53 protein-coding genes, 7 pseudogenes and 1 riboswitch (2 of these 61 cut by a window edge) are annotated in these 57671 nt (G+C 44.4%); of the genes and pseudogenes, 49 read left to right on the top strand and 11 right to left on the bottom strand.

All coding sequences use genetic code 11. The annotated features are described in order from the left end of the window. The 10 genes and pseudogenes from dacB to AB447_RS16240 all read left to right on the top strand — a co-directional run. Positions 1–288: the end of a D-alanyl-D-alanine carboxypeptidase/D-alanyl-D-alanine endopeptidase gene (dacB, locus tag AB447_RS16195; RefSeq protein WP_048355169.1), read on the top strand. 1197 nt of this gene lie to the left of the window's left edge; the window shows 288 of its 1485 coding nt (coding positions 1198–1485); its start codon lies beyond the left edge, outside the window; the stop codon is at positions 286–288. A 276-nt stretch (positions 289–564) separates the two neighbouring features. Continuing rightward, positions 565–1176, top strand: coding sequence for a C1q-like domain-containing protein (locus tag AB447_RS16200; protein ID WP_057957661.1), 612 nt, complete (start codon positions 565–567; stop codon positions 1174–1176). 457 nt (positions 1177–1633) lie between these two features. Beyond that, entirely contained in the window at positions 1634–1996 is a 363-nt protein-coding gene (locus tag AB447_RS16210; protein WP_053071272.1) for a hypothetical protein, read from the top strand. 274 nt (positions 1997–2270) lie between these two features. Then, positions 2271–4495: pseudogene (gene pflB, locus AB447_RS16215) on the top strand (formate C-acetyltransferase). Between the two features lie 58 nt (positions 4496–4553). Further along, positions 4554–5321, top strand: coding sequence for a pyruvate formate-lyase-activating protein (gene pflA / locus AB447_RS16220; RefSeq protein WP_048355165.1), 768 nt, complete (start codon positions 4554–4556; stop codon positions 5319–5321). A gap of 87 nt (positions 5322–5408) precedes the next feature. Beyond that, positions 5409–6608: a DHH family phosphoesterase gene (locus tag AB447_RS16225; protein WP_048355164.1), complete on the top strand. Its 1200-nt coding sequence runs from the start codon at positions 5409–5411 to the stop codon at positions 6606–6608. A 131-nt stretch (positions 6609–6739) separates the two neighbouring features. Then, positions 6740–7882 (top strand): annotated as a pseudogene (locus AB447_RS16230) (glycoside hydrolase family 10-like protein); the annotation flags it as partial. Between the two features lie 201 nt (positions 7883–8083). After that, positions 8084–8557: a hypothetical protein gene (locus tag AB447_RS26940; RefSeq protein WP_231592805.1), complete on the top strand. Its 474-nt coding sequence runs from the start codon at positions 8084–8086 to the stop codon at positions 8555–8557. A gap of 16 nt (positions 8558–8573) precedes the next feature. Continuing rightward, positions 8574–8975, top strand: a complete 402-nt coding sequence (locus AB447_RS26945; RefSeq protein WP_231592806.1) for an erythromycin esterase family protein — start codon at positions 8574–8576, stop codon at positions 8973–8975. A gap of 122 nt (positions 8976–9097) precedes the next feature. Then, positions 9098–9961: a RhaT/GlcU family sugar-proton symporter gene (locus tag AB447_RS16240; RefSeq protein ID WP_048355162.1), complete on the top strand. Its 864-nt coding sequence runs from the start codon at positions 9098–9100 to the stop codon at positions 9959–9961. Between the two features lie 26 nt (positions 9962–9987). Here the strand turns inward: AB447_RS16240 and AB447_RS16245 are convergent, their stop codons facing one another. Further along, entirely contained in the window at positions 9988–10713 is a 726-nt protein-coding gene (locus AB447_RS16245; RefSeq protein WP_048355161.1) for an endonuclease/exonuclease/phosphatase family protein, read from the bottom strand. Between the two features lie 252 nt (positions 10714–10965). On the opposite strand from AB447_RS16245, the gene AB447_RS27290 reads away from it, so the two are divergent. After that, on the top strand, positions 10966–11100 hold the full coding sequence (locus tag AB447_RS27290) for a hypothetical protein (RefSeq protein ID WP_269769337.1): 135 nt from the start codon (positions 10966–10968) through the stop codon (positions 11098–11100). Between the two features lie 87 nt (positions 11101–11187). On the opposite strand, the gene AB447_RS16250 is transcribed toward AB447_RS27290, so the two are convergent. Continuing rightward, positions 11188–11811, bottom strand: coding sequence for a TetR/AcrR family transcriptional regulator (locus AB447_RS16250; protein ID WP_048406969.1), 624 nt, complete (start codon positions 11809–11811; stop codon positions 11188–11190). 205 nt (positions 11812–12016) lie between these two features. Between AB447_RS16250 and AB447_RS16255 the strand changes: the two genes are divergently transcribed. From AB447_RS16255 to AB447_RS16275, 5 genes are all read left to right on the top strand, one after another. Further along, positions 12017–12994 (top strand): amidohydrolase family protein, encoded by a 978-nt coding sequence (locus tag AB447_RS16255; protein WP_048355159.1) that lies wholly within the window; start codon positions 12017–12019, stop codon positions 12992–12994. 171 nt (positions 12995–13165) lie between these two features. After that, a complete protein-coding gene (locus tag AB447_RS16260; protein ID WP_048355158.1) occupies positions 13166–13585 on the top strand; it encodes a VOC family protein in 420 nt (139 codons plus the stop codon). A gap of 123 nt (positions 13586–13708) precedes the next feature. Continuing rightward, entirely contained in the window at positions 13709–14083 is a 375-nt protein-coding gene (locus tag AB447_RS16265) for a GntR family transcriptional regulator (RefSeq protein ID WP_048355157.1), read from the top strand. Between the two features lie 2 nt (positions 14084–14085). Further along, the gene (locus AB447_RS16270) at positions 14086–14964 is read left to right on the top strand and encodes an ABC transporter ATP-binding protein (RefSeq protein ID WP_048355156.1); all 879 of its coding nucleotides are present in this window, start codon (positions 14086–14088) and stop codon (positions 14962–14964) included. After that, positions 14948–15601, top strand: coding sequence for an ABC-2 transporter permease (locus AB447_RS16275; RefSeq protein ID WP_048355155.1), 654 nt, complete (start codon positions 14948–14950; stop codon positions 15599–15601). The genes AB447_RS16270 and AB447_RS16275 overlap by 17 nt, the downstream gene beginning before the upstream one ends. Before the next feature lie 33 nt (positions 15602–15634). Here AB447_RS16275 and AB447_RS16280 read toward each other — a convergent pair whose 3' ends face one another. After that, a complete protein-coding gene (locus tag AB447_RS16280) occupies positions 15635–16282 on the bottom strand; it encodes a helix-turn-helix transcriptional regulator (protein ID WP_048355154.1) in 648 nt (215 codons plus the stop codon). A 209-nt stretch (positions 16283–16491) separates the two neighbouring features. Between AB447_RS16280 and AB447_RS16285 the strand changes: the two genes are divergently transcribed. The 3 genes from AB447_RS16285 to AB447_RS16295 are packed head-to-tail and all read left to right on the top strand — an operon-like array spanning position 16492 to position 18102. Further along, entirely contained in the window at positions 16492–17106 is a 615-nt protein-coding gene (locus AB447_RS16285) for a superoxide dismutase (RefSeq protein WP_048405984.1), read from the top strand. Between the two features lie 49 nt (positions 17107–17155). After that, positions 17156–17782, top strand: coding sequence for an FMN-dependent NADH-azoreductase (locus AB447_RS16290; protein ID WP_057957662.1), 627 nt, complete (start codon positions 17156–17158; stop codon positions 17780–17782). Positions 17783–17814: 32 nt separating this feature from the next. Further along, positions 17815–18102 carry a DUF3817 domain-containing protein gene (locus tag AB447_RS16295; protein ID WP_048355153.1) on the top strand — a complete coding sequence of 96 codons (288 nt, stop codon included), beginning with the start codon at positions 17815–17817 and terminating at the stop codon, positions 18100–18102. Positions 18103–18145: 43 nt separating this feature from the next. On the opposite strand, the gene AB447_RS16300 is transcribed toward AB447_RS16295, so the two are convergent. Next, positions 18146–18853 carry a cytochrome c biogenesis CcdA family protein gene (locus AB447_RS16300; protein WP_048355152.1) on the bottom strand — a complete coding sequence of 236 codons (708 nt, stop codon included), beginning with the start codon at positions 18851–18853 and terminating at the stop codon, positions 18146–18148. Positions 18854–19459: 606 nt separating this feature from the next. On the opposite strand from AB447_RS16300, the gene manR reads away from it, so the two are divergent. The 3 genes from manR (at position 19460) to manA (ending at position 24447) form a co-directional block, all read left to right on the top strand. After that, a complete protein-coding gene (gene manR, locus AB447_RS16305) occupies positions 19460–21409 on the top strand; it encodes a mannose transport/utilization transcriptional regulator ManR (protein WP_156183574.1) in 1950 nt (649 codons plus the stop codon). 134 nt (positions 21410–21543) lie between these two features. Further along, complete coding sequence (locus tag AB447_RS16310) at positions 21544–23484, top strand: fructose-specific PTS transporter subunit EIIC (RefSeq protein WP_048355150.1); 1941 nt, start codon at positions 21544–21546, stop codon at positions 23482–23484. A gap of 15 nt (positions 23485–23499) precedes the next feature. After that, positions 23500–24447: a mannose-6-phosphate isomerase, class I gene (gene manA, locus AB447_RS16315; RefSeq protein ID WP_048355149.1), complete on the top strand. Its 948-nt coding sequence runs from the start codon at positions 23500–23502 to the stop codon at positions 24445–24447. A 47-nt stretch (positions 24448–24494) separates the two neighbouring features. Here manA and sigZ read toward each other — a convergent pair. Further along, a pseudogene (gene sigZ, locus AB447_RS16320) lies at positions 24495–25014 on the bottom strand (RNA polymerase sigma factor SigZ). 191 nt (positions 25015–25205) lie between these two features. Between sigZ and AB447_RS16325 the strand changes: the two are divergent. The 7 genes and pseudogenes from AB447_RS16325 (at position 25206) to AB447_RS16350 (ending at position 33298) form a co-directional block, all read left to right on the top strand. Beyond that, positions 25206–26127: pseudogene (locus AB447_RS16325) on the top strand (aldo/keto reductase). Positions 26128–26570: 443 nt separating this feature from the next. Next, a riboswitch (cyclic di-AMP (ydaO/yuaA leader) is annotated at positions 26571–26716 on the top strand. A 236-nt stretch (positions 26717–26952) separates the two neighbouring features. Beyond that, positions 26953–27030 (top strand): K(+)-transporting ATPase subunit F, encoded by a 78-nt coding sequence (gene kdpF, locus AB447_RS27555; RefSeq protein WP_411801428.1) that lies wholly within the window; start codon positions 26953–26955, stop codon positions 27028–27030. A gap of 24 nt (positions 27031–27054) precedes the next feature. Beyond that, positions 27055–28724: pseudogene (gene kdpA, locus AB447_RS16330) on the top strand (potassium-transporting ATPase subunit KdpA). A gap of 11 nt (positions 28725–28735) precedes the next feature. Then, positions 28736–30802 carry a potassium-transporting ATPase subunit KdpB gene (gene kdpB / locus AB447_RS16335; protein ID WP_048355148.1) on the top strand — a complete coding sequence of 689 codons (2067 nt, stop codon included), beginning with the start codon at positions 28736–28738 and terminating at the stop codon, positions 30800–30802. A gap of 14 nt (positions 30803–30816) precedes the next feature. Beyond that, positions 30817–31380 (top strand): potassium-transporting ATPase subunit KdpC, encoded by a 564-nt coding sequence (gene kdpC / locus AB447_RS16340; RefSeq protein ID WP_048355147.1) that lies wholly within the window; start codon positions 30817–30819, stop codon positions 31378–31380. Between the two features lie 64 nt (positions 31381–31444). Continuing rightward, positions 31445–32605 carry a KdpD-like non-kinase potassium sensor gene (gene kdpDN, locus AB447_RS16345; RefSeq protein WP_082142407.1) on the top strand — a complete coding sequence of 387 codons (1161 nt, stop codon included), beginning with the start codon at positions 31445–31447 and terminating at the stop codon, positions 32603–32605. A gap of 135 nt (positions 32606–32740) precedes the next feature. Further along, a complete protein-coding gene (locus AB447_RS16350; protein WP_048355145.1) occupies positions 32741–33298 on the top strand; it encodes a DUF1541 domain-containing protein in 558 nt (185 codons plus the stop codon). Between the two features lie 288 nt (positions 33299–33586). Here AB447_RS16350 and AB447_RS16355 read toward each other — a convergent pair. Next, a pseudogene (locus AB447_RS16355) lies at positions 33587–34757 on the bottom strand (MFS transporter). 80 nt (positions 34758–34837) lie between these two features. Here AB447_RS16355 and yeiL point away from each other — a divergent pair. From yeiL to AB447_RS16375, 3 genes are all read left to right on the top strand, one after another. Next, positions 34838–35509, top strand: coding sequence for a transcriptional regulator YeiL (yeiL, locus tag AB447_RS16360; protein ID WP_048355204.1), 672 nt, complete (start codon positions 34838–34840; stop codon positions 35507–35509). Between the two features lie 241 nt (positions 35510–35750). Next, entirely contained in the window at positions 35751–36806 is a 1056-nt protein-coding gene (locus tag AB447_RS16365) for an NAD(P)-dependent alcohol dehydrogenase (RefSeq protein WP_057957663.1), read from the top strand. 380 nt (positions 36807–37186) lie between these two features. Then, positions 37187–37456, top strand: coding sequence for an HPr family phosphocarrier protein (locus tag AB447_RS16375; RefSeq protein ID WP_411801427.1), 270 nt, complete (start codon positions 37187–37189; stop codon positions 37454–37456). 10 nt (positions 37457–37466) lie between these two features. Here the strand turns inward: AB447_RS16375 and AB447_RS16380 are convergent, their stop codons facing one another. After that, a complete protein-coding gene (locus AB447_RS16380; protein WP_048355203.1) occupies positions 37467–37856 on the bottom strand; it encodes a MerR family transcriptional regulator in 390 nt (129 codons plus the stop codon). A gap of 1038 nt (positions 37857–38894) precedes the next feature. On the opposite strand from AB447_RS16380, the gene AB447_RS16390 reads away from it, so the two are divergent. The 6 genes from AB447_RS16390 to AB447_RS16415 all read left to right on the top strand — a co-directional run bounded on the left by AB447_RS16390 (position 38895) and on the right by AB447_RS16415 (position 45454). Continuing rightward, positions 38895–40610 (top strand): acyl-CoA dehydrogenase family protein, encoded by a 1716-nt coding sequence (locus AB447_RS16390; RefSeq protein ID WP_048355141.1) that lies wholly within the window; start codon positions 38895–38897, stop codon positions 40608–40610. Between the two features lie 17 nt (positions 40611–40627). Then, positions 40628–41515: an NAD(P)-dependent oxidoreductase gene (locus AB447_RS16395; protein ID WP_048355140.1), complete on the top strand. Its 888-nt coding sequence runs from the start codon at positions 40628–40630 to the stop codon at positions 41513–41515. A gap of 17 nt (positions 41516–41532) precedes the next feature. Beyond that, positions 41533–42987 (top strand): CoA-acylating methylmalonate-semialdehyde dehydrogenase, encoded by a 1455-nt coding sequence (locus tag AB447_RS16400; RefSeq protein ID WP_048355139.1) that lies wholly within the window; start codon positions 41533–41535, stop codon positions 42985–42987. Between the two features lie 69 nt (positions 42988–43056). Further along, the gene (locus AB447_RS16405; protein WP_048355138.1) at positions 43057–43842 is read left to right on the top strand and encodes an enoyl-CoA hydratase-related protein; all 786 of its coding nucleotides are present in this window, start codon (positions 43057–43059) and stop codon (positions 43840–43842) included. Positions 43843–43857: 15 nt separating this feature from the next. Beyond that, positions 43858–44928 carry an enoyl-CoA hydratase/isomerase family protein gene (locus tag AB447_RS16410; protein WP_048405980.1) on the top strand — a complete coding sequence of 357 codons (1071 nt, stop codon included), beginning with the start codon at positions 43858–43860 and terminating at the stop codon, positions 44926–44928. Between the two features lie 118 nt (positions 44929–45046). Beyond that, a complete protein-coding gene (locus AB447_RS16415) occupies positions 45047–45454 on the top strand; it encodes a hypothetical protein (RefSeq protein WP_048355137.1) in 408 nt (135 codons plus the stop codon). Positions 45455–45608: 154 nt separating this feature from the next. On the opposite strand, the gene AB447_RS16420 is transcribed toward AB447_RS16415, so the two are convergent. Together AB447_RS16420 and AB447_RS16425 are read right to left on the bottom strand one after the other, a co-directional pair. Continuing rightward, entirely contained in the window at positions 45609–46421 is an 813-nt protein-coding gene (locus AB447_RS16420; RefSeq protein ID WP_048355136.1) for a DUF2262 domain-containing protein, read from the bottom strand. 259 nt (positions 46422–46680) lie between these two features. Continuing rightward, complete coding sequence (locus AB447_RS16425) at positions 46681–48069, bottom strand: aminotransferase-like domain-containing protein (RefSeq protein WP_048355135.1); 1389 nt, start codon at positions 48067–48069, stop codon at positions 46681–46683. A 191-nt stretch (positions 48070–48260) separates the two neighbouring features. On the opposite strand from AB447_RS16425, the gene azlC reads away from it, so the two are divergent. The 4 genes from azlC to AB447_RS16445 all read left to right on the top strand — a co-directional run bounded on the left by azlC (position 48261) and on the right by AB447_RS16445 (position 50726). Then, positions 48261–48971 (top strand): azaleucine resistance protein AzlC, encoded by a 711-nt coding sequence (gene azlC, locus AB447_RS16430; RefSeq protein WP_048355134.1) that lies wholly within the window; start codon positions 48261–48263, stop codon positions 48969–48971. After that, positions 48968–49300, top strand: a complete 333-nt coding sequence (locus AB447_RS16435) for a branched-chain amino acid transporter permease (protein WP_048355133.1) — start codon at positions 48968–48970, stop codon at positions 49298–49300. Before azlC ends, AB447_RS16435 begins: the two co-directional genes overlap by 4 nt. Before the next feature lie 30 nt (positions 49301–49330). Next, a complete protein-coding gene (locus AB447_RS16440) occupies positions 49331–49786 on the top strand; it encodes a PaaI family thioesterase (protein ID WP_048355132.1) in 456 nt (151 codons plus the stop codon). 328 nt (positions 49787–50114) lie between these two features. After that, a complete protein-coding gene (locus tag AB447_RS16445) occupies positions 50115–50726 on the top strand; it encodes a hypothetical protein (RefSeq protein WP_048355131.1) in 612 nt (203 codons plus the stop codon). Here AB447_RS16445 and AB447_RS16450 read toward each other — a convergent pair. Then, positions 50712–50981, bottom strand: coding sequence for a YolC/YozM family protein (locus tag AB447_RS16450; RefSeq protein WP_479370971.1), 270 nt, complete (start codon positions 50979–50981; stop codon positions 50712–50714). The two genes, AB447_RS16445 and AB447_RS16450, sit on opposite strands and share 15 nt — an antisense overlap. 116 nt (positions 50982–51097) lie before the next feature. Between AB447_RS16450 and AB447_RS16455 the strand changes: the two genes are divergently transcribed. The 6 genes from AB447_RS16455 to arsC all read left to right on the top strand — a co-directional run bounded on the left by AB447_RS16455 (position 51098) and on the right by arsC (position 55188). Next, a complete protein-coding gene (locus tag AB447_RS16455) occupies positions 51098–51349 on the top strand; it encodes a hypothetical protein (RefSeq protein WP_048355129.1) in 252 nt (83 codons plus the stop codon). Continuing rightward, positions 51342–52304 (top strand): helix-turn-helix transcriptional regulator, encoded by a 963-nt coding sequence (locus AB447_RS16460; protein ID WP_048355128.1) that lies wholly within the window; start codon positions 51342–51344, stop codon positions 52302–52304. Before AB447_RS16455 ends, AB447_RS16460 begins: the two co-directional genes overlap by 8 nt. Positions 52305–52379: 75 nt before the next feature. Further along, entirely contained in the window at positions 52380–53012 is a 633-nt protein-coding gene (locus AB447_RS16465) for a type 1 glutamine amidotransferase family protein (RefSeq protein WP_048355127.1), read from the top strand. A gap of 292 nt (positions 53013–53304) precedes the next feature. Further along, the gene (locus AB447_RS16470; protein WP_048355126.1) at positions 53305–53652 is read left to right on the top strand and encodes an ArsR/SmtB family transcription factor; all 348 of its coding nucleotides are present in this window, start codon (positions 53305–53307) and stop codon (positions 53650–53652) included. Between the two features lie 27 nt (positions 53653–53679). Continuing rightward, on the top strand, positions 53680–54741 hold the full coding sequence (gene arsB, locus AB447_RS16475) for an ACR3 family arsenite efflux transporter (RefSeq protein WP_048355125.1): 1062 nt from the start codon (positions 53680–53682) through the stop codon (positions 54739–54741). A gap of 21 nt (positions 54742–54762) precedes the next feature. Further along, positions 54763–55188: an arsenate reductase (thioredoxin) gene (arsC, locus tag AB447_RS16480; protein ID WP_048355202.1), complete on the top strand. Its 426-nt coding sequence runs from the start codon at positions 54763–54765 to the stop codon at positions 55186–55188. A gap of 44 nt (positions 55189–55232) precedes the next feature. Here the strand turns inward: arsC and AB447_RS16485 are convergent. After that, a pseudogene (locus tag AB447_RS16485) lies at positions 55233–55619 on the bottom strand (N-acetyltransferase family protein); the annotation flags it as partial. A gap of 192 nt (positions 55620–55811) precedes the next feature. Here AB447_RS16485 and ppsA point away from each other — a divergent pair. Continuing rightward, positions 55812–57671, top strand: partial view of a phosphoenolpyruvate synthase gene (gene ppsA / locus AB447_RS16490; protein WP_048355124.1) — the 5' portion only. The gene runs 756 nt beyond the window's last position; 1860 of the gene's 2616 nt are visible here — the first part of the coding sequence; it begins with the start codon at positions 55812–55814; its stop codon lies beyond the right edge, outside the window.

Consider the following 57671-nt stretch of genomic DNA (forward strand, 5'->3'; position numbering starts at 1 on the left):
GTACAGGATAAACCATGGTTTTCCTCTTATCTTCGTTCACTGCCCGTTTCCGGTGAAAGCGACAGAATGGTTGGGGGAACATTGCGCAACCGGATGAAAAAACCAGAGCTCAAAGGCAAAGTCAAGGCAAAAACGGGCTCTCTTTCGACAGTCAGTTCATTATCCGGCTATGTCGAAACGAAAAGCGGGAAAACGTTGATTTTCTCAATTATCTTAAACCAGCTGCTGGATGAAGAAAAAGGAAAAGAGATCGAAGACAAGATCGCTGAACGATTGGCCGGCCAATAACAGCAGCTTCCCTTGCTCCTGGGCTGTTCCGGGACAGCCCCGATTTTTTTCAAAAGTTATAAAGAAGGCCCTTCTAAGGGCTTTTTTCCATTTCTACAGCATTATAAGATTCGTGTCTCCTTTTGAATCCGCAAAGCGAAAAGTGAAAGATCATTAATTTTCCTCGTCCCCGGCAAATACCGTTTCTATTAATAGTAAATATTCATATGATTTAAATATTAATGTGCAAGTCGAAATCTATAGTCATCATCAATAGATGTAAAAGGAGGGCGACGTATGCCGCTGCATAAAAAAATCAAAAAACAAAAGGAGGAAAATCTCAGGAAGCCTCTGTTGGCGTCAACGGCAACACCGGGGACAAATCTATTGAAAGGAAGGGCAGCTAGATCAATTCAGCAAAGCCAACAAAATCAACTTAATGAAGTGTTACCGACAGGAGGTGCAGCAGACCCGCCATCAGCATTCAGGGCTAGTAGAGGTGGACCTCAACCTTTAACTATATCTGCAACAACGGAAGTCATATATAATATAGAAGAATTGGATCTGCTTGAGGAGTATAATACTGCTACAGGGGACTTTATCGCACAGCAGGCAGGTTTATATTCGTTCAATGCAAGTATTTTCTTTGTCCCAGAAACAGACGGAATACCGTTTTTCGTGAGTCTATATATACGAAGAAATGGTGGCATCGAAGCCGCAACAGAGGCTGCTAATACAGGCAATGGAAGGATTTCAGTGGTACCAAGTGTCTCTGCTGTCCTTCAGTTACAAGCAGGAGATTTAGTAGACGTAGCCGCTACAACCAGTATAGACGGAGAAATTAGCCCTTTACCGGTTTATGCACCTTATACACGTTTTGAAGGAGTCTTTATACCTGAAGCGGAATAAAACGTTTAAATGAAGATCGCGAATGAAATAGGCCCTTCTCAAATTGGGAAGAGCTATTTCATTTCTTCGGCCTGCAACATCCAAAAATGTAACGAGGTTTGTGTTTCACTTTACATCCACGACATGAAAAAGCTGAAATTTGTGCAATGGATTTTCCCTTTTGTACTTCGGTTTCTTGATCTTTTAAAAAGGGCAGCCGCTTAATAAACCACACAGAGCTCGCGGGTAAAACGGGACGTTTCCTATAAAATTCTATAATATTGAATCCGGGAAATTAGCGTTAAAAGCGGGAAATACCAGCCATCATCCTCTTATATTTTTGAGAAACAAGCCAATTTTTAAGGGAGTAATGCCTTATTCATCGGGCTGGTAATGAATGATATAATGGCCAATATTCACTAAAAAAGGAGGCGTAATCATGAATCGCAGCAAAATCGGGGCCGTATTGTTCACTGCAATGTGCACGCTTTTATTGCCGTTTTCTACTGCGTTTGCAAGCGGCGCACAAACCGCAGGAGCCGGCGAATGGGACAAGCTCGGCACGTATACCTATATTTACTCCAGCAAGCCGGTCTATTCCAGCGGAGGAGATTTTAGAGTCTGCCTGTCTTCAAGCGCCGGCTTTTCCTTGACAATTCATCTTTATGAAGATGATCCAGGGAGCAATCAAGACGAATACGTCGGGGCAAACTATTTTTCTCCCGGTGAATGTCATACTTTTAAGAATATTGGTAAATTTGTAGATGGAGATAATCGTAAGGCAGAATTCTATGCTTACGATTACTCCGGCAAATATGTGACCGTTACGTTTTATGATTGATTTTAGATGACCCCGCTGCTCTTTGAGTCGGCGGTTTTTTTGTCTCTTTTGTTTTATATAACAGTTAAATAAAAACTTTTTATTATTATACTACAGATTTGATTGTTGAGTTTTCCTCCATAGCTCGTCATCTTCAATTTGTGTATGTTCTGAGAACTTTGTTCATAACTTCACATATTGTGTGACTTTTTTCACATTCAAAACTGTTCTACCCAACATAAGATAAAAATGTAGTATCTGTTATACAAATCGAATGATAAAAGAGGTGGATGACATGGAACAATGGAAAGGCTTCACTACGAATGTATGGCAAAAAGAAGTGAACGTGCGAGATTTCATTTTGAACAACTTTCAGCCCTATGAAGGTGACGAATCGTTTCTGCAGCCTCCAACCAAAGCAACAACCGCATTGTGGGATCAAGTGATGGAATTGTCGAAAAAAGAGCGCGAAAACGGCGGGGTTCTCGATATGGATACGGAAATCGTATCAACGATTACCTCACACGGCCCGGGGTATCTGAATCAAGACCTGGAGAAAGTTGTCGGCGTTCAGACAGATGCGCCGTTTAAGCGTTCTCTTCAGCCTTTCGGCGGAATCCGCATGGCAAAGCAGGCCTGTGAGTCTTACGGTTTTGAATTAGATCAGGAAGTAGAACGAATTTTTACCGATTACCGGAAAACTCACAACCAGGGTGTATTTGACGCGTACACAGATGAAATGAAGCTTGCCCGTAAAGTCGGCATCATTACCGGGCTACCGGATGCATACGGACGCGGCCGGATCATCGGGACTACCGGCGGGTCGCTCTTTACGGCGTCGATTTCTTAATCAATGAAAAGAAAAAAGATGCGGCCGCCACTTCAAAGCTCATGACTGAAGAAAACATCAGGCTGCGTGAAGAGCTGACCGAGCAGATTCGGGCCCTGCACGAATTGAAAGAAATGGCAGCCCGATACGGCTTCGATATTTCAGAGCCGGCTTCAAACGCAAAGGAAGCGTTTCAATGGCTGTACTTTGCATATTTAGCTGCCATCAAAGAACAAAACGGAGCGGCGATGAGCCTAGGCCGCGTCTCGACTTTCCTGGATATTTACATTGACAGGGATTTGCAGAACGGGGTACTGACGGAGCAGGAAGCTCAAGAACTTGTCGACCATTTCGTCATGAAGCTGCGCTTAGTCAAATTCGCCCGCACCCCGGATTACAACGAATTGTTCAGCGGCGACCCGACGTGGGTAACCGAATCAATCGGCGGAATAGCTCATGACGGACGTCCTCTTGTCACGAAGAACTCTTTCCGTTTTCTTCACACGCTCGATAATCTGGGGCCTGCACCCGAACCGAACTTAACCGTGCTTTGGTCTGTCAGACTGCCTGAACGCTTTAAACAATATTGTGCAAGCATGTCCATTAAAACGAGCTCGATCCAGTATGAAAACGATGACATAATGCGTCCCGAATACGGCGATGATTACGGGATCGCATGCTGTGTATCGGCGATGGCAATCGGCAAACAAATGCAGTTTTTCGGGGCACGCGCCAACTTGGCGAAAGCGCTTCTATACGCGATTAACGGCGGAAAAGACGAAAAGCATAAGGTTCAAGTCGGACCGGAAATGCCGCCTGTCACATCAGACGTTCTGGAGTACGACGAAGTGATGCATAAGTTTGATCAAACGATGGAATGGCTTGCAGGGCTGTATATTAACACGCTGAATGTGATCCATTACATGCACGACAAATACTCCTATGAACGAATCGAAATGGCGCTTCATGACACCGATATTCTCCGTACAATGGCAACAGGCATCGCAGGATTGAGCGTTGTGGCCGATTCGTTAAGCGCTATCAAACATGCAAAAGTAAAAGTGATCCGGGATGAAAACGGCATCGCCGTTGATTTTGAAACAGAAGGCGATTTCCCTAAATACGGAAACAACGATGACCGCGTGGACAAGATTGCTGTCGAGATTGTTGAAACATTTATGAAGAAGCTGCGCAAACATCAAACATACCGCCAGTCGCTTCCGACGATGTCCATCTTAACGATTACATCAAACGTCGTCTACGGGAAGAAAACGGGAAATACGCCTGACGGCCGCCGGGCAGGAGAACCGTTTGCCCCTGGAGCAAATCCGATGCACGGACGCGACACAAAAGGTACGCTTGCTTCCCTTTCATCGGTCGCAAAACTGCCTTACAGCTATGCGATGGACGGAATTTCGAATACGTTCTCGATCATTCCGAAAGCTCTCGGCAAAGACGATGCAAGCCGGGCCGTCCATTTAGCGAGCATACTTGACGGATATGCCAAAAAAGCGGGGCATCACTTAAATGTCAACGTATTCAACAGGGAAACCTTGCTTGATGCGATGGAGCACCCGGAAGAGTATCCGCAGTTAACCATTCGCGTATCTGGCTATGCCGTCAACTTCATTAAGCTGACAAAAGAACAGCAATTGGACGTGATCAGCCGTACGTTCCACGAAACAATGTAACTTAAAATAAGGCGGGGCGCCCTTTTACGCTCCGCTCCCATCACAAGGGGGGATCTTCATGATGAACGGACGCATCCATTCGATTGAAACATTCGGTACCGTCGATGGTCCAGGGATTCGATATGTCGTTTTTATGCAAGGGTGTTTATTGCGCTGCCAATTTTGTCATAATGCAGATACATGGGAAATCGGAGCGGGACGGGAAATATCCGTTTCCGAAATCGTCGATGACGTTCTCTCATACCTCCCGTATATGGCGTCTTCCGGCGGCGGGATCACGGTCAGCGGAGGAGAACCGCTTTTGCAGCTTCCCTTTTTGACAGAACTGTTCAAGGCGTGCAAACAACGCGGCATTCATACGGCGCTCGATTCTTCAGGGGGATGTTATTCAAAAGCACCGGCGTTTCAGGAACAGATCAGCGAATTGATGCAATATACGGATCTTGTTTTGCTCGATCTTAAACAAATCAATCGCAAAAAGCATCTGGAACTAACCGGAATGCCGAATGACCACATCCTCGATTTCGCGAAATTTCTCAGCGAACGTCGTATCCCTGTCTGGATTCGCCACGTTCTCGTTCCGGGGGTTACGGATATTGACGAAGATTTAAACGAACTCGGAACGTTTATCGGCGGACTTTCGAATGTCGAAAAGGTGGAGGTTCTCCCATATCATAAACTCGGCGTCTATAAGTGGGAAGCGCTCGGCCTTGAGTACCCTTTAAAAGGAATCGAACCCCCTGCTGAAGAACGGGTTGAACATGCATACAAATGCTTAACCGCTCATATCAACCGCAGGCAGCCGTTTACCGAAACGCTTGCATAAAAGCGTTCGTTTTTTATAATAGTAAAACAGATGTGAGACACATACGTCGAACGGCAATACAATTTAAAAAGCAGGGTGGACAGCATAATGTATCATTTGTATTCTCATAACGACTTAGACGGAGTCGGATGCGGAATCGTCGCAAAGACGGCCTTCGGCGAACAGGTGGAGGTTCGCTACAATTCGGTCACAGGACTGGATATCCAAGTCGAAAGATTTTTAGATCGGGCGAAAGACAAGCGAAAACAGGGCGGCTTGTTCATCACGGATTTATCCGTCCATCAGGAAAATGAAAACAAGCTGAATGAATACGCCGAAGCTGGCGGAAAGGTCAAACTCATCGACCATCATAAAACAGCGCTTCATTTGAACGAACACCCGTGGGGCCTTGTGAAAGTCGAATATGAAGACGGAAGGCTCGCATCGGCCACTTCTCTTTTTTATGAATATTTAGCAGAGAACGGCCTGATCGAGAAAACGAAAGCGATGGACCAATTTGTCGAGCTCGTCCGGCTTTATGATACATGGGAATGGGAGGAAGCGGGCGTTCTTGAGGCGAAGCGGCTGAACGACTTGTTTTTCATGGTGTCCATTGACGAATTTGAAGAAAAAATGATCCGGCGCCTGAAAGAAAATGACGAATTTTCCTTTGACGAATTCGAGGAAAAGATCCTCGATATGGAAGAAGAGAAGATTGAACGGTACATTCGCAGGAAAAGGCGGGAAATCGTGCAGACCTTCATTCAAGGGCATTGCGTCGGAATCGTCCATGCCGAAAGCTACCATTCAGAGGTCGGCAACGAACTCGGAAAAGAATTTCCCCATCTTGACTACATCGCCATTTTAAATATGGGCGGCAAAAAGGTGAGCCTCCGGACCATTCATGATGAAACCGACGTCTCTGAAATCGCCGGCGCTTTCGGCGGTGGGGGCCATGCTAAAGCAGCCGGCTGCCCGTTGACAGACGAAGCGTTCAGGCTGTTCGTGCAAGAGCCATTTCCGGTGGAACCGATCAAAGCAGATGCTTTCAAAAACATATATAACTTGAAAGAATCTGAATCCGGCTCCCTTTATGAAAACAGGGAAGAAGACCAATTTTACCTCTTTTCGGCTGAAAACGGCTGGAGCATTCAATTAAACGGGGTCACACAGAACGAAACATTCGCTTCGTTTGAAGAGGCGGAGCGGTTTATCAAAAGAAATTATGCGGCATGGCTGGTTCGGGATGAGACGTTTGTCCGATTTCTGATGCAGCGTGTCAAAGAGCATCTCAATACGACAGGCTAAGGCACAAAAATGTCTTAGCCTGTCATCGTTATCATGTACAAAACCGCCTTTTTGACATATAATAACAGAAAGTTCTGATTTTTCAAAAAGGGAGGATGCTCATGAACATGAGTTCTGAAAACTGCCAAGCAAGGGAATTCAGGGCGGTATGGATCGCCACAGTCACAAACATCGACTGGCCTTCGCGAAAGGGCCTTACCGTGGAACAGCAAAAAGAGGAGTACTTGAAGCTCTTGAATGATGTGACAGAGATGGGCATGAACGCAGTCGTCGTTCAAATCAAACCGACGGCCGACGCTTTTTATCCTTCTGCATACGGACCATGGTCAGAGTATTTAACAGGCATTCAGGGAAAAGACCCCGGATACGACCCGCTCGCCTTTTTGCTTGAAGAAACGCACCGAAAGAACCTCGAATTCCATGCATGGTTTAACCCTTATCGGATCACGATGAATCATACCGATTTGAACAGGCTCGCGGCAGATCATCCGGCGAGAAAGCACCCGGAATGGGTCGTCCGTTACGGCAAACAGTTGTTTTACAATCCCGGCATTCCCGAAGCACAGGACTTTATCGTCGAAGGGATCGAAGAAGTCGTCAAAAACTATGATATTGACGCCGTTCACATGGACGACTATTTTTATCCGTATAAAATAGCCGGAGAGGAATTCCCTGATTCTGATACGTATGAGAAATACGGCAAAGACCGTTTCGCGGACATTGAAGATTGGCGGCGGGACAATGTCAACCAGCTCGTCAAACAGATCAACGACGCCATCAAAAAAGAAAAACCGGCCGTCAAATTCGGCATCAGTCCGTTCGGCGTCTGGCGGAACAAAGCGGAGGATCCTACAGGCTCAAATACAACCGCCGGAATGACCAACTATGACGACCTTTATGCGGATACGAGAGAATGGATTCAAAAAGGGTATATCGATTATATCGCTCCGCAAATCTATTGGAGCATCGGCTTTGCCCCCGCGTCCTACGACATTCTGGTTGCCTGGTGGAAGAATGAAGTGGCCAATCGCCCCGTGCATTTATACATTGGACAAGCGGCCTATAAAATCAACAACAATTCTGATCCGGCCTGGTCAGACCCTGAAGAATACCCGGGACAGATCGCCTTAAACCGCGCCTCGAATGTTTTAGGAAGCATCCATTTCAGCCTGAAGGATCTAAACCGCAACCCGCTCGGCATCAAAGACAGGCTGACGGGTGATCTGTACCACACTCCCGCGCTGATTCCCGGCATGCCGTGGCTAGAGACTTCCAAAAACTGAACGGAAACGGAGAGGAATCAAGACCCCGTCCGGCGAATTAGAGATAAGGAACAAAAAAGCCGGAGCTGATAGAAATATGGATCACATCACTTCTGAAATCAGGGATCACAGCATCGATATAGGGGGGTGAAGATGAATATCATTTTGACTCCTTACAACCGATTTTGAAAAACAAAAGATTTGTATTTCTCAGTGAAAGCGGACATTGCGTCAAAGAATACATCATGGCTAAAATCAGCCTCATCCGCTTCCTTCATCGGGAGTTGGGATTCGATCGGGAAGGTCTGGCACAACCGGTTTGTCCTCGAATTGTTCCGCGAGCTGAAGGAATCAGAAGGGCTTCACTTAACAGGTATTGACGTCCAACAGAGCAGGAGAAAGCACTTTTCCTCCTTTTTGGAGAGGTATTTGACAGGACGGATCAGGCAGCAGTACATCGACTCTGACCGCCTTGCAAATGAACTGCTTGACAAGAATGGGATATTCAAATGGCGCTTTCGAAAAACGGTCGAAGAAACCGCCAAAATGGGAAAAGAATTAATCGAAGGACTTGAAAAACAAACGTTTCCTTCGGTAATGCTGCATAAGGTCGTGATGCAGACGATTGAGAACAGGCTGAATTACGTCAAGGCCAACTTTCAAAAAAAGCTTCTCCAAATTGTTTGAATACCGGGACGAATTAATGGCAAAAAACCTGGAATTTTTATCGACGCACATCTATCCCGGCGACAAGTTCGTCATTTGGGCGCACAACCTTCATATCAAAAAACAGAGCAGTGCCAACCGTTTGTCCCGGTACCGCTCATTTGCCGAGAATCTCCCGCCATTGATGAAAGAAAAGAGTTTTGTGATCGGGTTGTATGCAAAAGAAGGAAGGATGGGAGACTACAGCGGCCGCGATTATCCGATAAAAAAAATGAGTCACAAGCATATGGAATGGCTGCTCAGCCATTCGCCTTATCAAAATTCGTTTGTGCGCTGCAGCCATGAATGGGGACAGAAAAAGGAGACGGCCTGCGCACATCGTTTGTCCCGGCACGGCAATATGACGGGATTTTATTCTTCAAAAACGTGCATCCGGTAACAAAGAACGAACAAGTGAAATAAGCATTCCCGAATTCTAAAATCCGGGATTTTTTTGTATTAAAAATCGCGTTTGCAGTAAACCTTAATAGATAAAGACAAAAAAAGAAAGGTTTACATGACATGGATATTTTCTTAGCCATTTTACCCGCCATCTTTTGGGGCAGCATCGTATTGTTTAACGTCAAATTAGGCGGAGGACCATACAGCCAAGTGCTCGGAACGACAATCGGTGCATTGATTTTTTCGATCGGTGTCTATTTTTTCGTCCAACCTGACTTATCGCCGCGCATTTTTGCAGTCGGTATCATTTCAGGCGTATTTTGGGCGCTTGGCCAGGTGAACCAGCTGAAAAGCATTAAGCTGATCGGCGTTTCAAAAACGATGCCGATCTCAACCGGACTTCAACTCGTATCCACCTCCTTATTCGGCGTCCTCGTGTTTCGCGAATGGGCGACGACTGTCTCGATCGTTCTCGGCGTGCTGGCGCTGATTTTCATCATCGTCGGCGTCGTGTTGACGTCATTGGAAGACCGCCGGGGCAAGGACAACCATGAGGAAAAAAACGGAGACATGAAAAAAGGGATCGTGATCCTGCTCATTTCGACGTTAGGTTACCTTGTGTATGTGGTTGTGGCGCGGTTCTTTCATGTCAGCGGCTGGGCCGCTCTTTTTCCTCAAGCCATCGGGATGGTGGCAGGAGGATTGCTTTTCACATTCAGGCACCATCCCTTTAATTTCTACGTAATCAAAAACATTATTCCCGGTTTAGTCTGGGCGGCGGGAAATTTGTTTTTATTCATTTCTCAGCCGCGGGTCGGCGTGGCGACAAGCTTTTCATTATCGCAAATGGGGATCATCATTTCCACGCTCGGCGGAATTATCATCCTCGGCGAAAAAAAGACAAAGCGCCAGATGGTCGGGATCGTCATCGGGATCATCCTGATCGTCATTGCCGGCGTAATGTTAGGAATCGCAAAGGCATAAAAAGGACGGCGACCGGCCGTCCTTTTTTATATCGTAACTACAGCCGTAAGCGGCAGATGATCAGAGGCTTTAGGGCTTTTTGTGACAACTTCGGCAGCGGTCACATGAAGAGACGGACTTGCAAAAATGTAATCGAGCCGTTTTTTCGGACGGCGCGACGGGTAAGTGAAACCCGCGCCGTCCCCGGCAGCTTCCCACGCATCGCGAAGCACTCCCGTGACTCTTTTCCAGCCTCTTGAACGGGGCTTCATATTCCAGTCCCCCAATACAATCGCCGGCTTGTCAAGCTTCTGAAGCCTGCCTGCGATATAGCTGGTCTGCTTTCGATGGAGAGAGGGGTGCAAGCTCAAATGCGTCACAAACGCATAAAGGAGCCGCCCGTCGATGTCGATGGCTGTTTCGAGCAATGATCTTCCTTCAATCAGCCCCGGGACAAAATTGAACAAATGGTGCTGTTCTTCCACAATCGGAAATCGCGACAAAAGGGCATTTCCATATTGCCTTTTTGACTGGGAACCTTTTGAACGTAATGAAACGGACGGACTGTAGGCATGCTCCATCTCCAGCTCTTTTGCGAGCCGGCTGATTTGATCTTCATACCGGCTTCTTTTCGAAAAGTGCCGATCGACTTCATTAAGGCCGATAATATCAGCGCCGCTCTCAGCGATCAACTCGGCAATCCTTTGCAAATCAAGGCGCTGATCGGTTCCCTTGCCATGGTGAATATTAAACGTCATGATGCTGATATCCATTCATATCCCGCCTGTTCGATAGATTACAAATATTTTGCCTCCGAACCCGATAAATTATTTTCGGCCAGTTCGAAAGCATCGTATAATCTTAGGCGGAGGGATTATGTTGTACAAAATCATGATGACGATTTTTACCACACTTTTGATGACGGGGTGCTGTATTTTTGGTTGTTCGACTGGAAGGATCTGTATAAGTAGCTGGGGCTTCTCTGCTGGAACGGGTCAATCTTAGCGGGGGCGGTCATCTGCAGCGTGTACTTCACATTGATGAAAAAAGAATCATTTTCCTCTATCATCAAAAAGCTCGTTCTTTCCTCAACGGTCATGGTAATCGTTTTACACTTGGCATCATTCATTATCGACTATGCGGCAAGGGCCATGCCGTAACGTGCACTTACTTCTTGCCGTGATGGAGATGTGGTGAGAAAAAGCCGATCTTTGGGATCGGCTTTTTTATTGCCGGAATCCTGTGTTTTACTTTACAAAGGGGATTTTTATTTTATTCTCCAATCCGGCGACTTTAATCGGCCCGAGCATGGTTAAGCGGGTCAATTGTTCAGCCATATAAACAGGGCTGAATTTCATGCCGCTTTTGAGCCATGTAGAAATAACGCCGATATGCGCTGACGTGATGTAGCTGATGAGAATGTCTTTTGGAACCGTCAGCCGTTCTTCGGATTCGGCAATGGATGATAGGAGTTCTCCGTAAATCCGCTTTTGCACGATCTTCAAGAGGCTGCTTCTAAACTGGGGAAGCCCCCGGTCGCTTAACATCACTTCAAAATAATCGGCATGTTCCTGAATAAACTCAAACAGACTTAAAAAAGAGGGAGGCGGATACATCGTGTCCGATTCTGAAAGATCCGGTTTTACCCGCTCGATCAGCTCATTCAGCATGTCTTCCATGCTTTGCGAAATAAAATGCTGTTTATTTTTGTAATGCAAGTAAAATGTTGCGCGCGTCAAGTCGGCTCTGTCTGCAATTTCTTGTACGGTAATGGAGTTGACATCCTTTTCTTTTAAAAGCTCAATGAAAGCATCTCTCAAAAATCTGGACGTTCTTTTGATTCGCCGGTCAACATGTTGATGATTAGACATGTTCATCCTCCTTGTAAAACATTTCTCCGTTTTTTAACAAATCAAGAGCATATGTAAACTATTAGACATCTGGAAGTCGACTGTTGATTGACCAAATCGTTCCAGGTGATACAATTTAATATAGCAGCTGCGTATACGATTATTGCGAAAATGATGACGGTCCGTCAATCTCCTAGTTGTTTTTAATGTGAAAGGGGTTTTCATAATGAAAGGCAAAATTGTTTTAGAAGAACATTGGGAGTCGCCGGATTTTCCAGCCATGGGAAGCCATGATTTTACAGATCCGGACTATTTTGCAAAAGTCCAGGAGAGACTGCAGGAATATGAAAAACGAATCGAAGATATGGACAAAAACGGCATCCGGACATCCATTTTATCTTTAACCCAGCCTGGGATTGAAGGCATATGTGATAAGAAGCAGGCAATCGAGCTGGCGCGGCGGATGAATGATCATGTTTCGCAGTATTTTCTCGCGAAGCATCCGGATCGTTTTAAAGCTTTCGCAGCGCTTCCCATGCAGGATCCGGAGGCAGCGGCAAAAGAGCTGAAACGGGCGGTGGAAGAGCTCGGGTTCGTCGGCGCACTGATCAACGGCTACAGCAACATCGGCGATGAGAACACAGCCCAATATCTTGATGAACCCCGCGTTTGGCCGTTTTGGGAAGAGGTTGAAAAGCTCGGCGTGCCGGTCTATCTCCACCCCCGTATACCGCTTCCTAATCAGCAAAGGATGTATCAAGGTTATGAAGGGCTGCTCGGCTCAGCATGGGGATTTGGGATCGAAACGGCGACGCATGCATTAAGGCTGATGCTAAGCGGATTGTTTGATCAATATCCTGACCTTACCATCATTCTCGGCCATCTGGGCGAAGGACTGCCGTTCACCTTGCCGCGGGTGGAGCACCGCCTCCGCCATCAACGGCCGGAGACGCATGGCAAGCATAAACAGCCTGTTACCGAGTACCTTCGCCGCAATTTTTATTTGACCACAAGCGGAGTGTTCCGCACACAGGCTTTAATTGATACAATGCTGGAAGTCGGTTCGGACAGAATCTTATTTTCGGTCGACTATCCGTACGAGTCCATGGAGGAGATTTCATCCTGGTTTGATCAATGTCCGATCAGCGAAACCGACCGGCAAAAGATCGGCTATAAGAATGCGGCACGGTTATTCAATTTTTAATTGGCTGAATGAAGGCCTCCGTATTAAGCGGAGGTCTTTTTTACAGTTGAAGAAAAAGAACGAATGTTCTACAATCTGCACAAGCATCCTTTTTTCAGAATCGAATGTGAAGGATATGATGTGTGATGTGTCAAATATTCAAAGCAGTCTACACGTTGGGGAGGTTATCTTTTGAAACCGCGAATCACAGTCATTACACTGGGAGTAGATGATGTAGAAAAGGCGCTTCATTTCTATCGGGATGGATTGGGGCTTCCGTCAGACGGCATTGTCGGCAAAGAGTTTGAACACGGTGCCGTTGCTTTTTTCGACTTACAGCCGGGCCTTAGGCTCGCCGTTTGGAACCGGAAGGATATCGCCTATGATACGAAGCTGAACAAGACAATGCCAAGCCCTACCGAATTCACGATCGGACATAATGCAGGAAGCAAAGCAGAAGTCGACGAAGTCATGCAACAGGCAAAGACAGCAGGCGCCGTCATAACAGTCCCGCCGCATGATACGTTTTGGGGCGGCTATTCAGGGTATTTCCAGGACCCGGACGGCCATTTGTGGGAAGTCGTCTGGAATCCGCAGTGGGAAATGGAATAGCAAAGCACAAACCCATCGATGAGCGGTGGGTTTTTGTTTTGCCGGAAAATCAACAATTGACAGATCTGTTATATCTGTTTATATTGTATATATACAGTTATAACGAATTGAGGGATGTTATGCTTGAATATTTTGATTTCAAATTCATCTGATGAGCCGATCTATTTGCAGATCGTAAACCAATTAAAGGAACATATCGTCAAGGGGGAGCTTGCGGAATCAGAGCCGCTCCCATCGATCAGAAACCTGGCCAAAGAGCTGAAAATCAGCGTGATTACGACAAAGCGGGCCTATGACGAGCTGGAGAAAGAAGGATTCATCGTCACCGTGGCCGGAAAAGGGTCGTATGTCGCAGCCATCAACACGGAGATGCTGCGGGAGACGAAAGTGAAAATGATCGAAGAAAAAATGACCGAAGCAATCAATGAGGCCAAGCTTGTCGGCTTGTCTTTGAAAGAACTGCAAGACATGCTCAAGCTGATATATGAGGGGTGGTAAAAATGGATAACATACTGGAAATGAAAAATGTGTCGAAAAGCTATCAAGACTTCGCTTTGAAAAATGTCAGTTTTACCCTGAAAAAGGGCTACATCATGGGCTTTATCGGACCGAATGGAGCGGGAAAAAGCACGACGATCAAACTGATCATGAACATCATCAAAAAAGACGGAGGCGACATCAGCATTTTCGGTCTTGATCATGAGCGGCATCAGCTTGACATTAAACAGAGAATCGGCTTTGTCTATGATGAAAATCATTTTTATGAAGAACTGACCATGGAGGAAATGAAGGGGATCGTCAGCCCGTTTTACGCCAGATGGGATGAGGCCGTTTTTCAGCGATACGCGAAAGACTTTCGCCTTCCCTTAAAGAGACGGATCAAAGATTTGTCAAAGGGGATGAAGATGAAGTTTTCATTGGCTATCGCACTTTCGCATCATGCAGATTTATTGATCATGGACGAACCGACTTCAGGACTTGACCCGCTCGTCAGATCAGAGCTGCTGGATGTCCTGCAAACATTGCTGCAGGACGAAAACAAGTCGATTTTCTTTTCGACCCACATTACATCCGACCTGGAGAAAGTTGCCGATTTTATTACATTCATCCAAAACGGCGAGATTGTGTTAAGCAAAGCGAAGGATGAGCTTTTAGAGGAGTACTGCATCGTCAAAGGCCATCACGACAAGCTTGAAGCGGGTCATGAAGACGTGTTGATCGGCTTAAAGAAAAACAGCTTCGGATTTGAAGCCCTGGCCAAAGATAAGCGGGAAGTCGTTCAGCGATTCGGGGATTCAGTCATCATTGAAAAACCGACATTGGAAGATATTATGGTGTTTTCCACCGGCAGGAGTGATCAAAGTGTATCATCTTATTAAAAAAGACCTTTTGATGCAAAAAAAATCGTTAAAATTATCGATCTTGTTAATGGCCTTTTTTTCTATTACCCTCTCTAATATCGGGCACGTCGGTTTTTTGGTCAGCGTGTTGGCGATCACATACCAATTGGCATTGGGGGCAAGCGCCCTGGAGGATAAAAATAACAGCGACAAAATCCTCATCAGCCTTCCGATCAAAAAAAGCACGATCGTTTTGTCAAAATACGCATCAATCTATGTGTATGCGGCGTTTGCCATCCTGATCTACGGCGTGATCTATTTGATCGTCAAGCTTGTACACGCTCCGCTTAACGTTTCGTTTACTTTTATCGGAATCATGGGCGCTGTCACTGCCGTTACCTTATTTTGTTCCATATCGTTTCCGCTGATTTTCAAGTACGGCTATCTTAAATCAAAAATGGCGAATATGGTGATCTTTTTCGTTTTCATATTCGGAGGATCGGGATTATACAAATTTGCAAACAGCGGGCAAGTGTCCTGGAATCAAAGAATCACAGATTTTTTAAGCAATGCATCCGAACCCGTGGCGATCTTGCTGCTTTTAGGTTTGCTGCTTGTCATTCTGTTTCTTTCCTATACCGTTTCCTTGCGCTTTTACACGAAACGGGAATTTTAACAAACAACCGCCGGTTTAAGCAACCGGCGGTTGTTACACGTTAAGCTTCTTCTTTTGGTTAAACTTCACGAAAAACCGGCAATGGTCGCCGTTGTCGGCCCTGCAAGTCATCCTTTCCACCTGATCGGCGCCAAGCACTTTCTTAAACATCCCGGTTTCACAGGCGCAGGCCTTTTTAAACTCTTTGGCCACGGCGAAGATAGGGCAGTTATGTTCAACGATTTCGTACGTGTCATCATCTATTTTTGTAACGTCGGCCATATAGCCTTTCCCGTTTTGGATCTCTGTAAGCTTTTCAACCTTTTCTGCCGCAGTTTTGCCCTGCATATTAGGCAAGTAGCTGTTTTTTTGCCGCTCGCTTCTTTTTTCCAACAGATAATCGATGATTTCTTCACCGTGCAATTCCTTTAGATCGTGAAGAAATTCAACCGTCATATTTTCGTAGTTTTTCGGAAAAAGCTCATCAGCTTTAGGAGACAGCGCAAAGACCTGAAGCGGGCGTCCCATCGGCTGCTTCACTTCACTGACGGTGAGAAGCGAATCCCGCTCTAACATATTCAGGTGTTTTCTGACGGCCATTTCGGTTATTCCTAAACGTTTTGAAAGCTGACTGACGGTCATGCTTTTCTCTTTTTTTAACAGTTCAAGTATTTTATCTTTTGTTGAGAGCCTGGAATCCATTTGATCACCCGCCTTTTGAAAGTTTTTTGAACAATTAAGTTTATCATATTTCAGAAAAAGAAACCATGCCGTCTACTTACTGAAAACGGCTTCTTCAATAAAAGGGGAGGGACGGAAAAAAACTTTCTAAACTTTATAGTTGAAAAAGTTTAGAAAATGATTTTATAATAGGTTCATAACATAATTTATACATATGAGGAGGACATAACATGTCAAAATATGAACTTCCGGCATTACCTTATTCTTTCAGCGCTCTTGAGCCTAATATTGATGAAGAAACGATGAAGATTCACCACGGGCGTCACCATGCAACATATGTAAACAATTTAAACGCTGCTTTGGAAGGACGCGATGAACTGGCAGGAAAATCTGTTGAAGATCTGATTGCAAACCTTGATGCAGTACCGGATGAGATCCGTACCGCCGTTCGCAACAACGGGGGAGGGCATGCAAACCACAGCCTGTTTTGGAATATCCTTTCTCCAAACGGAGGCGGCGCGCCTGCCGGAGAAATTGCAGAAGCGATCAATCAAACGTTTGGAAGCTTTGATCAATTTAAAGAAGAATTTGCGAAAGCAGCGGCCGGACGCTTCGGTTCCGGATGGGCTTGGCTCGTTGTCGATAAAGACCGTTTGGCGATTACCTCTACGCCTAATCAGGACAGTCCGCTTATGGAAGGCCAAAAACCGGTTCTCGGACTTGATGTGTGGGAACATGCATACTATCTAAAATATCAAAATAAGCGGCCTGATTACATTTCCGCTTTCTTCAATGTCGTGAACTGGGAAGCAGTCAACCAATATTATCAGGCTGCCCGCGGATAAGGCAATTTCTCAAATTCAAAGTTTTTAGTTACAGCGGAGGTTTTTTCAAATGGCAAAGGTTTTATTTATTAAAGCAAACCCGCGTCCGGCCGAACAAGCGGTCAGCGTAAAATTGTATGAGGCGTTTTTGAACAGCTACAAAGCGTCACATCCCGAAGATCAAATCACGGAACTCGATTTATTCAAAGAAAATCTGCCTTACTATGATACGGATAAGATTAACGGCATGTTTAAACTGGCAAAGGGCATCGACATGACGGAGGCCGAAAAAGAAGCTGCAGGTCTTGTTCAGAAATATTTAGATCAATTCCTTGCAGCCGATAAAGTCGTTTTCGCATTTCCGCTTTGGAATTTCAGCGTTCCGTCCGTGCTTCACACATACCTGGATTACCTTTCACAAGCCGGCAAGACCTTCAAGTATACGCCGGAAGGACCTGTCGGGCTGATTCGCGACAAAAAAGTGGCGCTTCTTAATGCCAGAGGAGGCGTCTACTCAGAAGGGCCTGCACAATCAACGGAAATGGCTGTTAACTATGTGAATAACATTTTACATTTCTGGGGCGTAAAAGACTTGACAACCGTCATTATCGAAGGACACAACCAATTCCCCGACAGGGCCGAACAAATCATCGAAGATGGATTGAAAAAAGCAGAAGCCGCGGCCGTTAATTTTTAATAAAATTCACAGTCGAAAGCAGGTTTCCATTCATGACAACATCCATTAAGCTCCTGCGCGTCATCGGTATTATTGAAGGAATCTCCTATTTGGTCTTGCTCTTCATCGCGATGCCGTTTAAATACTTTGCCGGTTATTCCGGCCTTGTTCAGAGCTTCGGCATGATACACGGCGTATTGTTTCTCCTGTTTGTGCTGATGCTCGTTATTGTCTGGTTCCGTCACCGCTGGGCGTTCCTCAGCGTTCTCGGAGCTTTCATGGCATCGCTCTTGCCGTTTGGCACGTTTGTTCTCGATGCACGTTTGCGGAAAAAGCAGTAAACGTCCTGCAAAAAAGGATCTCCTCAGGAGAACCTTTTTTGCTTTAAAATAGATTCGTAAGATCGGAAAACCATATATTAATCCATATGATTTGATTCGTATACAAGAGGATTCCGATAAAAACGAGCATTCCTCCGCCGATTTTCATCAACACATGCGAGTACTTTGTAAAAAATTTGACCTTTCCGACGAAAAACGCCATCACTAAAAACGGAATCGCAAATCCCAGCGAATAGGCCGTCACAAGCATAAGCGTCCTGGCCGGATCGGGATTCGTGAAATTGGCGTACGCAATCGTTCCGAAAATGGGACCGATACACGGCGTCCAGCCGGCCGCAAAAACAATTCCGACAAGTATGGAGTTGAACACGCCGATTTTTCCTTTTCTAAACGAAAACCTTCTCTCCTTCAACATGAATGCCGGCTGAAAAACCCCCAATAAAAACAAGCCCATTAAACAAATAAAAATCCCGCCAAGCATCCTGATCAGGTTTTTATATTCAGAGAAAATCGAACCGACAGAGCTGGCCGAAAAGCCGATAATATAAAAAATCAACGAAAAACCGATCAAAAAAGAAGCCGCATGAAGCAGCACCGTTTGATTGACGCCTTTTGTCTGCCTGCTTTTTAAATCGCTTACAGAAAAGCCCGTAATGTAAGAAATAAAAGAGGGGTACAACGGCAGACAGCACGGGGAAATAAACGATAAGAACCCTGCGCCGAACGCGAGCCATATCGTTACGCTTTGCATTTGATCATCTCCTTAAAACCGCAGTAAACTACAGCAATGATAACATTCCAAATAGTGGGTCGTCTACAATAATATACAAAAGAAAAAGGGAGGAGCTTATTAGAAGCGAATGAATTTTCTGTGCATATTGCTTTGGAATTGACACAAAACCATCCTGACGGTAAAGTAACTTTTTTTGGAATGATCCGCTCAACACGCTCATGTTATGTACAATCATACTCATTATAGGGGGAGTTGTACTATTAAATACTTCAAAACATCCGGGAACAAAAGGAGAGCCGGTCACATTGACGGTTCTTTTTTGATCATGTCCAGTTCATCTGACGAAAAAATCGGCATTCCGCTATGCGGGGCAAGGATAAAAGCGTATTAAACAAGTAAAATTCGGCGGCTTGGAGCCGGATTTCTAAAGGGGGTGTGGCGTACACCGCTTTTTTTGGTTGTATAGATTTCCAGTCCTAGATTCCTAATAAAATCAGTTTTTCCGGAAGCTTCGGTAAAAAACTAGATTTTTATTTCTTTTCTTCCGCTGTATAATGTAAACGGTTTCTCTTGTAGTATACTTATACTATAAAGCGAACCTCACAGGAAGGATAGAAGAAACAGGTGAAACCAATGAATACAAGGCAAAAAGACATTTTATATCTGTTGATATCTGAACCTGAGGACTATTTATTAGTGCGGGATATTGCAGACCGGGCAAAGTGTTCTGAAAAAACGATCCGCAACGATTTAAAAGCGATTGAAGAGTTTTTAACCGAATATTCCGATGCCGAGCTCATCCGGAAACCGGGAGCAGGCGTTTCTTTAAAGATAGAAGAACACGAAAAGATGCGGTTAAGCCGGAAGCTGCGTCTAAAGCAGCGGCCGAAGGATCAAACCGATGAAGAGAGGGTGCTTGAGATCGCCTATCGCTTGCTCATGAATGCAAAGCCGGTAACAGTGAAAGAAATCGCAGCGCAGCATTTTTTAAACAAGTCCGTCATCAAACGGGATTTGGATATGATAAAAGAATGGCTGAAAGATTTTCATTTAACGCTCATTTCAAAGCAGCGGATCGGCCTAATGATCGAAGGAAACGAAAAAAACAAACGAAAAGCGCTGGCCAGAATATCAGATTTGATAGAAAATCAAGAGTTTGCCAGCGAATTCATGAAAAAACAGTTTTTAAGCCATGAAGTGCGTTTTGTGACAAATGAAATTACAACACTGCAAAAGCGTCATTCTTTACACTTCACAGACGAAACGTTCGAAAGTTTATTATTGCATACGCTGCTGATGATCCGCCGCATGAAAATGAAACAGCCGATATCGATTTCCCGGAAAGAGATGGCGCTAGTTCAAGAGAAAAAAGAATATCAATGGGCATCCGCATTTTTGAAAAGGCTTGAACCCGTTTTCGCCGTCCAATTTCCCGAAGAAGAAGTCGTATATTTAACATTGCATATATTAGGCGGCAAAGTGCGCTATCCGTTATGGCAAGATGACGAGGAAAGCGTAAAAAATCCTTTGCTGAGTGACGTTCTCGATCATTTGGTTGACCGCGTCTCCAAGCTGAAGATGAGCGATTTCCGTAAAGATGCGGGATTGATTGAGGGACTCAGCATCCATTTAAATACCGTGTTGAATCGGCTGAATTATGATCTTTCTGTATCAAATCCAATGCTTTACGACATTAAAAAGATGTACCCTTATATGTTTCATACCGTGGTGGACGTCTTGGAAGATATTAATCAATCATTTCAGCTCTCGATTCCCGAAGAGGAAGCGGCGTATCTGACCCTGCATTTTCAAGCGGCGATCGAACGGATGAACTGCGGCAGCCGGACGCAAAAGAAGGCGATCATCGTCTGTCATATGGGAATCGGAATGTCACAATTGCTGCGGACGAAGATTGAACGGACATTTCATCAAATCGCTGTGCTGGATTGCATTGCAAAAGCGGATGTAGCGGACTACCTGGCAAATCACGAGGATGTAGAGCTTGTCATTTCAACTGTATCATTAGAGGCGGTAAAGGTTCCTCACGTCGTTGTATCGCCGCTGTTGGAGCCGGCCGATGAGAGGAAGCTGGGCGTTTTTATGGATCAGCTTGATCAGCCGTCCTTCAACAAGCAAAAAACGTTTACGATGCTGAATAATACGACTCCTTTTTTAGTGTTTTTACAACAGGATGCAGAACACCGCTACAAATTAATCGAAACATTAGCGATGTCGTTGTATGAGAAAGGCTATGTCGAAAAGGATTATGCTCTCCATGCGGTGGTAAGGGAAAAAATGTCGGCCACGAACATCGGGGGAGGCATCGCCATTCCCCACGCTAATTCCAAATTCATAAAGAAATCGGCAATTGCCATTGCAACATTAAAAGAACCGCTTGATTGGGGAAACGAAAAGGTATCGCTCGTTTTTATGCTTGCGGTAAAACATGAGGACCGCGACATGACGAGGCAATTGTTTCACGAACTGTCTTTTTTAAGCGAGCAGCCGGAGTTTGTTCAAAAATTGACGAACGAAACAAATGTTATGAAGTTTTTATCATATTTGGACTATTAAAAGCAAGGATCAGTTCCTTGCTTTTTTATAGAAAAAAAGCCGATTTTTCCGGAAGTTGCGGTAAAAAACCAGACTTTTGACTTTAAGATTTTGATATATAGTAGACACAAGACTTGCGAATAGGAGGATTCAACATGAAACTGTTAGCGGTTACATCATGCCCGAACGGGATCGCTCATACGTATATGGCGGCAGAAAATTTGCAAAAAGCAGCCGACAGATTGGGCGTAAAAATGAAAGTGGAAACCCAGGGCGGGATCGGCGTCGAAAATGAACTGACCGAACAGGACATTCAGGAAGCAGACGCTATCATTATCGCTGCCGACCGCTCGGTAAACAAAGACCGGTTTACGGGAAAAAAAGTGCTGTCTGTCGGGGTGCAGGACGGGATCCGCAAACCGGAAGAATTAATACAAAAAGCTTTGCACGGCGATATCCCCGTCTATCAATCTAGTTCACAATCGGCAAAAGCGGGTCATCAGGCGAAAAAACAAAACCCGATTTACCGTCATTTAATGAACGGCGTTTCGTTCATGGTTCCGTTCATTGTCGTCGGCGGATTATTAATCGCACTTGCGCTCACGCTCGGGGGCGAAAAAACGCCTAAAGGCCTGGTGATTCCGGACGCTTCGTTCTGGAAGACGATCGAGCAGATTGGAAGCGCTTCATTCACGTTCATGATTCCGGTCTTAGCCGGATATATCGCGTACAGCATCGCCGATAAGCCCGGCCTTGTTCCCGGCATGATCGGCGGATACATTGCAGCGACGGGAAGCTTTTACGGCAGCGCGAGCGGCGCCGGTTTCCTCGGGGGGATTATCGCCGGATTTTTGGCAGGTTATGCGGCGCTAGGAATCAAAAGATTAAAGGTTCCAAAAGCGATCCAGCCGATCATGCCGATCATTGTGATTCCTGTACTGGCCTCGCTTATTGTCGGATTAGCGTTTGTATTTTTGATCGGCGCTCCTGTTGCGCACGTGTTTGAATCATTGACGGTTTGGCTGGCAGGTATGCAAGGATCGAGCTCGATTATTCTGGCATTGATTTTAGGAGCGATGATTTCATTCGATATGGGCGGACCTGTCAACAAAGTGGCGTTCATGTTCGGTTCAGCAATGATTGCAGAAGGAAACTACGAAATTATGGGACCGATTGCCGCAGCAATTTGTATACCGCCGATCGGGCTCGGAATCGCCACATTTATAGGAAAAAGAAAATTTCAAACGGCTGAAAGAGAAATGGGGAAAGCATCATTCACGATGGGGCTCTTCGGCATTACAGAAGGCGCCATCCCATTTGCGGCGCAAGATCCGCTGCGCGTGATCCCGAGCATTATGATAGGCTCCATGACAGGCTCGGTCATCGCCATGATCGGAAACGTCGGAGACAGAGTCGCACACGGCGGCCCAATCGTCGCCGTGCTGGGAGCTGTCGATCATGTTCCGATGTTCTTTGTTGCCGTTATTGCCGGATCGTTTGTCACTGCGATTGTAGTCAATATCCTGAAAAGAGACGTCACACAAGCGCAGCAGCAGGAGCTAAAGGAAGCCGCAGCGGCAAAAGAAGACTTGCAGGAAGACGTGCCGGCGGAAAACAGGCAGCCAGAGAAAACGCGCATCAACAAGCTGACGGACATCACCGGTTTAGACCTGATCGAACCTCAGCTATCCGGCATAACGCGCGACGACATTATTGATGAAATGATTCAGCAATTGTCCCGGGCAGGTGCGCTTAAGTCAGAAAGCGAATTCAAACAAGCAATCCTGAGCCGCGAACAGGAGAGCACAACGGCAATCGGAATGAATATTGCGATTCCGCACGGGAAATCGGATGCAGTGTTAAAACCAAGCATCGCATTTGGGATCAAACGGGCGGGAGTCGATTGGAAAAGCCTCGACGGCACAAAGGCGAAACTCATTTTTATGATCGCCGTTCCGAAAGAAAGCGAAGGAAATGATCATTTAAAACTTCTGCAAATGCTGTCTCGCAAACTGATGGATGACAGGTACAGGGAAACATTATTAGCCGTCCGGACAAAAGAGGAAGCATACAAGCTGCTTGAGGAAATCATATAAGGTCAGGTGATACACATGAAGACTGAACCATTATTTTTTGCACCCGTTTTCAAGGAAAGAATCTGGGGAGGTACGGCATTGGCTTCTTTCGGCTATGACATTCCGTCGGAACGAACAGGGGAGTGCTGGGCGTTTGCCGCACACCAGAACGGGCAAAGCGTTGTTCAAAACGGAATGTATAAAGGGCTTACGCTTACGGAATTGTGGGAAAAACACCGGCATTTATTCGGGCATGCAGAGGGGGACCGCTTTCCTCTCCTAACCAAAATATTAGACGCCAACCAAGACTTGTCCGTCCAAGTACACCCAAATGATGAGTTTGCACGAAAAAGAGAAAACGGCGAACTCGGCAAAACGGAATGCTGGTATGTCATCGATTGTAAAGAAGATGCCGAAATCGTTTACGGACACCATGCAACAACAAAAGAAGAACTGATCTCCATGATCGAGCTTAAAGAATGGAACCGGCTTTTGCGGCGCGTGAAAGTAAAGCCGGGAGATTTCTTCCATGTGCCAAGCGGAACGGTTCATGCGATCGGTGAAGGCATACAGATTTTAGAGACGCAGCAAAATTCTGATACAACGTACAGATTATACGATTATGACAGAAAAGATGCGGAAGGAAATCTGCGCGAGCTCCATCTTGAAAAAAGCATAGAGGTGATAGACGTTCCATTTACGGAACATCAGCCGGAAATCCGCCAAGAACAAACGAACGATCTCTGCGTCACCACATTTATCGAGTGTCCCTATTTTTCAGTGAAAAAGTGGGAGGTAAAAGGAACAGCCCGCTTAAAACAGGAAAAACCGTTCCTTCTTGTCAGCGTCATCAAAGGGGGAGGGAGCATCACCTCAAACGGACACGAATATTCATTGAAAAAAGGAGATCACATCTTGCTGCCTGACGGCTTCGGCCAGTTCGAGCTTAGCGGGCATGCCGAATGCATCGTATCAAGCCTGTAAAATGAAACCGGTTCCTTCCGTGCGAAGGAACCGGTTTCGTACTCAAGCTATTCTTTCAAAATCCGAAAATCGATAATATTTCCGTATCGATCTGATTCAATATGGCAGCATCCCGTCATCAGCTGCTTTAATTTTTCGCGCCCGCGCTGTACCCTCGATTTGGCCCCGGAATAAGACATCCCCGTCTTTTCGCACAATTCCTTTTGCGTGAGCCCTTGGATTTCTGTCAGTTCGAGCGCCTCCCGGTACTTTTCCGGGAGCCTTTTGATCGAGGAGCGAATACACGCAGCCGCTTCTTTTGTATCGTTTTCCTCTTCGATGTCATCGCTGAATTCAATCTGCTCTGGAAGCTGTTCAATCGATTTTTCTGTCCGGTAAAAGTCGATGATCGTATTTCGGGCAACCTTGTAGCTCCAAGCGCGGATGTTTTGTACATTCTTTACATTCGAAAGATGCATTTGAACCGATTTGCAGTAAATCATCAACTGCCGATTGGTCTTGGACTCTAAGCGAAATAAATGTTTTTAACGGCTCATGATATCTATTCCATAGATCTTCTACATTCACTTCAATATCCTCCTGCTGCATTTCCTGCGTCCATTTTACATGTGCTCATCCTCTTTATCGTAACAGGAAGCCGGGAGGATGTTGAATCATTTGCTTCCGCCGGGTACCTGCTTACAAAATATCGCATGAGGAGAGGATTGTTATGAAATACAAGAACGGGATTGCGCGTCAGCCGTTTGTGCCTGTGGACGATGAACTTTGGAGTGGACACAGATGAAAAAACAGCGTTCCGCATCATGGACGAAGCGCTCGATAACGGCATTCAGTTTTCGATACCGCCAATATCTACGGATGGGGCGAAAATGCCGGATTGACGGAAAGCCTCATCGGAAAATGGTCTGCCCAAGGGGGGCAGCGCCGCGAAAAAGTCGTCCTGGCGACGAAAGTGTATGAACCGATATCCGATTCAAACGACGGACCAAACGATACAAGAGGCCTGTCTCTTTACAAAATCAGACGCCACCTGGAAGGATCTCTGAAGCGCCTGCAGACCGATCATATCGAACTGTATCAAAATGCATCACATCGACCGGCGGACCCCGTGGGATGAAATATGGGAAGCATTCGAGGGCCAGGTTCGAACAGGCAAGGTTGATTATATCGGTTCAAGCAACTTTGCAGGCTGGCATTTGGTCAAGGCGCAGGCAGCAGTTGAAAGACGCAATTTCATGGGGCTTGTCACAGAGCAGCATAAGTATAGTTTATTAGAGCGGACGGCGGAAATGGAAGTGCTTCCGGCTGCCCGCGATCTAGGCCTTGACGTAGTGGCATGGAGCCCGCTTGCAGGAGGGCTTCTCGGTGGCCGTGCGTTAAAAAAGCATGCCGGAACCCGAACATCACAAAGGGCGGATTTAATCGAAAAGCACCTGAACACGGCTTGAGAGATTTTCGGCTTTATGCAAAGAGCTGGGGGAGAAAGAAGCCAATGTTGCGCTGGCATGGGTGCTCACAAATCCCGCGCTGACCGCACCGATTATCGGGCCAAGAACCGTAGAACAGCTGCGGGATGCGATTAGAGCGGTCGAAATTAGTTTGGAAGAGGACATTCTTAACGAACTGAACGACATCTTTCCCGGACCCGGAGGGGAAACGCCCGAATTATACGCTTGGTAGACAAAAAGTTATTTCAGTAAATCTTTCAAACATCAGAAAAACGAGCTGTGCGGCCGGGAGATATCCTGATCGCCGGCCGGCTCAGCCCTGGATTTCAGACTGTTACAGTGTCTTTATCGCTCCCCCCTGACTCTTTAACGCTGAAAATTTTTGCAGCTTCACTTCATTAAAAAACGATTGAGCATTGTTCGGTTCCTGATAAATTTTTATTTTTTTAATAAATTAAAAAAGTTAACTGATTAAATTAAAATGCTGGAAGTGATGTCAAATGATTTTTGTGAAACAGAAAGAAAAACCAAGATACAGAGAGTAAATAGGATATAAGAAGTTAAAAAGCTTTCAAAATCATCTCATTTCGTCATTTTTGATGTTTTATGGAACTTTACAGTTCAATTTAACGAGAGTAATATAAATCTCATCAAAAATCTGAATAAAATTTCCAATTATCGTAACCGCTGAATTCCAGTTTGGAAGCGGGGGAACCATTTTTGTGGCGTTGCCACTTGGGGTGAATCCTTTTTTGAAGGTAAGGTGACTCTTTGCACCTGAATCCGACAGCTAACCTCGCAAGCGTTTAAAGAGAACCCAAATACGTGCGGAAAGCACGGTTTCTTAACTGTGCCCTAAAAAAGCCGTAAGAGGTTTGTTCTCTTGCGGCTTTTTTTCATGCCGTTTACAGAAAACAAAGGGGGTGATGTACGTGTTGGATTTTTTGATGCTGGTCATCTTTGCCGCTTTGGTATCAATGATTCTTTTATTGGCCAAATGGGCTGAACATACAATCGGTCACGAACCAAAAAAATAACCGTGAAAGGAAGAATCCCAATGATTCTATTGATAGCTGCAGTTATCGCGCTGTTTATCTATTTGACATACGCCTTGCTTCATCCGGAAAAGTTTTAGTAAACACAAGTGGGGGTTGAAGAAATGATATTGTTTATTTCAATATGCGTCATCGTATTGATTGCACTTTTGTCAGCTAAACCAATGGGTCTTTACATTGCTAAGGCATTTGATTACGCCCCATCCAAAATCGACAGGCTGTTTCTTCCGGCTGAACGGTTGTTTTACCGAATTGGCGGTGTGAAAACGGAAAATCAATCTTGGAAGAAATACGCTGTCTCCTTAGTATTAACAAACGCGGTCATGATCTTGATTGTTTATGCGGTCTTTCGGCTGCAAGGAATATTGCCGTTAAACCCGACGAATGTCAGCGGAATGAATCCCTCGCTTGCGTTTAATACGGCAATCAGTTTTATGACTAATACGAATTTGCAGCATTACAGCGGCGAAACCGGTCTTTCCCTGTTTTCGCAAATGTTTGCGATTATCTTTTTAATGTTTACGGCGCCTGCCACTGCCCTGGCCGCGGCAATTGCCATGATTCGGGGCCTCGCCGGAAAACCGCTCGGAAACTTTTATGTTGATCTGGTCCGCTGTATTACCCGAATTCTGCTTCCGGTTGCAGCGGTCATGTCCCTTGTTTTTGTCGGTCTCGGCGTTCCGCAAACAGTTGATGCATCCGTAACCGCAAAAACGCTAGCAGGAGCGGACCAAACGATTTTACGCGGACCTGTTGCATCCTTTTTATCCATAAAAGAGCTGGGAAACAACGGCGGGGGATATTTCGGCGCAAACTCTGCACACCCATTTGAAAATCCAAATGGGTGGAGCAATGCGCTGCAAATGTTATTAATGCTGCTTATCACCGTTTCACTGCCGTTTACGTATGGGAAAATGGTCGGAAATCCAAAACAGGGGCGCATTCTCTTTGTTTCGGCGGGACTTCTCTTTTTATTCATAATGGGTGCAGCTTTTATGGCGGAATCCAACGGAAACCCGGCACTCAATGAAATGGGAATTCAGCATGAAGCTGGCAGTATGGAAGGAAAAGAGGTACGCTTCGGAACCTGGTATTCATCCTTGTATGCCATGGTGACAACGGCGAGTGAAACAGGTGCGGTCAATGCGATGCACGACAGCCTGATGCCTCTGACAGGATTGCTGGCCATGGCCAATATGATGCTGAACACCGTGTTCGGCGGATTCGGAGCCGGATTTATGAACATGCTGCTGTATGCGATGATCGCCGTGTTCTTGTCTGGTTTAATGGTTGGAAGAACACCTGAATTTTTAGGCAAAAAAATTGAAGGCAAAGAAATGAAGCTATTAGCTGTCACGTTGCTGATTCAGCCGCTGCTGATTTTAGGGGCGTCTGCACTTGCCCTCTATACCCATATGGGACGGGAAGCCATCTCAAATCCCGGTTTTCACGGGATCAGCCAAATTTTGTATGAATTTACGTCTTCAGCGGCAAATAACGGGTCGGGTTTTGAAGGGCTGAAAGATGCAACGCCGTTCTGGAATATGTCAACAGGGATTGTGATGTTCATCGGCCGTTATGTTTCAATTGTTACCCTCTTGGCAGTCGCCGGATCTTTGCTTGAAAAAAGAACGGTCCCTGATACCATCGGTACGTTCCGGACGGATTCGGGTATATTTGGCGGTATTTTCGTCACGGTGATTCTATTGTCGGGGCATTAACCTTTTTCCCTGTGCTGGTTTTAGGACCTGCCGCAGAATTTTTAACTTTATAGGAGGGCTTACAGTGAACGATTTCAGCAATGCCGATCGGCAGCACGGAGCGGATTCAGTCCGGAAAACGAATAAAACCCTTAATAAAACGATTGTAAAAGAGGCGCTTAAAGACGCTGTTTTGAAATTGGACCCGCGCATCATGATTCGAAATCCGATTATGTTTGTCGTTGAGATAGGCTTTTTTATCTCGGTTCTAATCTCCGTATTCCCGCAATTTTTCGGGAGCACGGCGCCCGTTTGGTTTAATGCGGCGGTCTCTGTCATTTTGCTGTTCACGATTTTATTCGCCAACTTCGCCGAAGCTCTGGCTGAAGGGAGAGGAAAGGCGCAGGCCGATTCTTTAAAACAGACGAAGAAGGGAATATGGGCCAATAAAGTAGTTAACGGGAATATAGAAAAAGTTTCATCTTCCGATCTTCGCAAGGGCGACATCGTCATCGTCTCCCAGGGAGAAATGATCCCGAGCGACGGCGAAGTGATCGCGGGCCTCGCATCAGTCGACGAATCGGCGATTACCGGCGAATCAGCGCCGGTCATAAAAGAGGCGGGAGGCGATTTCAGCTCTGTTACGGGAGGAACCCGTGTTGTCAGCGATTCGATTAAAGTAAAAATTACAAGCGAACCAGGCGAAACGTTTTTAGATCAGATGATTGCCCTTGTTGAAGGGGCAGAAAGGCAAAAAACGCCGAATGAAATCGCCTTGAACACGGTTTTGACAAGCTTAACGATCATCTTTCTCATCGTCGTCGTTTCACTCCCGTTTTTTACCGGCTACCTTGGGTTTCAAATCGATCCGGCGGTCCTGATCGCTCTGCTTGTCTGCCTGATTCCGACGACAATCGGAGGTCTTTTGTCGGCCATCGGCATTGCAGGCATGGACCGCGTCACCCGCTTTAACGTACTTGCCATGTCGGGAAAAGCTGTCGAGGCGGCCGGTGATATTCATACGATTATTCTTGATAAAACCGGAACGATCACATTTGGAAACCGGATGGCAAGCGAATTTGTACCCGTCGGTGATGAAACGCTCCAATCCGTCGGTGAATACGCGGCGATCAGCTCTATTCACGATGAAACGCCTGAAGGCCGGTCCGTCATCGACCTCGCCAAAAAACTGGCCATTGAATACGACCCGGCGTCTGAAGGAGAATGGATCGAATTTAAGGCGGAAACAAGAATGAGCGGCGTCGATTTGACGAATGGCAGAAAGGTTCGTAAAGGCGCTGTCGATGCCGTGAAAAAGTGGGTTGAAACAAACGGAGGAAACATCCCGCCGGACCTTGACAGGGAAAGCGGGCGAATTGCAAAAGAAGGCGGAACACCTCTCGCGGTTGCGGCAGACAACAAAATCTACGGTTTAATTTATTTAAAAGACACCGTAAAACCGGGGATGAGAGAACGCTTTGAGGAACTTCGGAGAATGGGCATCAAAACGGTGATGTGTACGGGTGATAACCCATTAACGGCGGCTACGATTGCCAAAGAGGCCGGCGTGGATGATTTTATCGCGGAAAGCAAACCGGAAGACAAAATCAACGTGATCAAACGCGAACAAGAGGAAGGAAAGCTGGTCGCCATGACAGGAGACGGTACGAACGATGCCCCAGCGCTGGCCCAGGCTGATGTGGGGCTTGCCATGAACAGCGGGACAACGGCGGCCAAAGAAGCGGCGAACATGGTCGATTTGGATTCCAACCCGACGAAAGTCATTGAAGTGGTGTCGATCGGAAAACAGTTGCTCATGACTCGCGGCGCTCTTACAACGTTCAGCATTGCAAATGATATCGCCAAATATTTTGCGATTATTCCGGCGATGTTTATGCTGGCGATCCCTGAAATGAAAGTACTGAATATCATGGGACTTGCTTCACCAATGTCAGCCATTTTGTCGGCGCTCATTTTTAATGCGGTGATTATTCCGCTGCTTGTCCCTTTAGCGATTAAAGGGGTCGCATACAAGCCGATGAGCTCAAATGCTTTGCTCGCCCGCAACCTGTTGATATACGGACTTGGCGGAGTGCTTGTCCCGTTTATCGGAATCAAGCTGATTGATCTTTTGCTTCAGATATTTGTATAAGGTGGGAGACTACAATGAAAGAAATAGGTGCAATGATAAGAATCAGTTTATTGCTGTTGATCGTGTGCGGGCTTATTTATCCACTGGCCGTTACGGGAATCTCACAGGCCGTGATGCCGAAAAAAGCGAATGGAAGCCTTATTTACAACCGGAAAGGAGAGGTCATCGGCTCTGAATTAATCGGGCAGCAGTTTACTGATCCGCGCTTTTTTAACAGCAGAGTATCCGGCATCGGCTATGATGCCGCAAGTTCCGGATCGCCAAATGAAGCACCTTCAAATCCCGAGTTATTCAAGCGGGTCAAAACATCAATCGCTGAATGGAAAAAGGAAAATCCGGATGTTCCCGTCAGCAAACTGCCGATTGATCTAATCACGAATTCTGACTCGGGGCTTGATCCTGATATCAGCCCGGCCGCTGCATATGCACAAATCCCAAGAATCAGCCGTCTGACAGGGATTTCAAAGGCAGAACTCGAACAATTAGTTGATCAGCACGCCGAGAAGGCTTCCCTCTTCAGCGAAGCCCGCGTCAATGTTCTGCTGCTTAATATCGATGTAAAAGAAAAGCTGAAGTAACGCTTCTCCCCGGTGCCTGCCCGCGAGACACCGGGGGAATCTTTAACGAAAGACGGAGATACATATGATGCGAAGAAAACATATCCGAGATTATCGAAGGAAAACGCCGGATGAACTGCTGGATGAAATCGAACAGCTGAAAAGAGGACATTGGACCATTTATATCGGATCAGCTCCGGGTGTAGGGAAAACGTATCGAATGCTGCAGGAAGCCCATGATGTAAAACGCGAAGGCATAGACGTTGTCATCGGTTTGATCGAAACGCATAACCGAACGGAAACGGCCGCATTAATAAAGGATTTAGAGGTCATTCCAAAACGGAAAATTGAATATAAAGGAAAAGTCCTCGAGGAAATGGATGTTGAAGCGATCATTGAGCGAAAACCCGACCTTGTCATCGTCGATGAACTGGCTCATACGAATGTACCCGGTTCCAAGAATGAAAAACGGCACACGGATGTTGAAGAGATTTTGAAAGAAGGCATCAATGTTATGTCTGCGGTCAACATTCAGCATTTTGAAAGCGTTCATGACATCGTACAGCACGTGACCGGCGTTAAGGTAAGGGAACGGATTCCCGACCGGATTTTAGATCTGGCGAGCGAAGTCATCCTTATCGATGTCACGCCGGAAACCCTGCAGAAGCGCCTGAAAGAAGGAAAAATTTACGAACAGCATAAAATTCAGCAGGCTTTAACCCATTTTTTCACAAAACATAATTTAGCCGCACTGAGAGAGCTTGCTTTACGTGAAGTCGCCGACGATGTAGACGACCGAATGGAACGTACAAACGGGCTGAATGGGAACCATCGTCCAAGAGGAACAAATGAAAAAATATTAGTTTGTGTACAGCACCGCAAAAATGCTGAAAGGCTGATCCGCCGCGGTTGGCGAATCGCGAGCCGCTTAAAAGCCGATTTATTTGTTCTGAATGTTTCCCGCAGCACAATGGAAAAAATATCGGCTGGCAAAAGAGATCAAATTAAACAATGGATACGGCTTTCTGCACAATTCGGCGCCGAGTTTATTTTTAAAATCGCAAACCAGCGCCATATTTCAAAGACGATTGCCCATGTAGCAACGGAAAAAAGCATCACGCAAATCGTTCTTGGACAATCTGCGCGTTCGAGATGGGAAGAAATCAGAAAAGGATCGATCGTAAATACGATCATGCGCCATACCGACGGAATCGATATTCACATCGTTTCTGATGAAAAAAAGTGAGATACTCGTCCGGTGCCAGACAAAAGCGGCGTTTTCAATAACGCCTCTTTTTTTGAATTCGATAAGCGATCTCCATAAGTTCTGCACATTTTCGTTCTATGATATTGGCAAATACCATTAGAAGGAGAGGATGTCATGCGAAAAAAACGATTTGTTCCATCATTGTTTGCAGTTCTTCTTATCGTACTTGGCGCTTGCGGAAACACAAACACGAATCAGGATCATGCAACGAAAGGAAACGATGAAGACACGCACGAGATGGATCACAGCAACATGGAGATCCCTAAAGGTTTAAAAGAAGCAAAAAACCCAACATATAAAGTGGGAACAAAAGCGATCATGAATGCACATCACATGAAAGGCATGAATGGTGCCGAAGCAACGATTACCGGAGCTTATGATACTGCCGTATACGCCGTTTCGTATACACCGACCACCGGCGGGAAACGAGTCGAAAACCACAAATGGGTCGTTCAAGAAGATATTAAAGATGCCGGAGATAAGCCTTTCAAACCGGGGGCAAAAGTAACCTTGGAGGCAAATCATATGAAAGGAATGAAGGGAGCATCCGCCACAATCGATTCGGCAGAAAAAACGACGGTTTATATGGTGGATTATAAGCCGACCACCGGCGGTAAAAAAGTAAAAAACCATATGTGGCTGATCGAAAGCGAGCTTTCGCCTGCTGATTAAATGAGTCAAAAGAGCTTATTCGCCTGAGTAAGCTCTTTTTTACTGTGCATTTGCAGCCGGTACAAAGAACGATGAAAAACATGTCCTGACTTAAAGTCTGCTCCTGAATGTATGTAAAAGAAGGGATAACATGTCAAATTCAAAAGAACGTTCCGCCGCACAGAAAGCAATCGGAGATGTTGCGCCAAAAACTCGCCGAATTAACCATTTCCTACAGTCCTTTAGGAGCCGGCCTTCTCAAATGAGCATCATGTTCCAGCGAGGAATAAGTGAAAAGCTGCAAAAGAACTAAATAGAAAGTGAGATTTCTTTTCTAAATTCCAATTTTCGATATAAAAGTGCAAGCATCATCGATGGAATCGTACAAACGATCATTCCGATAAAGGCATATCTTGGCTCAATTTCGTATAAATAGCCGCCGAAAATTGTAAACACGGCAGTGCTCCAGCTAAGAGCCAATGCTGAATAAATACCTTGTGCTTTCGGAATCTGCACATGTGAAATGTTCTTTATCAAGTATTTCATAAAAGCATAGTGCCCCATAGCAAATGAGCAGGCATGCAAGGTTTGCGCTATACAGAAAACAATTACATTAGGAAAAGCAAATACTAATATCCAACGTACGGAAGAACCAAATGCCGCCATTGCAAGCAAGGAGCCTACTGAAAAATTGTGAAATCTCCGGTCTGCAATTGAGAAAAAGATAATTTCTGCAATCACGGCAATGTTAATCATTGCACCTATTAAATATTGCGGTGCATGAATTTCTTGTAAAAAGAGATAACCGTAATTGTAATAAGAAGCATGTGCCGCTTGCAGTAAGATGACTATAACGAGTACCAAACGAAAGTGCTTGATCCGGAATAATTTTAACATGCTCCCTTTTTGCGTTTGGTCCGCCGGCGGCTTTTTGGACAGAATCACAGGTGCAGGCATGTAACCGAGACATACCAATACGGCTATACCTAGTAACAGCGCCCATAAAATCACTTCATCTCCCATTATCCCTGTAAAGATGGATAGAAACATGCCGGCCGAGATGAACCCAATAGATCCCCACTGTCGGCTTCTCCCGTAATGCCTTAATTGGCCGCTTTGCACGAGGGCTCCGGCAGCGCTATCAAGAGCAGGCATCAATGCCGGGTAAAAAAAATGGAATACTACTGTAACGATAAGTAAGCTGGTAAAGGAGCTTGCCGGAATATAAAACAGAATAGCAACCAGCGTACCGATTCCCGCCCCATTCAATAAGGACTTGCTGCTAAACTTCCCTGATAAATAAGGAAAGGCAGCTAATGTGGAAAGGCCTCTTGCAATCAAACCCAAGCTCATAATCAAACTGGCTTGAGGAACCGAAATCCCTTTTGTATGAGATCCATCCCGTCCAATAAGGCAGAAATATGCCCCATGTCATAAAAAAACTAAAAAACTGTATGCTCATCCAGCGATGTGTGTTCATTCTGCATCCCCCCATCGTTTGCATGTTATCATGTAAACAGACAAAAAAATATGAGATATCTCATATTATCGGGGTGGATGATGGAAATCTACAAGGGTGAAAAAAAGCGACAACAGATGGGGAGGCACTCTATTTCGCATTTGTTTTCTTTTCCAGTTGAAGAGTTTATGGAAGTGCACGAGTATCAACGCGATGAATGGATGATTCGGGAAGGTACGAGAACGGAGTTCCTATTTTACGTAATTGAAGGAAAAGCCAAAATATATGTCACACATCAAAATGGGAAAGTTTCCTTAATTAATTTTATCAACGCAAATGATTATATCGGAGAAATGGAATTATTACATGAAGTGTACTATACAAAAGGAGTCCAAGCATCAACGAAGACCATTTGTTTTGCTCTTCCTATTCACCGCTGTCGCAAACAATTAATGGAAGATGCAAAATTTCTACGTGAATTGACCAAGTTTTTAAGTATAAAGGCAACACTTATGGCTGCAAAGTACTCCCAAAGCCTTGCCTTTCCGCTTGAACATCGGCTTGCGGATTTTATTTTGCAAACAGCTGATGAAGGAGTTTATAAGGAGAAACATGTAACAGTTTGTGATTATTTAGGCGTATCCTACCGCCACTTATTATATGTGATGACACAATTTTGCGATAAAGGATATTTGCAAAAGGAAGGGCGGTATTTTCGTATTAAACAGTACGATTTCTTATATAAACTTACAGAAATGTTGAAAAATAAGTAGCCTTTCAGACAAAATTAAGTTTTAAAGTAACCCATGGAGTATGGACGGCTTTATGCGACATGATTCATTTTTTATTTTTATACTTATTATGTTGTTTAGTCGAGGCATGGGGGTTAAATCAAATCGCCGGAGGCTTTCTATTACTTTTTAGCTAATTCAGCCAAAAACCCTTGCGTTAAAGTTCACTTTAAGGTTTAACATATTCTTGTATCTTTTGATGAAGAAAGGGTGGGGTTATATCATGTGTAATCATAAAAGCATACCAAGCCGCGTGCTAAGCACTCCAAGCGCAAAAGCAAAATTCGAACTGACGACGATTGAGCGGAGAGATTTACGGCCAAATGACGTTTTAATAGATATTAAGTTTAGCGGTATTTGCCATTCTGATATCCATAGTGCTTATGATGAATGGGGCGGCGGAATCTTCCCGATGGTTCCGGGACATGAAATCGCCGGAGTCGTGACAGCAGTGGGAGGAGACGTTACCAAATTTGCCGTCGGGGACCGCGTCGGCGTCGGCTGCTTTGTTGATTCCTGCGGAGAATGCGAATACTGCCTGATTGGCGAGGAGCAATTTTGTACAAAAGGCGTAGTCCAAACGTATAATTCATTAGACTACGATGGAAATCCGACATACGGCGGCTACAGCCAAAAAATCGTTGTAAAAGAAGATTTCGTCGTCCGCATTCCAGACAATTTGGACTTGGATGAGGCAAGCCCGCTGCTGTGTGCAGGCATCACCACGTACTCTCCTTTGAAACACTGGAAGGCCGGATCCGGCAAGAAAGTTGCTATTGTGGGAATGGGCGGACTCGGCCATGTAGCCATCCAATTCGCGCATGCGATGGGTGCTGAAGTAACGGTCTTGAGCCGGTCTTTGAGTAAGAAAGAGGCGGCCTTGAGTTTTGGCGCAGATCACTACTTTGCAACGAGTGATCCGGCTACATTCACTGAGCTGGCCGGCCGTTTTGACCTGATCTTAAACACCGTGTCTGCAAACCTTGACGTTGATGCTTATTTATCAATGCTTCGCGTAGACGGAACGCTTGTCAACGTAGGTGCGCCGGCCGAACAGGATCAGTACAGCGTGTTTTCCTTAATCATGGGCCGCCGCAGCATTGCAGGTTCGCTTGTCGGCGGAATTCGCGAAACACAAGAAATGCTCGACTTTGCCGCAGAGCACGGTGTCGCTCCTAAAATAGAGATCATTCGTGCCGACCAAGTAGACGAAGCGTATGATCGCGTTCTTCGCAGTGATGTGCGTTATCGATTCGTTATTGACATCTCTACCTTGTAATTCAAGAAAAATGCCTTCTATTTTTGATAGAAGATGGGTTCAGCCAATTCAATTGGTTGACCCATCTTTTGCGTTTTTTATAGGAAATTTACACGTTTGCTTTCATTCGCGTCAAGCCGAGCCCATTCCGGACAAAATCTATTTAACGGCAGTATCAAATGGGGAAAATGAGGCAGGCGTACCTCCCGATGTTTTAGATGCTTTCCAATACACCTTGGAAAACGGAAAAAACCCTTGCCTTAAAGTCGGCTTTAAAGATTAATCTAAACGGTATAAGTCTGGCGTGATTGCCTTTAAAAAGGAGGGATGTTTGCCCACAAAAGTTTTGAATACTGATCAGTAGGTGATCTGGAGACAAAATAAATGTTAACAGGTGAAACATGATGATCGTAAAAAAGCTTATCGTTCAGCTTCCGCGGGGACTGCAAGCGAGACATTCGGCTATATTTGTACGAAAGGCATTTACTTTTAAGAGTGTAATCGTTTTAACAAAAACCGGGCGATCCGCGAATGGAAAGGATATCATGGAAATTATGAATCCAGCGGTTCAAGAGGGGGACGACATCACCTTAATTACAGATGGAATCGATGAGCAAGCTGCCGCAAAGACCTTGGAAACATTTCTTTCTTTTTTACAAGAAAAAAGCTGATTAACTTATCTTAATCAGCTTTACTCATTTCTGACTGGTGCTGTTTTTCCAATTGATTGTAGTATTCTATTTTCACGTCAATTTTTTGAAAAGCCCGATCCAGATCTCTTTGTTTCTCCATCATTTTCTCTTTATGTTTTTCAAGTATCTGTTTGCGGTTCGGGATTGTCCAATCTCCTTCTTTTGTCAACTCGACAATCTCGCGTAATTCAGAAAGAGCAATGCCGGTTTTCCGCAGGCAAATCACGAGCTCCAGCCATGTCAAATCATTTTCATCAAAAATACGGTTTCTATTGGCATCTCTTTTAATAAAGGGGAGAAGACCCTCTTGCTCGTAATACCGGAGCGTATGTGTAGGTAAGCCGACCTTTTCAGAAACTTCTTTAATAGAATATCCCATTGCAACCTCCATACTTTCATTATTATCATGTTCCAAAAAATAAAAAGCCCGCGGAAGCAGGGGAAAATCCAGCAACCGGCTATTTGCTTTGGATTCCAACATTATTATAGACCTTAAAGTAGACTTTAAGGCAAATCGTGTGGAAGATCAGTCAAGAATTCAAAAAGCCCCTTTTAAATTGGACTTTTGATTCGTAAACAGGCAAAGCTTTTAAGCCAGCAACTTCTTTCTTTAGCCTCGAAGAAGACGGCTCACAGTCATGCTGGTGTGTATCCGGAAACACTTGTTCGTGTGCAGGAAAATGATAACCAAAAAACATTTGTAAAATTCCCAAATATTCGCTATCATTGGTTTTAAACCCAATATATGCAGAGTAACGTTTGTATTGTATGCTAATCATCTGCTTAAAAGGAAAGAGCGGTGAGCATCCGGCCATGTTCCGCAGGCTGTTTGAACTGTCTTCGGCAGCATGTAGGCGGGAAGATTCAATGAGGAATTAGCCTGAGAATTTTCCGATCGCTGCATGCCAAAGCATAAGCGGTGAAAAACACGTGCTCTGTCTTCCTGTTATGCGCGGCAGGTGGGAGAAATCTGATTTAGGTAAGCATGAGCAGAATAATATCGAAAGGGCTCACAAACAGTGTTGGGAGCCGTTTTTTCCGGAAGGTATTCGACTATTTCCAGGCAGCGCCAGATACCTTGTGTGTGCCGCGCATTTGATCCCCGATCCGAACGCCGCCGGAAGTACTGGAGACCGCAATCTGCAGTTTCATATGTGGAACCGGAGCAGACACCATCTTCCCTTTAGGCACTCGCACCTGAAGAACTTGGGTTTTCAGATGGTCATCAGGATATGCAAAATGGTTTTGACTTTGAACATCCGGAAACAGAAATTGCAAAAACGATCATTGCCGAAGAACAGAACTCATCAAAACACAGCGGAAGAAAAGAAGGCGATAATTCGCATCAAGAAATTTATGTAAGCGTTTTCTTTTTTTCTTCAACCATTATTCATGAGCGGAAGCGAGGAGGAAAGCGATGGGAAAAGCAGAACTTCGATGGAATGACCCCTTCATTTCTGATCATGTATCGGCAGCTGATGTATTTACTCCGGAAGATTTCAATGAGGAGGAGCAGCTCATTTCAAAAACGACTGAATTATTTGTCAGAAACGAAGTAATCCCTCTTCTTGAATCGATTGATCAGCATCATCACGAAAACACAAAAAAGTTGTTTCAGAAAGCGGGAGAGCTCGGCTTGCTTGGTATCGAAGTTCCGGAAGAGTATGGCGGCCTGTCTCTCAACAAGAAGCTTTCAGGGCTCGTAGCCGAGAAAATGGGGGCCGGCGGATCGTTCAGCGTCTCCTTTAATATTCATGCAGGTGTCGGGACATTGCCGTACGTTTATTATGGAACAGAAGAACAAAAACAAAAATACCTTCCGAAATTGGCATCGGGAGAATGGATCGGAGCTTATGCGCTTACAGAACCTAACGCAGGATCAGACGCTTTAAACGCAAAAACGACGGCCGTCCTGAACGAAGAGGGAACGGCCTGGATTTTAAATGGCGAAAAACAGTGGATTACGAACGCGCAAGTGGCTGATGTATATGTTGTCTTTGCGAAAACGAATGAAGGCATGACCGCATTTATCGTGGAGCGGTCGTTTAAAGGCGTTTCGATCGGACCTGAAGAGAAAAAGATGGGGATAAAAGGCTCTTCGACAGCAACTTTAATCTTGGAAGAAGTCAGCATACCGGCAAAGAATGTTCTGGGAACAGTCGGAAAAGGTCATCACGTAGCATTGAACATTTTGAACATGGCGCGATTAAAGCTGGCGTTTTCGAACATTGGAACGTCAAAACAAGCATTGAAACTTTCCGTGAACTACGCAAAACAGCGTAAACAGTTTAATAGGCCAGTCATCAGCTTTTCGATGATTCAAGAAAAGGTTGCCGATATGGCGATATCTATTTATGGAGCGGAAAGCGCCGCCTACAGGACGGCAGACAGCTTGGACAATGTGTTTGAGTCTGCTGATCCGCTGGACGAAAGATTGAGAGAACTGGCAAACTATGCATCTGAATGTGCGATCAATAAAGTAAACTGTTCTGAAATACTCGGCCGGATCGTTGACGAGGCGGTGCAGATTCACGGCGGCTACGGATTTATGCAGGAGTATGAAGTCGAACGATTGTACCGGGATGCTAGGATCAGCCGAATATTCGAAGGTACAAACGAAATAAACCGCCTGACGATCGCCAAGCTTTTGGTGAAACAAGCGCATCAAAGCGTCGGCACTATGTTTGAAATTCAATTAAGCAAGCAAGAAAACCGCAACCGGCAATTCATCGACCTGTCCAACCGTCTCCTCAACAAATCTTTGAACGCACTGACACACTCCAACATTAACATTCAGCAGGAACAGGAATACTCGCGGCTCATCGCCGACATGAAAAAAGAAATCTATGTGATGGAATCCTCAGTCATTCGTACGGAAAAAGCGCTGCAAAAAAGCGGAAAGGAAAAAGAATGGTTGAAAGAGATGATGACCGCCGTCATTTGTGAAGAAGGGTTCCGGAGAATTGAAGAGATAGCGATATCCGTCTTATCAGGGATCGAATCAGATGAAGCCGAAAGAAAACTCGCATTGGAAGAGATTCGCAGCCTCCCTGTACCCCTCTACAGCAACCTGTTTGCTCAAAAACGCGAAATCGCAAAAAGAATAGCCGCTCATGAAAAATATATGGTGTGAACGGAGTGTGAAATGTTGTGAAAAAAATCGGGTTTATCGGTTTGGGCAACATGGGCCTTCCTATGTCAAAAAATTTGCTTCTGTCAAACTTTACTGTGTATGGAATGGATCTCAACAAAGATGCTGAGATGTCTTTTCATCAAGCAGGGGGAACGATCGGCATTCCGCTTGAAAAGATGGTTGAACTGAGTGATGTCATCCTTACAAGCCTTCCTTCATCAAACGCAGTAGAGGAGGTTTTTCTTGGGGAAAAAGGACTCGTCAATCTTGCTGAGCCCGGTATCCTGCTGGTCGATACGAGTACCGTCGCTCCTGAACTGAATATCCGCATTGAAGAGGCGGCGAAGAATAAAGGCGTCGATTTTCTGGCGGCTCCCGTCAGCGGCGGTGTAATAGGGGCGGAAAACCGGACGCTCACCTTTATGGCAGGAGGTTCGAAATCCGCTTTCGATAAAGCAATGTCTGTTTTTAAAGCGATGGGCGAGAATATTTTTCATGTGAACGGGAATGTCGACAGCGGTACAAAGACGAAGTTGATCAACAACCTCTTAATCGGATTTTATACAGCAGGAGTCAGCGAGGCTCTGCACCTTGCCAAAAACAGCAATTTAGATCTTGATCAATTGTTTGAGATGCTGAACGTCAGTTATGGGCAGAGCCGTATCTATGAACGCAATTATAAAAGCTTCATAGCGGATCATAACTACGAACCCGGCTTTTCTTTGAAACTCCTGCTGAAAGATCTCGGCTTTGCATTGGATTTAGCGAAAAAGAACAAGGTGGAACTGCCGGTCAGCAAAATCCTCTTTGACCTGTATGAAGAAGCCGAAAAGAACGGGTATGGCGAAAAGGATATGTCTGTCTTATACAAAAAAATAAGCGAGCAGACGACTGCTCTTATGTAAGGAGAGGCGATGATGAGATGATGAAAACCGACGCTAAAACAATGAAAAATAATATCAATGGAGAATGGGTTGATTCTACGGGTACCGAAGTCGAAGAAGTGATCAATCCGGCAAACGGAAACATAATCGCCTATGTGCCTCTGTCTGCGAGAGCGGATGTAGACCGCGCAGTACAGGCCGCACAGCATGCTTATCGGACCTGGTCATTGATGCCTGTCCCCAACAGGACAAGACGTTTATACAAATATTTGCAGCTTCTTCAAGAGCAAAAGGAACAATTGGCTGACATCATTACGATGGAAAACGGCAAAACGTTAAAGGATGCCCGCGGGGAAGTGCAGCGGGGGATCGAAGTCGTTGAACTTGCGACCGCAACGCCTACTTTAATGATGGGGGAATCCTTGCCCGCGATCGCAGACGGCATCGACGGATCCATCTGGCGCTATCCTTTAGGAGTCGTTGCCGGTATTACGCCATTTAACTTTCCCATGATGGTTCCCCTGTGGATGTTTCCGCTGGCTGTCGCTTGCGGAAACACGTTTGTCCTGAAAGCTTCGGAACGGACGCCTATTCTTGCAGAGAAACTTGTAGAGCTGTTCTATGAATCAGGTTTTCCGAAAGGTGTCCTGAACCTCGTCCATGGGGGGAAAGAAGTCGTAAACGGTTTATTGGAGAATGAAGATATCAAAGCCATTTCCTTCGTTGGTTCAGAGCCGGTAGCAAGGCATGTGTACCAAAAGGGTACAGCTAACGGAAAACGCGTTCAGGCACTTGCCGGCGCTAAAAACCATGCGATTGTCCTGGCGGATTGCCACCTTGAAAAATCGGTTCAAGGCATCATCGGCGCGGCGTTCGGAAGCAGCGGGGAACGCTGCATGGCATGCTCAGTGGCGGCGGTCGTTGATGAAATCGCAGATGAATTCATGGAATTGCTCGTTTCTGAAACAAGAAAACTGAAAACGGGAGACGGTAGATCTGAGGATCACTTTGTCGGCCCGCTGATCCGAGAAGTGCACAAAAACCGCGTCCTTGATTACATTGACAGCGGCGTAAAGGGAGGAGCCGTTTTAGCCGTTGACGGACGCGATCCGGGTGTTCAAGAAGGCTACTATGTGGGAGCGACTATTTTTGATCGCGTGACACCGGACATGAAAATATGGCAGGAAGAAATCTTCGCGCCGGTCTTGAGCGTCGTACGGGTGAAAGACCTTGATGAGGGGATCGAACTCGCCAATCAATCGAAATTTGCCAACGGCGCCGTGATATACACGTCGAACGGCAAAAGCGTTCAGCAATTCCGGGATAAAATTGATGCCGGCATGATCGGCGTGAATGTCAATGTACCGGCTCCAATGGCGTTCTTCTCCTTCGCGGGGAACAAAGCTTCTTTCTACGGAGATCTTGGGACAAACGGAAAAGACGGCGTTCAATTTTACACACGTAAAAAAGTTGTCACCGAACGATGGTTCTAACCTTTAACCCCCTCTAACAACTGGATAAAGACCTTTAGAGGGGTCTTTTTTATACTGGAGGGATAAATCTTGAACTGGAAATACGTAACGCTTAAAAAAGAACATTTTATCACGACTGTCATATTGAACAATCCGCCGGTAAATACACTATCTTCTCCCTGTATCGCCGAACTCAGGTCACTTTTTAGGGAACTCGCCGCAGATGATGACACAAGGGCGATTATCATCACAGGGGAGGGCCGCTTCTTTGCAGCAGGAGCAGACATAAAAGAGTTCGTTTCAAAATTAGGAGATGAAAAACAAGGATTGGCGCTGGCTGAAGGAGGCCAAGCGCTCTGCAATGAAGTCGAAGCTCTAAAAAAACCCGTCATCGCCGCGATAAACGGACCGGCTCTCGGCGGAGGTTTTGAACTGGCGCTGAGCTGTCACTTCAGAATCGTATCAGATCAGGCGACAGTCGGTCTGCCGGAATTAAAGCTCGGGCTGATTCCTGCATTTGGGGGTACACAGCGGCTCCGCAAGATAACGGGTACAGCCGCAGCACTTGACCTCATCCTTACAAGCCGAACACTTTCAGCTCATGAAGCGGTAGAGCTAAAGATCGCGCAGCTTGCCGAGAAGGAAGAGGAACTCATGAACACGGCAACTGCTGTCGCAATGTCATTTGTAGAAGGGAAAAGCATGACAAGTGTCATGCGTGCAGTCGAATGTATCATACAAGGCAGCAATGAGAGCATGGAACGAGGGCTGGAAAGGGAACGAAAAAGATTTGCCGAACTGTTTCTCTCGTCAGATGCCAAAGAAGGCATTCACGCATTCGTCGAGAAACGAAAACCAGACTTTTATCATTCATAAAAGGAGGGGATCAAGATGTCTGATGACGTTTTGTGTTCCGTCAATCAAAATGGCGTCGCAACTATTGTTTTGAACCGCCCGAAAGCGCTCAACTCACTCACTTATGACATGGTCCGCGTGATTGGCGAAAAGTTAACAGAATGGAAGACAGATCATAACGTTTCTGTCGTGATCATCAAAGGCGCTGGTCCAAAAGGGCTTTGTGCCGGAGGTGATATTAAAGCGCTCTACCAGGCTCGTTCGTCCAAACGAGCAATGCAAGCTGCTGAGCGTTTTTTTGAAAAAGAATATGAGGCCGACATGGCCGTCTACCGATTTCCGAAGCCGATCATCGCCTGTTTAGACGGCATCGTCATGGGCGGAGGGGTAGGCCTGACGTATGGAGCCAGCCACCGGATTGTGACGGAAAGGACGAAATGGGCGATGCCGGAAATGAATATCGGTTTCTTTCCGGATGTCGGCGCAGCCTATTTTTTTAACAAAGCTCCCGGTCACATTGGGCGCTACCTCGCATTAACGGCGTCTGTCATCCATGCTGCTGATGTGCTGTATATGAATGGTGCAGACATTTACATGGAAAGCGACGCTTTAGAGCAATTGATTAAAAAAGTGGAACATACGAACTGGAACCTTGTAAAAGTTGGGGAAAAGCTTGATCAGATGATCGGAGAATTTCGAACGGAGCCTTCTCAAAAGAGCGAACTCTCTTCTCATCAAAAAACGATTGATCATCATTTTAGGTTCAATACGTTGGAAGAGATCCTTCAGTCGCTCGATAGAGAGGAAAGCGACTTTGGCTTGAATATAAAGAAACTGCTTCTTTCCAAGTCCCCATTTTCATTGAAGATCGCGTTAAAGCAACTGGCGGGAGGCAAACAAAAAACGCTGGAAGAATGTTTTGCCACGGATCTGCTGCTTGCAAAGAACTTTTTGAGACACAGTGATTTCTATGAAGGCGTGCGGTCCGTCCTGATCGATCGCGATCAATCACCGGACTATGAGTACAAGCGCGTTTCAGATGTAAGCGATGAAGCGGTATATAAGTTCTTTAAACCTTCTGAATCTGCCAATTTTAATTTGAGCTGACTTTAACCGTCAGCTCTTTTTTGTGAAAAAAGATCCCTCACATACCCGCAATGTTTTTGGTATATATTTCTATCTTAAGAATATGTATACTAACAATATTTGGTTGGAGGTTGACAACATGAACATCGGAAAATTAAGCAAATATTTCTTGTCACTAGCTATTGCCTTCGCGGCGGTCCTGTCCTTTCATGGAACATCTGCAAATGCTGCATCAAGCGGGACCATTAAGCCAAGCGAATGCTCAACCCACATCTTCACCGTGTACGACGAAACAGTTGGCATTGGCGGTTCCGGCCGTGCGCATTTCTATTGCGGCAGTATCAATGGCGGTCCTAAAATTGAATTTACGGATGACGATTTAACGGTTTCGGTTGATGATCCCTTTATTCTTCATGCATATGCTAATCCAGGCTTGAACTCGGTGGACTATAAAGGCCTCAAAAAAGGGGATGCGGAGGTAACGATTTATTGGAAAAACAAGCCGGAGGGCACAAAATACACATTTTTATTGGTGCAAATAAAATAATGGCTGCAGTTTTTAGAACGAGGGTAAAAACCTTGAAAGGCCCGCGGCTTTTCAAGGTTTTTCGGTTTTCAGCATCGAAAACGAGACAAGAAAAGAAGAGGGGGACAGGCTTCAGCATTGAAAACCTGAAACAAACGGAATGCGCCGACCAGCTTTATCCGGCAATTTCAGCTGATTCAAACGTACCGTTTCGGTGGCCGCTGACGATGATCGAGTGTCCCCAAAACATATCGCCGTCATCAAAGAATACTTCAAAGTCTCCATCAGGATACACGCTGATACTGCTCAATTCCATGAGCTCGATGAACATCTTCTTGGTGATTTCCTCAAACTCCGCTTCGTCGTTATCTTGCAGCCATTCATTGGCCAGTTCGACCAGTTCTTCAGCAGCGTAAGCCCGTATTTTGGCATTCCAATGCGCCTGGTCTTGAAATAGAATATGTGCGGTTTCCAGCGAAGCCTGCATCTGCCGATCGTCTTCATCCCAATCAAAGTAGAGCTTTCCATTTTGTCCGGCCCAGGTGATGTCCTTCTCAAACACATTGACCGACTTGAACAGCTCAAAGGTGCCCAATTTCTCGTCCTCATAATATACCGGCTTTAATGATTTCTGCAAAATACTTTGCAATTCTTCGTCCTGATGATCCGTATCTGCAACCTTTACGAGCATCATGGCCTGATCACCCATGCGAGCATACAGCCTGACAACGGCATTCGCCTCCAAAAGATCTCCTGTTTTCTCCCATTCGTCGTCATCGGCCAGCCATTCCAGATCCAGCTCCTCCTGAACAGCAGGTTTGCCGTTCCCCGGCTCTTTCCAGGCAATCAACGGAATAGAAGCCCTCCACATCGCATCATCGTCCGCTCTTCCAGCTCCAATGCCGGATGGACCGGTGACTGCTGCCACCTCAATTACTTCTTTCCTAAATCGTTTTTCAAACTGTTTTATTTGCCTCGATCTCCCCATACTCTCACCCTCCTGATTTACTATGTATATCTGTAAACATTGTATCGTTGATCTGCGTTTCTTCGCTTATATTCGTACTGGAAGAACCAATCCAATTGTACCAAAAACAGCTGCAAAAAAGAATCAATTTCCCCATTGCTCTTTCTCCAGGCAACATAAAAAACACAACCAAAACCTCCATTTGGTCGTGTCTGATTCACTTTTTGTCTATACCTCTTGATGTTCTAGGTTTCTCCTCTTTCTGATTTTATTTCTCGTATCAGCCAAGATACTGTTTCAGTATGTCCAACCCCACTTTCAACTCCTCTAATGAGTTTGTAGAAGAAAGGGCAATGCGCAGATACTTTTCGCGTACAGTCTGCCCGCTGAGAAAACGGTCAGAATGAAAAACCCGAATGCCGCGCATCTTCAAATCCGCTTCCAACTGAGATGAATCAACATTCTCTTCAATAGAAAGCCAGCGGTAAAAACTGAGAGGATGTTCTCCAGGCTGACTCGGAGGAAAATAGTCCGAGTATATCTCATTTGCAGACTGGGCAAGTTGTTTCTTTTGCGACACAATTTCATGAGCCTTGCCTGATAGAATCAGCTCCGTGACGACCTCCGCATCTAACGAGGACGTTTTGACATTGACGTTGAAAATGCTCTGTAAAATATTCTGGCGGAAGGCATCCCCATACACCATATAGGCGACTCTTAATCCGGAGCATATGGACTTGGAAGTGCTGCAAATATATACGCTCTGGTCCGGAAGTAAATTGAACATCGGCTTCTGATAATCGGAGATAATACCTGCCGTCAGAAATGCATGGATATCATCCTCGATCAAAATCAAATGATGCTTGCGGATAACCGCCGCTAATTCATGTTTTCGAAAATCTGAAATCATGATTGTTGTGGGATTACAGCAAGAAGGCATCAGAAAAACCCCGTGTATTTTTGTTTGGCAGCACTGTTTTTCAAGTTCATCCGGCAGCATCCCAAACTGGTCTCCGGGAATGGGGACCAACTGTACATGGAGCATTTTTGCCAACTCAATAAAGTTTGAATAGGTGTATAAATCGGTTGCAATCCGATTACCAGGCTCAAACAGTGCCGTCAATGCAATGGCCAGCGCATTTTGGGCCCCGGAAACAATCGCCATATGCTCTTGGTCTGCCTGAATACCGAAAGACTCCATCCAATTTAACCCTGCCGTTTTTTGATGCGGAATTCCTGTCGGATCATTGTAATTTAAAAGCTTATCCAAATAGCTTTTCTCCGCAACCTTTTGCATAAGCTCCGATACGTTTCCGTTGGTTTGTTCAAAAGAGGCTACAAATCCAAAATCAATAAGATTTGTGATGTTATCCGCGGAGATGGTAATAGAACGGGCTGCATTGGGAGATACAAAGGTTCCGCTTCCTGTGATTGCATAAATCAAACCCTTGAACTCGCACAATTTGTAGGCACGGGTAACCGTGGTAAAGTTTAAGTCGAGAAAATCCGCCAATTCCCGCTGTGGCGGCAGCTTTGTCCCGGGCGCCAAGAAGCCGTTTACAATATCCTGTTCAAGCAGCTCCGCAATCGAATAATAATAAGGACGCTTTAACGCTTTTTTATCAGGTTTCCAAGACATTGGATAATGATCAAATGAATTTACCGGCATATTGCACCTCTTAGATCGTATTCCATACAATCATATCATTTATTGTATGGAATTTTATAATTGATCAGCTCCCATTTCAAAGATTGATTTTGAACAAAAGAATTGTAATCCATACAATTCTTTTGTTCATTGTATGGATTTTGTGTGTTAAATTTGTATGGAATAAAGTTTCAGCTAAGGATGTGGATCATATGAAAAAAAGAAATCAAATATGGATTGCTTGCCGCGCGGCTTTTCCGCATACGCTTCCGATTTTGGCGGGCTTTATATTTTTGGGGATTGCCTACGGAATCTATATGAATTCATTAGGGTTTAACGCCATTTATCCAATCATCATGAGCTTTGCCATTTTTGCAGGCTCAATGGAATTTGTCGCAGCCAATTTTTTGCTTGGGGCGTTCAACCCGCTGAACGCTCTTTTCTGTACTTTAATGGTGAACGCACGCCATTTGTTTTATGGCATTTCCATGCTGGATAAGTATAGGGGAACCGGTAAGAAAAAGTTTTATCTGATTTACGGGATGTGCGACGAGTCTTTTTCTATCAATTGTACCGCCCATATTCCGAAGAATGTAGACAAGGGCTGGTTTATGTTCTTCGTGACACTGCTTAATCATTCTTATTGGGTCATAGGAGCGGCGATCGGCGGCATTTTCGGATCTCTCGTCAAGTTCAACACAGAAGGGCTCGATTTCGTGATGACCGCTCTTTTTGTTGTGATTTTTATTGAACAGTGGATGAAAGAGAAACGGCACTTTAGTGCCCTCGCAGGACTTGGACTTTCGGCAGCAACCCTTATGATTTTTGGCGGAAACGACTTCATGATTCCTGCCATGCTTGCGATTCTGGGAGTGCTTACCGCTTTTAGAAAACCATTGGAGAAAGTTGAGGTTGCGGCATGACAATGAGTGTAACGCAGCAAATGATCACGATTGCTATGGTTGTGCTAGGCACAATGCTGACGAGGTTTCTTCCATTTATGATTTTCCCATCGGGCAAACCGACGCCGAAGTATATACAATATCTCGGCAAAGCGCTGCCATCAGCGGTCATCGGGCTTTTGGTCATTTATTGTTTTAAGGATGTGAGTTTACTTTCCGGCAGCCGCGGCATCCCTGAATTTATTGCAGTAGCGGCAGTTGCGCTGCTTCACTTTTGGAAGAAAAATATGCTCCTTTCCATAGCAGGGGGAACGATCACCTACATGATGTTAGTGCAATGGGTTTTTTAATTCCGCTTTTATTCGAAGGAGGAGCCGGCAATGAAGAAGAAAATTGACGAGGTCAACATTTACGAAAAACACTATCAACAAATTTATAAACATGTAAAGAACGATCCGTATGCACAATCGCTGGGAATTCAGCTGACAACATTTGAAGCAGGCTTTGCGGAAGCAATGCTTGAAGTAAGAAGCCATATGGTAAATGCATATGGGACTGTTCACGGGGCAGTGCTATACGCATTAGCAGATCATGCTTTTTCGGCAGCGTGCAATGCATACGGAAAAACATCATTAGGACTCTCGACAACCATCCAGTTTATTGAATCAGCTAAACCAGGGGACAAGATCGTTGCCCGCGCGACAGAAGTCAAGCGAAACTTTCGCACAGGTTTTTATCGAATCGACATCTTACATGGTGAAAATCTGATCGCAACCATGGAAGCAGTGTCTTATCGCAAGAATCATTATTTTATTGAACACGATGAAAATGATTAACTTGTCTTGTGGATAGTCAGTGACCGGAGTCGGCTTGCCATTACTGGCAATTGCAGCAATTGTATTGCGACCCTTTCTTTGAGAATAGAAGAAAAGAGATATATAGCAGAGTATTGTTATGATTTTCAGTAATCATACTCAAGAAGAGGAGGCATGTTCATTAGAATATGCCTCTTTTTTTATTGAAGCAAGTGTTCCACAAATGAAATTGATTCGTTCCGATAAGAATTGTTAATTTTATAGAATGTTTTTCATCTTGTGTATTTTTTTAACAACCAATTTATGTTACGCTGGTAATGACAAAAAATGAGTAAAGGAGCCTATGTACATGAAAGGAAAAGTGACATTTTGGTCAATCGCAGCTGTTCTATGTATCTCTCTTTTTGGTTTTAGCGGGACAAGCAAGGTAGAGGCAACAACAACTGTATCAACTCCTGAGACAAAAGCTCTAACACAAAATGATCTTGATGCTAAAAAAGAAGAGATTGCAAAACAAATCAAAATATATGGCGAAAATGGGGATGAAATTCATCCTTATACTTTGGAAGAACTGAAAGATATGATTAAACTCGAAGAGGAACAATCTGAAGACACTCCAATAAAGGTGATGTATAAAACATTTACGTCACCTGCCTTTAACTTTAATTATAATTACTGGCTCGGCAAGGGCTCATACGGTCAAGCGTTTAAAAATCCAAGAACCCTTCTTGTCACTCCACAAGGTACGGCTAAACCATTTTCGATAATTGTAGCATATGATAAAAACGGGGGACCGGGAAGCCGAGCAAAAAAAGTCTCGTTACCGGGTGGATGGAAAGGTGAAATGCATTACAATATGACTGACTTAAAAAGAGGTAAAAAGTATCGCTTCAAATTTGTGAATGATGGAAGCTCGAGCACAAATGTTAAAATAAAGAAAGTCTCTTTATGGTACGATTAATTCTTTTAATCTTAATGAAAAGCAGGCCATCATAGCCTGCTTTTTTTCTTGCTTTAAGCTTTTCAAATGCTCTTGCTGTTCTTTTTCTAGTACTTTAATATCCTTTTCGTATTTTTCTTTTGCTTCTTCAGGTAAATTTTCATTTGAATATTCCCAAAGTTTTGCCTTACTTTTTGTTTTATCGATACCCATTGATATAGTTGGATCTGTCTCTATAATTTGATAACCCCTGCTTATGTCACTATGGCAGTTGATTTAAGAAGGAACTAAAAAGGCCTGACTAGTATTACAATCATAGCTGTAAACAATTAAGTGACTCTGCAGAAAAGCATATTAGTTTTTCTATCTAAGTCACAAGGAGGAGATTAATTTTGAATGAATATATAGAACAAACAACTGCAGATATTGCAAAGGAGTCCATATCAAGCATGATAGGAGATATTCTTGTTGATGCACCAAGTTTCACTTGGCCTCAGATTTCAGGAGCAGTTCAAAGTTATAAACGTGCCCGTTTTGAAAAAAACAGCAAAACATTCACAGAAGAATTGCATTCTAAAATTGAGGAAGTCCGTTTAAACCTAGAATTGAAGACATTTAAACAAGAGGTAGATTTATATGCCTAAAATGGACAATATGCTAGCAATTCTTTGGATGCTTAGTTCAGGTGAAAAAATTACTGCCAAACAAATTTCAGAAAAGTTAGAGATAAATATAAGAACTGTATATCGTTATATTGATACACTTTCAACAAGTGGTGTACCTATCATTTCAGACCCGGGACATAACGGGGGGTACACTTTATTGAACAATTTTATTGAAGCTCCTCTTTTTTTTGATGTTGAGGAGCAAATCTCACTATTTCACGCTGCTGTTTTTGCAGAAGAAGCCGGATATTATGGAGGAGAAGTACTTAATAGGGCTGTTTCAAAGCTGAGTAAATATTCAAATCAAGAGCAGAAAACAAAGATAAACCAACATTTAATCAGTCTTGAAGTAATAAGTCGATTAAGTTCCTTCTCGATGGAACCTTTCTTAAAGGAGTTGGAGCTGGCCGTAGCTGGCGGATACTCTGTAAAAATTCTATACCATAAAATTGGCGAAGAGCAATCAAGTAATAGATTGGTTGATCCGTACAGAATGATTTATTGGAATCATAAGTGGTATGTGATTGGATTTTGTCATCTTAGAAAGGATATCCGCAGTTTTAGAGTAGATCGAATTGAAAGTCTAAAGCTAACCGAAAATAGGTTTAACCGGCCAGAGAAATTTTCAGCACGTGACTTTTTTATGAAAAACCTCCTTCCGACAATAGAAGATAAGGAAGGGATTATCCCTTTGGTTATTAACGGGAATACAAGAGCGTTGGATGATATTTGCCAACATTGGTTTTTAGGACATTATTTGCAAGAAAGGACTTCAAATCAAGCGGTATTTCTTCTTGAAAAAAATATGATACATACATATGTACCTCATTTACTTTTACCGTACGGTAAATCAATTCGAGTTATTGAGCCAATAAGTCTTAAGAAAAGACTTATCGAAGTTCTGTCGGAATTAATAAAATTTCATCAAGCATGATAACTTCCCTGACGTTAACTGTCAGGGAAGTTATATTATGATAGGTTATATCAATTGTAATGGGAGTGTTATTGAGTGCAAACAAAAAAAGTCTATCTTTATGTATTTCATACAATGTCAGACTGGGAATACGGATATTTAATTGCTGAACTAAACACAGGAAGATATTTCAAAAAAGGTTTAGCCCCTTTAAAAGTGGTTACAGTAGGAGCTAAGAAAGAAATGATTACGACGATGGGGGGACTGAACATAACGCCAGATATTTCCCTTGATGAGTGTACTTTTGGGAGTAAAGATCTTGTCATTTTACCTGGAGGGAATACTTGGGGAGAAAGTATTCATCAACCTCTTTTGAAAAAAATCGGCCAAGCTTTAAAGCTTGGCACTATTGTTGCTGCAATTTGCGGTGCAACTGAGGGCCTCGCGAATATTGGATACCTAGATTCCAGAAAACATCCAAGCAACAGCTTAGAGTATATTAAAATGGTCTGTCCTCATTATAAAGGAGAAAGATTTTATGAGATGAAACCTGCAGTATCTGACGAGAATTTGGTGACAGCATCAGGAGTAGCTCCTCTGGAATTTGCGATAGAAGTCCTGAAAAAATTAGATGTGTTTGCACCAGATACATTAGATTCATGGTATAACCTAAATAAAACTCATAAACCTGAATACTTCTTTCAGTTAATGAATTCAATCAATAGATGAGCTGAAAAAATCAACTTAGTATAATAATCACCATGCTTTAGGCGATATCAAAGCAGGCTGCCGATGTTCCCGGCAGTCTTTTTTGATTTTTCTCTAAGTTATCCAAAAATTACATGAAATAAAAAATCCTTGTAGGAAAAAACATGCTTCTTTTTTGTACTTACCGCATGCCAGCGAAAACCTTTGGAGATGACCTTTCATTTATGACTTATGACTTTACATAATATCATTGCTTCTGCCTAACATATAAGTATATAATTATATAGCAATATTCAAACTGGAGGAGTATCAAGTGAATAAAACAATTATAGAGATTGATAAGGCGGCAGAAGGATTAAAATTGCTCGGGGATAAAACACGATTAACGATGGCGGCTATTCTAAAACAGCGTGAATGTTGTGTTTGTGAATTTCTCGAGGTGTTTACCATGAGTCAGCCGTCCATTAGCCAACATCTTCGCAAACTCAAGAATGCAGGATTATTGAACGAAGAAAAAAGAGGGCAGTGGGTTTATTATTCTTTAAATCCGAAAAGCGAATTTTTCGAATTAATCGATGAGTTGTTAAAGCATATACCAGACCAAACAGAGCAAATCAAAAAAATAAATGCAAGCAAGGTTACAGCTCGTTGTGACTGCTAATAACAGTAGCGGAGGGGGCTTGAGAAAATGAGTCATACAGAAAAAAAGCGATTGTCTTTTCTTGACCGCTATTTAACACTTTGGATTTTCCTTGCCATGGCGATCGGAACAGGGACAGGGTTTGTCTTTCCCAATTTCGCAGACCGACTACACCATTGGCAAATAGGAACAACATCTATACCACTTGCGATTGGCTTAATTTTGATGATGTATCCTCCGCTTGCCAAAGTGCGCTATGAAGAAATGGGAAGAGTTTTTACAGATATCAAAATCCTTTTGTTATCGCTTGTACAAAACTGGATTATTGGTCCGATTCTCATGTTCTTATTAGCCATTGTATTTTTGCCTGATAAACCAGAGTACATGGTTGGACTCATTATGATTGGTTTAGCTCGTTGTATCGCCATGGTTATTGTGTGGAATGATCTAGCGAAAGGCGACACTCAATACGCGGCCGGATTGGTGGCTTTTAACTCTGTTTTCCAGGTACTGTTTTTTTCAGTTTATGCTTATATCTTTGTAACTGTCATTCCAGAACGGCTTGGTCTTGAAGGCGCAATCGTTGATATTACAATGGGCGAAGTCGCAAAATCTGTATTTATTTACTTAGGTATTCCGTTTCTTGCTGGAATGTTAACACGCTTAATACTTGTTAAAGCAAAGGGCAGACAATGGTATGAAAAAGGATTCATTCCAAAAATCAGCCCGGTTACGCTTATCGCTTTGCTGTTTACCATTATCGTAATGTTCTCCTTAAAGGGAGATATGATTGTAAGCTTGCCGCTGGATGTAGTCCGGGTTGCGATTCCGTTACTCATTTACTTTGTCGTGATGTTTTTTGTTTCGTTTTTCTTAGGAAAGAAATTCGGGTCAAACTATGGGGTTGCCGCAACATTGGCCTTTACAGCAGGCAGTAATAACTTTGAGTTAGCAATTGCAGTGGCTGTCGGTGTATTCGGCATTCACTCGGGTGCTGCATTTGCAGCGGTTATCGGCCCTTTAGTTGAGGTACCGGTTATGATCGGATTGGTGAACGTTGCTCTTTGGCTGCGCAAGAAATACTATGGTTCAAATGTCAAAGGACAATAAGCGAAAGGTTGGATGAAAAAAATGAGCAAAGAAAAAAAGACGATTTACTTCTTGTGTACAGGGAATTCTTGTCGAAGTCAAATGGCAGAAGGGTTTGGCAAAAAATATTTAGGCGATGAATACAATGTTTTTTCGGCTGGAATTGAGGCCCATGGTTTAAATCCGAATGCCGTAAAGGCAATGAAGGAAGCAGGAATAGATATTTCAAACCAAACTTCAGATATGATTGATCCTCAAATTTTAAACAAGGCTGATTTTGTCGTTACATTATGTGGCGATGCCAACGATAAATGCCCAATGACGCCCCCGCACGTCAAACGTGATCATTGGGGATTCGATGATCCAGCCAAAGCAACAGGAACTGAAAAAGAGAGATGGGCTGTATTCAAGCGGGTTCGAGATCAAATTGAAGAAAGAATCAAACGGTTTGCGACCGAGGGAAAATAAAAAAATGAAAGGTCCTTCAAAACAGAAGGGCCCTTCATTTGGTTTTACAACAACTTTTCCATTGCCATCACATCAACATACTGTCCATCTAGAATTCCTTGATTTTTAAAGATACCAACTTGCCTGTAGCCCATTTTTTTGTATAAACTTTGTCCGAGTCCGTTAAGGGAAACGTCTAGGACGATTTTATAAAATTCATTTTCTTTAGCTGTCTTTTCGAGTGCTTTAAGAAGTAAGCTGCCCACTCCTTTTCCGCGAAATGAACGGTCAACATAGACAGAAAGGTCAGCAACGCCTTTATAAACACAACGGTGGGAGTAAGGGTTTAAGGAAGCCCAACCCGCAATTTCTTCTTTTGATTCGGCTACAAGGATAGAATAACGTCCTTGATGTTCCTGAAACCATGTTTCAATATAGTTCATATCCTTGACTAAGGATAGCAAGAAATTAAGAAAGAACCTGGACAGTTTTACCAGGTTCTTTTTATATTGCACGAAAACAGACACGATGATATAATCAGATTACGTTTGCTTTCCATCAAATGTTATAGATATCCCATCTTATATTTTAATTGTACCATGCAGGAAAGCTCTTGTCAAATTTTTTTGAAGGAGAGATGGAGAATGAGTTCTTTGGTTCTCGGTTTTCACGAAATGGAAAAAACACAGTTTTTGCTCGTTGGGGGAAAGGGGTTACATTTAGGGGAATTATCAAAAATTCAAGGAATACAAGTACCGGAAGGATTTTGCGTCACAACAGCAGGATATCAAAAAGCCATCAAACAAAACGAAACGTTACAAACGTTGTTGGATCAACTGAACATGCTAAAAGTGGAAGATCGAGATCAAATTGGTGAAATCAGCAGGAAGATCCGAAAAACCATTATGGAAGTAGAAATTCCTTCCGATGTTGTGAAAACAGTTTCTCACTATCTCTCCCAGTTTGGCGATGAACACGCTTATGCCGTGCGTTCTAGCGCGACTGCTGAAGATTTGCCGCATGCCTCTTTTGCCGGTCAACAAGACACCTATTTAAATGTCATCGGCAAAGAAGCAATTTTGCAGCACATCAGCAAATGTTGGGCATCCCTATTTACGGATCGCGCGGTCATCTACCGTATGCAAAATGAATTTGACCACAGTCAAGTTTATATATCCGTTATCATCCAAAGGATGGTTTTCCCGCAGGCTTCAGGGATTCTATTTACCGCTGATCCCATTACTTCCAACCGAAAGCCGCTATCCATCGATGCCGGTTTTGGACTTGGAGAAGCGCTGGTCTCCGGCTTGGTATCTGCCGATTGTTATAAAGTACAGGAAGGGGAAATCGTCGATAAAAGGATCGCAACTAAAAAATTGGCGATCTATGGACGAAAAGAAGGCGGAACGGAGACAAAGCAGATCGATCCCGATCAACAAAAGACGCAAACACTTACTGACGGACAAATTTTACAACTGGCACGCATCGGAAGACAGATCGAAGCTTATTTCGGCCAGCCGCAAGATATCGAATGGTGTTTGGCTGATGATACATTTTATATTGTCCAGAGTCGGCCGATCACAACTTTATACCCGATCCCTGAGGCGGATGATCAGGAAAATCACGTTTATGTATCTGTTGGTCACCAACAAATGATGACAGACCCCATGAAACCACTGGGATTGTCTTTTTGGCTGTTAACGACTCCGGCAAACATGCGCATAGCCGGTGGAAGGTTGTTTGTTGATGTTACACCTATGCTGGCTTCACCTGCCAGTAGAGAAACTATATTAAAACTGGGACAATCCGATCCGCTCATAAAAGACGCGCTCATGACCGTACTAGAGCGAGAAGATTTTATAAAAAAGTTACCAAATGATGAAAAAGAAATGAGCCCCGGTAAAAGCACAAAAGGTATGCCGCCTGCGGATTATCAAACATTAAACGACTACGATCCGACAATCGTTTCTGATTTGATTAAGCGCAGTCAAACATCGATAGAAGAATTAAAACAAAACATCCAAACGAAATCAGGAACGGATCTGTTTGATTTTATTCTGGAAGATATCCAGCAATTAAAGAAGAGTTTATCTGATCCACAAAGCTTTGGTGTAATTATGACAGCCATGAATGCTTCAACATGGATCAATGAAAACATGAACAAATGGTTAGGTGAAAAAAACGCAGCAGATACGCTTTCTCAAGCTGTCCCAAACAATATTACTTCGGAAATGGGTCTGGCGCTACTCAATGTCGCAGATGTGATACGTCCTTATCCAGAGGTAATTGATTACTTACAACATGTAAAAGATGATAACTTTTTGGATGAACTGGCTAAGTTTGATGGCGGACGCGAAACCCGAGACGCTATCTATGATTATCTCAGCAAATACGGAATGCGTTGTCCCGGAGAAATCGATATTACGAAAACCCGATGGAACGAAAAACCAATTACACTTGTCCCGTTGATTCTGGGTAACATCAAAAACTTTGAGCCTAATGAA

Source organism: Bacillus glycinifermentans (genome assembly GCF_001042475.2).
In the GTDB taxonomy this organism is placed as follows: Bacteria; Bacillota; Bacilli; order Bacillales; family Bacillaceae; genus Bacillus; species Bacillus glycinifermentans.

Excerpts from the sequence above, each read along its gene's own strand:
- AB447_RS16200 (WP_057957661.1), top strand. The coding sequence starts at position 565 with ATGCCGCTGCATAAAAAAATCAAAAAACAAAAGGAGGAAAATCTCAGG.
- AB447_RS16210 (WP_053071272.1), top strand. The coding sequence starts at position 1,634 with ATGTGCACGCTTTTATTGCCGTTTTCTACTGCGTTTGCAAGCGGCGCA.
- pflA (WP_048355165.1), top strand. The coding sequence starts at position 4,554 with ATGATGAACGGACGCATCCATTCGATTGAAACATTCGGTACCGTCGAT.
- AB447_RS16225 (WP_048355164.1), top strand. The coding sequence starts at position 5,409 with ATGTATCATTTGTATTCTCATAACGACTTAGACGGAGTCGGATGCGGA.
- AB447_RS26945 (WP_231592806.1), top strand. The coding sequence starts at position 8,574 with ATGGCAAAAAACCTGGAATTTTTATCGACGCACATCTATCCCGGCGAC.
- AB447_RS16240 (WP_048355162.1), top strand. The coding sequence starts at position 9,098 with ATGGATATTTTCTTAGCCATTTTACCCGCCATCTTTTGGGGCAGCATC.
- AB447_RS16245 (WP_048355161.1), bottom strand. The coding sequence starts at position 10,713 with ATGGATATCAGCATCATGACGTTTAATATTCACCATGGCAAGGGAACC.
- AB447_RS16250 (WP_048406969.1), bottom strand. The coding sequence starts at position 11,811 with ATGTCTAATCATCAACATGTTGACCGGCGAATCAAAAGAACGTCCAGA.
- AB447_RS16255 (WP_048355159.1), top strand. The coding sequence starts at position 12,017 with ATGAAAGGCAAAATTGTTTTAGAAGAACATTGGGAGTCGCCGGATTTT.
- AB447_RS16270 (WP_048355156.1), top strand. The coding sequence starts at position 14,086 with ATGGATAACATACTGGAAATGAAAAATGTGTCGAAAAGCTATCAAGAC.
- AB447_RS16280 (WP_048355154.1), bottom strand. The coding sequence starts at position 16,282 with ATGGATTCCAGGCTCTCAACAAAAGATAAAATACTTGAACTGTTAAAA.
- AB447_RS16285 (WP_048405984.1), top strand. The coding sequence starts at position 16,492 with ATGTCAAAATATGAACTTCCGGCATTACCTTATTCTTTCAGCGCTCTT.
- AB447_RS16290 (WP_057957662.1), top strand. The coding sequence starts at position 17,156 with ATGGCAAAGGTTTTATTTATTAAAGCAAACCCGCGTCCGGCCGAACAA.
- AB447_RS16295 (WP_048355153.1), top strand. The coding sequence starts at position 17,815 with ATGACAACATCCATTAAGCTCCTGCGCGTCATCGGTATTATTGAAGGA.
- AB447_RS16300 (WP_048355152.1), bottom strand. The coding sequence starts at position 18,853 with ATGCAAAGCGTAACGATATGGCTCGCGTTCGGCGCAGGGTTCTTATCG.
- AB447_RS16310 (WP_048355150.1), top strand. The coding sequence starts at position 21,544 with ATGAAACTGTTAGCGGTTACATCATGCCCGAACGGGATCGCTCATACG.
- manA (WP_048355149.1), top strand. The coding sequence starts at position 23,500 with ATGAAGACTGAACCATTATTTTTTGCACCCGTTTTCAAGGAAAGAATC.
- kdpF (WP_411801428.1), top strand. The coding sequence starts at position 26,953 with ATGATTCTATTGATAGCTGCAGTTATCGCGCTGTTTATCTATTTGACA.
- kdpC (WP_048355147.1), top strand. The coding sequence starts at position 30,817 with ATGAAAGAAATAGGTGCAATGATAAGAATCAGTTTATTGCTGTTGATC.
- kdpDN (WP_082142407.1), top strand. The coding sequence starts at position 31,445 with ATGATGCGAAGAAAACATATCCGAGATTATCGAAGGAAAACGCCGGAT.
- AB447_RS16350 (WP_048355145.1), top strand. The coding sequence starts at position 32,741 with ATGCGAAAAAAACGATTTGTTCCATCATTGTTTGCAGTTCTTCTTATC.
- yeiL (WP_048355204.1), top strand. The coding sequence starts at position 34,838 with ATGGAAATCTACAAGGGTGAAAAAAAGCGACAACAGATGGGGAGGCAC.
- AB447_RS16365 (WP_057957663.1), top strand. The coding sequence starts at position 35,751 with ATGTGTAATCATAAAAGCATACCAAGCCGCGTGCTAAGCACTCCAAGC.
- AB447_RS16375 (WP_411801427.1), top strand. The coding sequence starts at position 37,187 with ATGATGATCGTAAAAAAGCTTATCGTTCAGCTTCCGCGGGGACTGCAA.
- AB447_RS16380 (WP_048355203.1), bottom strand. The coding sequence starts at position 37,856 with ATGGGATATTCTATTAAAGAAGTTTCTGAAAAGGTCGGCTTACCTACA.
- AB447_RS16390 (WP_048355141.1), top strand. The coding sequence starts at position 38,895 with ATGGGAAAAGCAGAACTTCGATGGAATGACCCCTTCATTTCTGATCAT.
- AB447_RS16400 (WP_048355139.1), top strand. The coding sequence starts at position 41,533 with ATGATGAAAACCGACGCTAAAACAATGAAAAATAATATCAATGGAGAA.
- AB447_RS16410 (WP_048405980.1), top strand. The coding sequence starts at position 43,858 with ATGTCTGATGACGTTTTGTGTTCCGTCAATCAAAATGGCGTCGCAACT.
- AB447_RS16415 (WP_048355137.1), top strand. The coding sequence starts at position 45,047 with ATGAACATCGGAAAATTAAGCAAATATTTCTTGTCACTAGCTATTGCC.
- AB447_RS16420 (WP_048355136.1), bottom strand. The coding sequence starts at position 46,421 with ATGGGGAGATCGAGGCAAATAAAACAGTTTGAAAAACGATTTAGGAAA.
- AB447_RS16425 (WP_048355135.1), bottom strand. The coding sequence starts at position 48,069 with ATGCCGGTAAATTCATTTGATCATTATCCAATGTCTTGGAAACCTGAT.
- azlC (WP_048355134.1), top strand. The coding sequence starts at position 48,261 with ATGAAAAAAAGAAATCAAATATGGATTGCTTGCCGCGCGGCTTTTCCG.
- AB447_RS16435 (WP_048355133.1), top strand. The coding sequence starts at position 48,968 with ATGACAATGAGTGTAACGCAGCAAATGATCACGATTGCTATGGTTGTG.
- AB447_RS16440 (WP_048355132.1), top strand. The coding sequence starts at position 49,331 with ATGAAGAAGAAAATTGACGAGGTCAACATTTACGAAAAACACTATCAA.
- AB447_RS16445 (WP_048355131.1), top strand. The coding sequence starts at position 50,115 with ATGAAAGGAAAAGTGACATTTTGGTCAATCGCAGCTGTTCTATGTATC.
- AB447_RS16460 (WP_048355128.1), top strand. The coding sequence starts at position 51,342 with ATGCCTAAAATGGACAATATGCTAGCAATTCTTTGGATGCTTAGTTCA.
- arsB (WP_048355125.1), top strand. The coding sequence starts at position 53,680 with ATGAGTCATACAGAAAAAAAGCGATTGTCTTTTCTTGACCGCTATTTA.
- arsC (WP_048355202.1), top strand. The coding sequence starts at position 54,763 with ATGAGCAAAGAAAAAAAGACGATTTACTTCTTGTGTACAGGGAATTCT.